General features: G+C 69.6%; 52 protein-coding genes and 1 pseudogene (2 of these 53 only partly in view). 24 read left to right on the forward strand and 29 right to left on the reverse strand.

What is annotated here, in order from left to right; all coding sequences use genetic code 11:
- The 3 genes in view from fdhF to apbC are tightly spaced (each overlapping or abutting the next) and all read right to left on the reverse strand, a layout consistent with a single transcriptional unit that may run on beyond the window.
- Positions 1-2,555, reverse strand: the 5' portion of a protein-coding gene (fdhF, locus tag WG922_RS03810; protein WP_340280801.1) for a formate dehydrogenase subunit alpha. 343 nt of this gene lie to the left of the window's left edge; the window shows 2,555 of its 2,898 coding nt (coding positions 1-2,555); the start codon lies at positions 2,553-2,555; the stop codon falls past the left edge of the window.
- The gene (locus WG922_RS03815) at positions 2,542-4,221 is read right to left on the reverse strand and encodes an NADH-ubiquinone oxidoreductase-F iron-sulfur binding region domain-containing protein (RefSeq protein WP_340280803.1); all 1,680 of its coding nucleotides are present in this window, start codon (positions 4,219-4,221) and stop codon (positions 2,542-2,544) included. The genes fdhF and WG922_RS03815 overlap by 14 nt, the downstream gene beginning before the upstream one ends.
- Positions 4,222-5,310 (reverse strand): iron-sulfur cluster carrier protein ApbC, encoded by a 1,089-nt coding sequence (gene apbC / locus WG922_RS03820; RefSeq protein ID WP_340280804.1) that lies wholly within the window; start codon positions 5,308-5,310, stop codon positions 4,222-4,224.
- Between the two features lie 131 nt (positions 5,311-5,441).
- On the opposite strand from apbC, the gene metG reads away from it, so the two are divergent.
- Positions 5,442-7,490: a methionine--tRNA ligase gene (gene metG, locus WG922_RS03825; RefSeq protein ID WP_340280805.1), complete on the forward strand. Its 2,049-nt coding sequence runs from the start codon at positions 5,442-5,444 to the stop codon at positions 7,488-7,490.
- Between the two features lie 108 nt (positions 7,491-7,598).
- On the opposite strand, the gene WG922_RS03830 is transcribed toward metG, so the two are convergent.
- Both WG922_RS03830 and WG922_RS03835 read right to left on the reverse strand, forming a co-directional pair.
- Positions 7,599-8,636, reverse strand: coding sequence for a hypothetical protein (locus tag WG922_RS03830; protein WP_340280807.1), 1,038 nt, complete (start codon positions 8,634-8,636; stop codon positions 7,599-7,601).
- 175 nt (positions 8,637-8,811) lie between these two features.
- Entirely contained in the window at positions 8,812-9,714 is a 903-nt protein-coding gene (locus WG922_RS03835; RefSeq protein WP_340280809.1) for a LysR substrate-binding domain-containing protein, read from the reverse strand.
- Positions 9,715-9,852: 138 nt separating this feature from the next.
- Here WG922_RS03835 and WG922_RS03840 point away from each other — a divergent pair, with 138 nt between their 5' ends.
- From WG922_RS03840 to WG922_RS03855, 4 genes are all read left to right on the forward strand, one after another.
- A complete protein-coding gene (locus WG922_RS03840) occupies positions 9,853-10,830 on the forward strand; it encodes a Bug family tripartite tricarboxylate transporter substrate binding protein (protein ID WP_340280811.1) in 978 nt (325 codons plus the stop codon).
- 8 nt (positions 10,831-10,838) lie between these two features.
- A complete protein-coding gene (locus tag WG922_RS03845) occupies positions 10,839-11,696 on the forward strand; it encodes an N-formylglutamate amidohydrolase (RefSeq protein WP_340280813.1) in 858 nt (285 codons plus the stop codon).
- A 73-nt stretch (positions 11,697-11,769) separates the two neighbouring features.
- Positions 11,770-12,000, forward strand: coding sequence for a hypothetical protein (locus WG922_RS03850; RefSeq protein WP_340280815.1), 231 nt, complete (start codon positions 11,770-11,772; stop codon positions 11,998-12,000).
- Between the two features lie 7 nt (positions 12,001-12,007).
- The gene (locus tag WG922_RS03855) at positions 12,008-13,669 is read left to right on the forward strand and encodes a SulP family inorganic anion transporter (protein ID WP_340280816.1); all 1,662 of its coding nucleotides are present in this window, start codon (positions 12,008-12,010) and stop codon (positions 13,667-13,669) included.
- A gap of 8 nt (positions 13,670-13,677) precedes the next feature.
- Here the strand turns inward: WG922_RS03855 and WG922_RS03860 are convergent, their stop codons facing one another.
- The 4 genes from WG922_RS03860 to WG922_RS03875 form a co-directional block, all read right to left on the reverse strand.
- Positions 13,678-14,046 carry a CesT family type III secretion system chaperone gene (locus WG922_RS03860; protein WP_340280817.1) on the reverse strand — a complete coding sequence of 123 codons (369 nt, stop codon included), beginning with the start codon at positions 14,044-14,046 and terminating at the stop codon, positions 13,678-13,680.
- Positions 14,047-14,460: 414 nt separating this feature from the next.
- On the reverse strand, positions 14,461-14,913 hold the full coding sequence (locus tag WG922_RS03865) for an outer membrane protein assembly factor BamE (protein ID WP_340281165.1): 453 nt from the start codon (positions 14,911-14,913) through the stop codon (positions 14,461-14,463).
- Between the two features lie 242 nt (positions 14,914-15,155).
- Entirely contained in the window at positions 15,156-18,515 is a 3,360-nt protein-coding gene (locus tag WG922_RS03870; RefSeq protein ID WP_340280819.1) for a hypothetical protein, read from the reverse strand.
- Between the two features lie 796 nt (positions 18,516-19,311).
- Positions 19,312-19,815 carry a type III secretion system chaperone gene (locus tag WG922_RS03875; protein WP_340280821.1) on the reverse strand — a complete coding sequence of 168 codons (504 nt, stop codon included), beginning with the start codon at positions 19,813-19,815 and terminating at the stop codon, positions 19,312-19,314.
- 119 nt (positions 19,816-19,934) lie between these two features.
- Between WG922_RS03875 and WG922_RS03880 the strand changes: the two genes are divergently transcribed.
- The 4 genes from WG922_RS03880 (at position 19,935) to WG922_RS03895 (ending at position 23,077) form a co-directional block, all read left to right on the forward strand.
- Positions 19,935-20,177, forward strand: a complete 243-nt coding sequence (locus tag WG922_RS03880) for a DUF3460 family protein (protein WP_340280823.1) — start codon at positions 19,935-19,937, stop codon at positions 20,175-20,177.
- 14 nt (positions 20,178-20,191) lie between these two features.
- Positions 20,192-21,043, forward strand: a complete 852-nt coding sequence (locus WG922_RS03885; protein ID WP_340280825.1) for a segregation and condensation protein A — start codon at positions 20,192-20,194, stop codon at positions 21,041-21,043.
- Between the two features lie 14 nt (positions 21,044-21,057).
- Positions 21,058-22,638 carry an L-aspartate oxidase gene (gene nadB, locus WG922_RS03890; RefSeq protein WP_340280827.1) on the forward strand — a complete coding sequence of 527 codons (1,581 nt, stop codon included), beginning with the start codon at positions 21,058-21,060 and terminating at the stop codon, positions 22,636-22,638.
- 136 nt (positions 22,639-22,774) lie between these two features.
- Positions 22,775-23,077 (forward strand): hypothetical protein, encoded by a 303-nt coding sequence (locus WG922_RS03895; protein WP_340280829.1) that lies wholly within the window; start codon positions 22,775-22,777, stop codon positions 23,075-23,077.
- 152 nt (positions 23,078-23,229) lie between these two features.
- Here the strand turns inward: WG922_RS03895 and nadA are convergent, their stop codons facing one another.
- Complete coding sequence (gene nadA, locus WG922_RS03900; RefSeq protein WP_340280830.1) at positions 23,230-24,345, reverse strand: quinolinate synthase NadA; 1,116 nt, start codon at positions 24,343-24,345, stop codon at positions 23,230-23,232.
- A 146-nt stretch (positions 24,346-24,491) separates the two neighbouring features.
- On the opposite strand from nadA, the gene WG922_RS03905 reads away from it, so the two are divergent.
- Entirely contained in the window at positions 24,492-24,869 is a 378-nt protein-coding gene (locus tag WG922_RS03905; protein WP_340280832.1) for a thioredoxin family protein, read from the forward strand.
- Positions 24,870-24,876: 7 nt separating this feature from the next.
- On the opposite strand, the gene WG922_RS03910 is transcribed toward WG922_RS03905, so the two are convergent.
- From WG922_RS03910 to WG922_RS03925, 4 genes are all read right to left on the reverse strand, one after another.
- Positions 24,877-25,878: an NAD(P)H-dependent glycerol-3-phosphate dehydrogenase gene (locus tag WG922_RS03910; protein ID WP_340280834.1), complete on the reverse strand. Its 1,002-nt coding sequence runs from the start codon at positions 25,876-25,878 to the stop codon at positions 24,877-24,879.
- Between the two features lie 2 nt (positions 25,879-25,880).
- Positions 25,881-26,348: a protein-export chaperone SecB gene (secB, locus tag WG922_RS03915; protein ID WP_340280836.1), complete on the reverse strand. Its 468-nt coding sequence runs from the start codon at positions 26,346-26,348 to the stop codon at positions 25,881-25,883.
- 66 nt (positions 26,349-26,414) lie between these two features.
- Positions 26,415-26,675, reverse strand: coding sequence for a glutaredoxin 3 (grxC, locus tag WG922_RS03920; RefSeq protein WP_340280837.1), 261 nt, complete (start codon positions 26,673-26,675; stop codon positions 26,415-26,417).
- 29 nt (positions 26,676-26,704) lie between these two features.
- On the reverse strand, positions 26,705-27,112 hold the full coding sequence (locus tag WG922_RS03925) for a rhodanese-like domain-containing protein (RefSeq protein ID WP_340280838.1): 408 nt from the start codon (positions 27,110-27,112) through the stop codon (positions 26,705-26,707).
- Between the two features lie 82 nt (positions 27,113-27,194).
- On the opposite strand from WG922_RS03925, the gene gpmA reads away from it, so the two are divergent.
- The 3 genes from gpmA to WG922_RS03940 all read left to right on the forward strand — a co-directional run bounded on the left by gpmA (position 27,195) and on the right by WG922_RS03940 (position 30,385).
- Positions 27,195-27,938, forward strand: coding sequence for a 2,3-diphosphoglycerate-dependent phosphoglycerate mutase (gene gpmA / locus WG922_RS03930; RefSeq protein ID WP_340280839.1), 744 nt, complete (start codon positions 27,195-27,197; stop codon positions 27,936-27,938).
- Between the two features lie 162 nt (positions 27,939-28,100).
- Complete coding sequence (locus WG922_RS03935) at positions 28,101-29,543, forward strand: S41 family peptidase (protein WP_340280841.1); 1,443 nt, start codon at positions 28,101-28,103, stop codon at positions 29,541-29,543.
- 86 nt (positions 29,544-29,629) lie between these two features.
- Positions 29,630-30,385, forward strand: a complete 756-nt coding sequence (locus tag WG922_RS03940) for a HesA/MoeB/ThiF family protein (protein ID WP_340280842.1) — start codon at positions 29,630-29,632, stop codon at positions 30,383-30,385.
- Positions 30,386-30,406: 21 nt separating this feature from the next.
- Here WG922_RS03940 and WG922_RS03945 read toward each other — a convergent pair whose 3' ends face one another.
- The 3 genes from WG922_RS03945 to WG922_RS03955 form a co-directional block, all read right to left on the reverse strand.
- Positions 30,407-32,629 (reverse strand): AsmA family protein, encoded by a 2,223-nt coding sequence (locus WG922_RS03945; RefSeq protein ID WP_340280843.1) that lies wholly within the window; start codon positions 32,627-32,629, stop codon positions 30,407-30,409.
- 6 nt (positions 32,630-32,635) lie between these two features.
- Positions 32,636-32,815: a hypothetical protein gene (locus tag WG922_RS03950; RefSeq protein WP_340280844.1), complete on the reverse strand. Its 180-nt coding sequence runs from the start codon at positions 32,813-32,815 to the stop codon at positions 32,636-32,638.
- Positions 32,816-32,991: 176 nt separating this feature from the next.
- The gene (locus WG922_RS03955; RefSeq protein ID WP_013902425.1) at positions 32,992-33,624 is read right to left on the reverse strand and encodes a response regulator; all 633 of its coding nucleotides are present in this window, start codon (positions 33,622-33,624) and stop codon (positions 32,992-32,994) included.
- A gap of 116 nt (positions 33,625-33,740) precedes the next feature.
- Between WG922_RS03955 and WG922_RS03960 the strand changes: the two genes are divergently transcribed.
- The 6 genes from WG922_RS03960 to WG922_RS03985 all read left to right on the forward strand — a co-directional run bounded on the left by WG922_RS03960 (position 33,741) and on the right by WG922_RS03985 (position 38,131).
- Positions 33,741-35,108 (forward strand): CHASE3 domain-containing protein, encoded by a 1,368-nt coding sequence (locus WG922_RS03960; protein ID WP_340280846.1) that lies wholly within the window; start codon positions 33,741-33,743, stop codon positions 35,106-35,108.
- A gap of 175 nt (positions 35,109-35,283) precedes the next feature.
- Entirely contained in the window at positions 35,284-35,601 is a 318-nt protein-coding gene (locus WG922_RS03965; RefSeq protein ID WP_340280847.1) for a hypothetical protein, read from the forward strand.
- Positions 35,602-35,619: 18 nt separating this feature from the next.
- A complete protein-coding gene (locus WG922_RS03970; protein WP_340280848.1) occupies positions 35,620-35,991 on the forward strand; it encodes a phage holin family protein in 372 nt (123 codons plus the stop codon).
- Positions 35,988-36,638 carry a hypothetical protein gene (locus WG922_RS03975; RefSeq protein WP_340280849.1) on the forward strand — a complete coding sequence of 217 codons (651 nt, stop codon included), beginning with the start codon at positions 35,988-35,990 and terminating at the stop codon, positions 36,636-36,638. Before WG922_RS03970 ends, WG922_RS03975 begins: the two co-directional genes overlap by 4 nt.
- A gap of 13 nt (positions 36,639-36,651) precedes the next feature.
- Positions 36,652-36,969: a BON domain-containing protein gene (locus WG922_RS03980; protein ID WP_340280850.1), complete on the forward strand. Its 318-nt coding sequence runs from the start codon at positions 36,652-36,654 to the stop codon at positions 36,967-36,969.
- Between the two features lie 25 nt (positions 36,970-36,994).
- The gene (locus WG922_RS03985; protein ID WP_340280851.1) at positions 36,995-38,131 is read left to right on the forward strand and encodes a zinc-binding metallopeptidase family protein; all 1,137 of its coding nucleotides are present in this window, start codon (positions 36,995-36,997) and stop codon (positions 38,129-38,131) included.
- Positions 38,132-38,197: 66 nt separating this feature from the next.
- On the opposite strand, the gene WG922_RS03990 is transcribed toward WG922_RS03985, so the two are convergent.
- From WG922_RS03990 to WG922_RS04005, 4 genes are all read right to left on the reverse strand, one after another.
- The gene (locus WG922_RS03990) at positions 38,198-38,953 is read right to left on the reverse strand and encodes a hypothetical protein (protein WP_340280852.1); all 756 of its coding nucleotides are present in this window, start codon (positions 38,951-38,953) and stop codon (positions 38,198-38,200) included.
- A gap of 13 nt (positions 38,954-38,966) precedes the next feature.
- Positions 38,967-39,383: a BON domain-containing protein gene (locus WG922_RS03995; RefSeq protein ID WP_340280853.1), complete on the reverse strand. Its 417-nt coding sequence runs from the start codon at positions 39,381-39,383 to the stop codon at positions 38,967-38,969.
- Between the two features lie 181 nt (positions 39,384-39,564).
- Positions 39,565-41,835, reverse strand: a complete 2,271-nt coding sequence (locus WG922_RS04000) for a BON domain-containing protein (protein WP_340280854.1) — start codon at positions 41,833-41,835, stop codon at positions 39,565-39,567.
- 193 nt (positions 41,836-42,028) lie between these two features.
- Complete coding sequence (locus WG922_RS04005; RefSeq protein WP_340280855.1) at positions 42,029-42,562, reverse strand: MarR family winged helix-turn-helix transcriptional regulator; 534 nt, start codon at positions 42,560-42,562, stop codon at positions 42,029-42,031.
- 90 nt (positions 42,563-42,652) lie between these two features.
- Here WG922_RS04005 and WG922_RS04010 point away from each other — a divergent pair, with 90 nt between their 5' ends.
- From WG922_RS04010 to WG922_RS04030, 5 genes and pseudogenes are all read left to right on the forward strand, one after another.
- Entirely contained in the window at positions 42,653-43,612 is a 960-nt protein-coding gene (locus tag WG922_RS04010) for a Bug family tripartite tricarboxylate transporter substrate binding protein (RefSeq protein ID WP_340280856.1), read from the forward strand.
- A 46-nt stretch (positions 43,613-43,658) separates the two neighbouring features.
- Positions 43,659-43,799, forward strand: a pseudogene (locus WG922_RS04015) (ABC transporter substrate-binding protein); the annotation flags it as partial.
- A 55-nt stretch (positions 43,800-43,854) separates the two neighbouring features.
- Complete coding sequence (locus WG922_RS04020; protein ID WP_340280857.1) at positions 43,855-44,841, forward strand: Bug family tripartite tricarboxylate transporter substrate binding protein; 987 nt, start codon at positions 43,855-43,857, stop codon at positions 44,839-44,841.
- Positions 44,838-46,175 (forward strand): sulfatase family protein, encoded by a 1,338-nt coding sequence (locus WG922_RS04025; RefSeq protein ID WP_340280858.1) that lies wholly within the window; start codon positions 44,838-44,840, stop codon positions 46,173-46,175. The genes WG922_RS04020 and WG922_RS04025 overlap by 4 nt, the downstream gene beginning before the upstream one ends.
- A gap of 373 nt (positions 46,176-46,548) precedes the next feature.
- Entirely contained in the window at positions 46,549-48,261 is a 1,713-nt protein-coding gene (locus tag WG922_RS04030; protein WP_340280859.1) for a SulP family inorganic anion transporter, read from the forward strand.
- 119 nt (positions 48,262-48,380) lie between these two features.
- Here WG922_RS04030 and WG922_RS04035 read toward each other — a convergent pair whose 3' ends face one another.
- The 8 genes from WG922_RS04035 to clsB all read right to left on the reverse strand — a co-directional run.
- Positions 48,381-49,205: a DUF429 domain-containing protein gene (locus tag WG922_RS04035; RefSeq protein WP_340280860.1), complete on the reverse strand. Its 825-nt coding sequence runs from the start codon at positions 49,203-49,205 to the stop codon at positions 48,381-48,383.
- On the reverse strand, positions 49,202-50,083 hold the full coding sequence (locus WG922_RS04040) for a DMT family transporter (protein WP_340280861.1): 882 nt from the start codon (positions 50,081-50,083) through the stop codon (positions 49,202-49,204). Before WG922_RS04040 ends, WG922_RS04035 begins: the two co-directional genes overlap by 4 nt.
- Positions 50,084-50,095: 12 nt before the next feature.
- Positions 50,096-50,518: a BLUF domain-containing protein gene (locus WG922_RS04045; protein WP_340280862.1), complete on the reverse strand. Its 423-nt coding sequence runs from the start codon at positions 50,516-50,518 to the stop codon at positions 50,096-50,098.
- 12 nt (positions 50,519-50,530) lie between these two features.
- Positions 50,531-51,253 (reverse strand): GTP cyclohydrolase I, encoded by a 723-nt coding sequence (folE, locus tag WG922_RS04050; RefSeq protein ID WP_340280864.1) that lies wholly within the window; start codon positions 51,251-51,253, stop codon positions 50,531-50,533.
- Positions 51,254-51,395: 142 nt separating this feature from the next.
- Entirely contained in the window at positions 51,396-53,102 is a 1,707-nt protein-coding gene (locus WG922_RS04055) for an ATP-dependent DNA ligase (protein ID WP_340280865.1), read from the reverse strand.
- A complete protein-coding gene (locus WG922_RS04060; protein ID WP_340280866.1) occupies positions 53,099-53,581 on the reverse strand; it encodes a DUF2269 family protein in 483 nt (160 codons plus the stop codon). Before WG922_RS04060 ends, WG922_RS04055 begins: the two co-directional genes overlap by 4 nt.
- Positions 53,578-54,609, reverse strand: a complete 1,032-nt coding sequence (locus WG922_RS04065; protein ID WP_340280867.1) for a ligase-associated DNA damage response exonuclease — start codon at positions 54,607-54,609, stop codon at positions 53,578-53,580. Before WG922_RS04065 ends, WG922_RS04060 begins: the two co-directional genes overlap by 4 nt.
- A protein-coding gene (gene clsB, locus WG922_RS04070; RefSeq protein WP_340280868.1) for a cardiolipin synthase ClsB crosses the window boundary here: on the reverse strand, positions 54,606-55,733 show its 3' portion. It continues 72 nt past the right edge of the window; 1,128 of the gene's 1,200 nt are visible here — the last part of the coding sequence; its start codon lies beyond the right edge, outside the window; it ends in the stop codon at positions 54,606-54,608. The genes WG922_RS04065 and clsB overlap by 4 nt, the downstream gene beginning before the upstream one ends.

Genomic DNA, 55,733 nt, shown 5'->3' on the forward strand with positions numbered 1-55,733 from the left:
AATTCGGCGTCGGGCCGCTCGTTGGCCGGGACCAGCTGCGCCGGCACCAGCCGCAGCCGCCCGTCCGGCGTGGGAAAGCGCTCCGTGAAGACGATGGGCTGACCGGGGTCGTCCTCCGACAGGCAGGGATAGGTCACGCTGCCTTCGCGCTCCAGCCGCTCCCAGCGGATGCCGCCGATGGCGCCCTGCATGGCCTGGCGCATCTCCTCGTAGACGGCGGCGACGCCGGCGTCGGCCCCTTCGTACCGCCAGTCGAGGCCGAGGCGGGCGGCCATCTGCTGCACGAGCCACAGGTCCGGCCGCGCGTCGCCGGGCGGCTCGACGGCCTTGCGCCCGAGCTGCACGATGCGGTCGGTGTTGGTGACCGTGCCGGTCTTCTCGGGCCAGGCCGTCGCCGGCAGCACCACGTCGGCCAGCCAGGCGGTCTCGGTCATGAAGATGTCTTGCACCACCAGGTGCTCCAGCGCCGCCAGCGCGGCGCGGGCATGGTGCAGGTCGGGGTCGCTCATGGCGGGGTTCTCGCCGGCGATGTACATGCCGCGCACCTTGTGCGGATCGCCCTCGGGCGCGAGCGCCTTGTCCATGATCTCGACCACCGTGTAGCCCGGCGTCGGGTCCAGGCGCGTGCCCCAGAAGGACTCGAACCAGGCGTGTGCACGCGCATCGTCCACCCGCTGGTAGTTGGGCAGCATCATCGGAATGAGGCCGGCGTCGCTCGCCCCCTGCACGTTGTTCTGCCCGCGCAGCGGATGCAGGCCACTGCCGGGCTTGCCGATCTGGCCCGCCACGGCGCACAGCGCGATCAGGCAGCGCGCGTTGTCGGTGCCGTGCACGTGCTGGCTCACGCCCATGCCCCAGAGGATCATGGCCGAGCGCGCCGTGGCGAAGGCGCGCGCCACCTCGCGGATGGTGGCCGCCGGCACACCGCACACCGCCTCCATCGCTTCGGGGCTGAAGCCGGCGACGGCCTCCTTCAGCGCCTCGAAGTTGCTCGCGCGCGCTGCGATGAACGCCTCGTCGGCCAGGCCTTCGGCGATGACGGTGTGGATCATCGCGTTGAGCAGGGCGACGTCGGTGTCGGCGCGGAACTGCAGCGTGCGCCAGGCGTGGCGGCCGATGTCGGTCACGCGCGGGTCGGCCAGCACGATCTTCGTACCGCGCCGCGCCGCGTTCTTCATCCAGGTGGCGGCCACCGGGTGGTTGGAGGTGGGGTTGGAGCCGATGACGAGGACGAGTTCGGCGTCGGCGACGTCGGCCACCGGGTTGCTCACCGCGCCCGAACCCACGCCCTCGAGCAGCGCCGCGACGCTGGAGGCGTGGCACAGCCGGGTGCAGTGATCGACGTTGTTGCTGCCGAAGCCGGTGCGCACCAGCTTCTGGAACAGGTAGGCCTCTTCGTTGGTGCCCTTGGCCGAGCCGAAGCCGGCCAGCGACTTGGGGCCGTGCGTCTCGCGCAGCTGCTTCAGGCGGCCCGCGGCAAAGTCGAGCGCCTCGTCCCAGCTCGCTTCGCGGAAGACCTCGCTCCAGCGCGCCGGATCGCGCAGCACCTCAGCGTCCTTCGGCACGCCGGGCTTGCGGATCAGGGGCGTCGTGAGCCGGTGCGGGTGGTGGGCGTAGTCGAATCCGAAGCGCCCCTTGACGCACAGGCGCCCGTGGTTGGCCGGGCCGTCGCGGCCTTCGACGGCAACGATCGTTTCGCCGCGCACCTTGTACGTGAGCTGGCAGCCGACCCCGCAGAACGGGCACACCGAAGCCACCTCGCGATCGACCTGCTGCGAGCCGACCAGGGTCTTGGGCGCCAGCGCCCCGGTGGGGCAGGCCTGCACGCACTCGCCGCAGGCCACGCAGGTGCTCTCGCCCATCACGTCTTCCAGGTCGAACACGATGCGGCTGTCGGCGCCGCGACCGGCGAAGCCGATGACGTCGTTGACCTGCTCTTCACGGCAGGCGCGCACGCAGCGGGTGCACTGGATGCAGGCGTCGAGCTGCACCGCCATCGCCGGATGCGAGAAGTCGGGCGCCGGTTGCGGGCGCTCCAGCGCGCGCAGCGCCGGCCGTGGCTGCACGGAAAGCCGTGCCGCCCAGGCGCTCAGCTCGCCGTGCTGGCCCGTGGCGGCGTCTGCGGCGGGCACGGCAGTCGCAGCGTCCGCAGGGGCGGCGGGGGACCCGCCAGCAATCGTGTCGGTATCGACAAGCGCACTCCCCGAGCCGCCCTGCCCCGCTGCGTCGTTCCACTTGTAGCCGCGCTCCGGCATGTCGGCCAGCAGCAGTTCCAGCACCATGCGCTGGCTGCGCAGGGCCCGCTCGCTGCGCGCCCGCACGTCCATGCCGGCCGTGACAGCACGGCAGCAGCTCGGCGCCAGCACCCGCTCGCCGGCGACCTCGACCACGCAGGCGCGGCAGTTGCCGTCGGGGCGCAAGCCCTCGCTCCAGCACAGGTGCGGAATGTCCACTCCGGCGCGGCGCGCCGCCTGCAGGATGGTCTCTCCCTGCACGGCCTGCATGTCCTGGCCGTCGAGGCGGAAGGCGACGAGGGGCAGGTCAGGAGATTTCATCGGGGAAATACTGCTGCACGCAGCGGATCGGGTTGGGCGCGGCCTGGCCGAGGCCGCAGATCGATGCGTCGGCCATAACCGCCGCCAGGTCGTCGAGCGTGGCGCCGTCCCAGGTGGGCGCCTCCATGAGCACGGCCGCCTTGGCGGTGCCGACGCGGCAGGGCGTGCACTGGCCGCAGCTCTCGTGCGCGAAAAATCGCATGACGTTCAGCGCCGCATCGCGGGCGCGGTCGTGCTGGCTCAGCACGATGACCGCGGCCGAGCCGATGAAGCAGCCGTGCGGCTGGAGGGTGTCGAAGTCGAGCGGCACGTCGGCCAGCCGCGCCGGCAGGATGCCGCCGGAGGCGCCGCCCGGCAGGTAGCCGTAGAGCGTGTGCCCATCGGCCATGCCGCCGCAGTATTCGTCGATCAGCTCGCGCAGGGTGATGCCGGCCGGCGCCAGCTTGACGCCCGGCTCGCGCACGCGGCCGCTGACGCTGAAGCTGCGCAGGCCGCTGCGCCCGTGGCGGCCCTGGTCCGCGAACCACCCGGGTCCGCGCTCGAGCAGCTCGCGCACCCAGTAGAGCGTCTCGAAATTGTGTTCGAGCGTCGGACGGCCGAACAGGCCGACCTGCGCGATGTAGGGCGGCCGCAGGCGCGGCTCGCCGCGCTTGCCCTCGATGCTTTCGATCATGGCCGACTCCTCGCCGCAGATGTAGGCGCCCGCGCCTCGGCGCAGGTAGATCGCCGGCAGCGGAAAGGGCGCGTCGGCCTGCAGCGCGGCGATCTCGGCCTGCAGCAGCGCGCGGGCGTCGTGGTATTCGTCCCGCAGGTAGATGTAGACGGCCTCGCAGCCGGCGACGCTCGCGGCCACCAGCATGCCCTCCAGGAAACGGTGCGGGTCGCGCTCGAGGTAGTGGCGGTCCTTGAAGGTACCGGGCTCGCCCTCGTCGATGTTCACGGCCAGCAGGCGCGGGGCCGGCTGCTCGCGCACGATGCGCCACTTGCGGCCCGACGGAAAGCCCGCGCCGCCCAGGCCGCGCAGACCGGCGTGGTCGAGGGCCGCCAGCACGTCGTCGTGATGGCGCTCTCCGCGCGCCACCGCGGTCGCCAGACGGTATCCGCCCTGCGCGCGGTAGGCGGCGTAGCGCAGGGCCGGCGGCGGCTCGGCCACCGTGCCGTGCAAGGCGGCGGCGATCGTGTCGGTTGTGGCCCTTGGCACCGCACGCTGGCCGACCAGCGCCGCGGGCGCCTGCTCGCAGCGCCCGATGCACGGCGCGGGCAGCACCCGCACGCCGGGCCCGAGCAGGGCGGGCAAGCGCTCCAGCAGGTCGCGCGCGCCCGCCATCTCGCAGGGCAGGCCATCGCAGACGCGCACCGTGCACGCCGCGCCCTGCGCGTCGCCACGCAGGATGTCGAAGTGGTGATAGAAGCTCGCGACCTCGAAGACTTCCGCCATCGGCAGGTTCATCTCGCGCGCGAGCGCCGCCAGGTGGCGCTCGTGCAGCCCGTTCCAGCGGTCGTTCAGCAGGTGCAGGTGTTCGATCAGCAGGTCGCGCCGGTGCGGCCCGGGCCCGACCAGGGCGCGCACCTCGGCCAGCGCGAGATCATCGACCGCACGGCCCTTGAGACGGCCGGTGCGGTCGCCCCGGTCGCCGCGGTGCAGGCGAACGGTCGCGTGCTGCATTCAGGTGTCCTTGGAGACCGTGATGGTGGGGAACTTGGCGGAGAAGTCCTTGGCCTTGGCAGCCACTTTCACCGCCACCTTGCGCGCCACGTCCTTGTAGACGCCGGCCACGGCGCCGTCCGGATCGGCCACCACGGTGGGCTTGCCGCCATCGGCCTGCAGGCGGATCTGCATGTCCAGCGGCAGCGCCCCGAGGTATTCGATGCCGCGCTCGGCGGCGTAGCGCCGCCCGCCCCCCTCGCCGAAGATGTGCTCGATGTGGCCGCAGTTGCTGCACACGTGCTGCGCCATGTTCTCGACCAGCCCGAGGATGGGAACGCCCACCTTCTCGAACATGGCGACGCCCTTGCGCGCGTCGAGCAGGGCGATGTCCTGCGGCGTCGTGACGATCACCGCGCCGGTCATGGGCACGCGCTGCGACAGCGTGAGCTGGATGTCCCCGGTACCGGGCGGCAGATCGACCAGCAGGTAGTCGAGTTCGCGCCAATTGGTCTGGCGCAGCAGCTGCTCGAGCGCCTGGGTTGCCATGGGGCCGCGCCAGATCATGGCTTCGTCGGGGTTGATCAGGAAGCCGATCGACATGACCTGCACGCCGTAGTTCTCGAGCGGGTCCATGGTCTTGCCGTCCGAGCTCTCCGGGCGGCCCTCGATGCCCATCATCATGGGCTGGCTGGGGCCGTAGATGTCGGCGTCGAGCAGGCCGACCGAAGCCCCCTCGGCCGCCAGCGCCAGCGCGAGGTTGGCCGCCGTGGTGCTCTTGCCGACCCCTCCCTTGCCCGAGGCGACGGCGATGATGTTCTTGACGCCCGGCAGCAGCTGCACGCCGCGCTGCACCGCGTGCGCCGTGACACGCGTGCTGATCTGGATCGCCACCTTGGCGACACCGGGCACGCTGCGCGCCGCGGCCGTGAGCGCGTTGCGCAGGGCCGGCAGCTGGCTGCGGGCGGGATAGCCGAGTTCGACGTCGAAGGAGACATCGCCGCCTTCGACCTTGAGGTTCTTCAGCGACTTGGTGGAGACGAAGTCCTTGCCGGTGTTGGGGTCGGTGACGGTCGAGAGGGCGGCGAGCAGCTGGTCGGGAGTGGCCATGGTGTGGTGCAAAGAGAGATCGGGGCAGTTTACCGATGCGCGGATGACCCTTCGCCGGCCGGCTGCAGCGCCACCCTAAAATCGCTGGTTTCCTGCCGGCCCGGCCCCCTCTTTCGCCCATCTTCCGCCCCATGCCCCAGCGCAAGCTCTTCGTCACCACCGCCCTGCCGTACGCCAACGGAAAGTTCCACATCGGCCACATCATGGAATACATCCAGGCCGACATCTGGGTGCGGGTGCAGCGCATGCAGGGGCACATGGTGCATTTCGTCGGCGCCGACGACGCGCACGGCGCGCCCATCATGATCGCCGCCGAAAAGGCCGGCAAGACGCCGCAGCAGTTCGTGGCCGACATCGCTGCGGGTCGCAGGGAATATCTGGAAGGCTTTCACATCCGCTTCGACAACTGGCACTCGACGGACAGCGGCGAGAACACCGAGCTGGCCCAGGGCATCTACCGGCAGCTCAAGGCCAACGGGATGATCGCCACGCGGGTGATCGAGCAGTTCTACGACCCGGTCAAGGGCATGTTCCTGCCCGACCGCTACATCAAGGGCGAGTGCCCGACCTGCCACGCCAAGGACCAGTACGGCGACAGCTGCGAGGTGTGCAGCAGCGTGTATGCGCCCACCGACCTGATCCAGCCCTACTCCACGCTTACCGGCGCCGCGCCCGAGCTGCGCAGCTCGGAACACTTCTTCTTCCGGCTGTCCGATCCGCAGGTGCTTGCCTTTCTCAAGGACTGGACGCAGACCCCGGGCAGGCTGCAGCCCGAGATGGCGAAGAAGGCCAGCGAGTGGTTCGACGCCGGCATGGCCGACTGGGACATCAGCCGCGAGGCGCCCTACTTCGGCATCGAGATTCCCGACGCACCGGGCAAGTATTTCTATGTCTGGCTGGACGCCCCCATCGGCTACCTGGCCAGCCTGAAGAACCACTTCGACAAGGGCCAGGCGCGCGCGCACTGGCATGCACCTTCGCGCACCGATGCGAGCTTCGAGCAGTTCGTGGCCGACCCGCAGGTCGAGCAGGTGCACTTCATCGGCAAGGACATCGTGTACTTCCACACGCTGTTCTGGCCGGCGCTGCTGCAGTTCTCGGGCCGCAAGACGCCCAGCCAGGTGAACGTGCACGGCTTCATCACGGTGAGCGGCGAGAAGATGAGCAAGAGCCGCGGCACCGGCATCGATCCGCTCAAGTACCTGTCGCTGGGCATGAACCCCGAGTGGCTGCGCTACTACATCGCGGCCAAGCTCAACGGGCGGGTCGAGGATGTGGACTTCAACCCCGACGATTTCGTGGCCCGCGTGAACGCCGACCTGGTGGGCAAGTACGTCAACATCGCCAGCCGTGCCGCCAAGTTCATCCCCGAGGGCCGGCTGGTGGCGGGCGACACCACCGGGGCGCAGCCGCAGCGGCTGGTGGACAGCGTCGCGCAGCTCTACGAGGCGCGCGAGTACGGCAAGGCGCTGCGCGAGATCATGGCCTACGCCGACGAGGTGAACCTGCGCTTCGATGCGGCTGCGCCCTGGAAGCTCGCCAAGGAAGGCCGGGGCGACGACGCGGCGGCCGTGTGCTCTGCCTGCATCGAGGATTTCAAGGTGCTCACCGCCTGCCTCAAGCCGGTGCTGCCGACGCTGGCCGCGCAGGCCGAAGCCTTCCTGCGCTGCGAGCCGCTCGACTTCTCGAACGCCGCCACGCCGCTCGGGGCGGACCATGCCATCGGCCAATACAAGCACCTGATGCAGCGGGTCGATCCCAAGCTGCTCGACGCGTTGTTCGAGCCGCCGGCCGAAGCGGCGCCGGTCGCGCAGGTGCCTGGGGGCGAGCCGCTCGCGCCCACGATCGGCATCGATGACTTTTCAAAGATCGACCTGCGCATCGCGAAGATCGTCGCCTGCGAACCCGTCGAAGGCTCGACCAAGCTGCTGCGCCTGACGCTGGACGTGGGCGAGGGCCGCACGCGCAACGTGTTCTCGGGCATCGCCTCCGCCTACAAACCGGAAGACCTGCAGGGCAAGCTCACGGTGGTGGTGGCCAACCTCGCGCCGCGCAAGATGAAGTTCGGGGTGAGCGAGGGCATGGTGCTGGCCGCCAGCCATGCCGACGAGAAAGCCCAACCCGGCATCTTCGTCCTCGAGCCGACAGTCGGTGCCCAGCCGGGCATGCGGGTGCGCTGAGGCCGCTCGACGCTGGCCCGCCCGGGTCGATGGATGACGCGAACGACGCCGACGCCGGGGTTCGCGCCTGAGAGCCGAGGTCACAAGGGCACTCGCTGATCCGAAGCCTCAGAGCCTGTTGGCTTCACGCAGGCGCTCGGTCGTGAACTTCGTGATTTCCAGATTCAGGAAATGCAGCACCTTCGGGTAGTGGTCGTCCGAACTTCGCATATCACTTCGAACAGCGGGTCCCTTCGCGCGCTCCTCTTCGGTTCTCTCCGCATGCCACATCTTCAGGGCCGCGGCCATGAGTCGATCCTGGTCAGCTGGCGACTTGACCGATGCAGCGCCGAACGCCAGATGCGCCGAACCTTCCTCGCTTGCAGAGGAAGGTACGAATCGGCCTTGCTGCCTCGCCATGTTCCGGTTGGCCGCTTCCTGCTCCGCCGCACGGGCAAAGTCCTGACGCATTCTGGTCTGAAGCGATCGCACCAGATTGGCATGAACCGTCATCCGCGCCTTCTGCGCATGAATGACGGCGAGCTGACTTGCGAAGACCTTCGGAGGAAGTTCAACGAGCGGCACATCAGTGCGCTTGTCCGAGTTTGTCGTGCTCCCGAGTAGTTTCGACTCCAACCGCCCGAGAATTTCTGGCGGTGTGTCGATGGCCGTCATCTTCGCGAGGAAGGCCTGCGCCGCGGCCGAGTTCTGCTGGCGATTCCTGGCGCGTTCGCTCGGAGACATGGCCTCCTGCGCTGCAAGGCTTAGTCCCAGCGTTGTAATGTCCCCGGGCGCTCTCTTGATGATGTACCGCAGCCCACTACTCTGCTCTCTTCGGTTCAGGCTGTGCGTCTCCGCAAGGTTGCGACCCCCGTCGTGTCCCGAAGCCGCAAGCTTCAGGTTCAGCACGAGCCATGCCTTTATGCGGTGCCTCAGACTTGCCCTGGGCAGGGGGACCGTTTCGTTCTTTGCGCGATCGACGTCGAAGTGACGAGGCAGTCGGGCGACGAACGTCCCCCCTCGGCTGACAGCCAGCCAGGCGCCCGGGTTGGACAGCACTTTCGTGAGAGCTTCTTCGAGACGCTGCTGGTCGAGGCTGCCCGGCTGTTGGTACTGGGCGAGGGGAGGTGGTGCAGTTTTCGAGCCCTGTGCGATGTTGCTGGTCATGGTGGTCCGGTGCTCCAGGTCGTTGATGCCGCGAGCACCCGTTGTGCTCATCAGTAAGAAACGCCAGCGTGCGAATCGTTCACCTGATGGAGCGCTCAGCGCCTCTCTGAGAGACCGCAAGACCGGCCCGGCGTCGCCGCGCCTGCCGCAGCACGATGCGCTGCCACACGCCCCTTCAGGCGCCGCGATCTCCGGCGCACTGCAGGCGCAGCCAATCCACGAAGCGCTCCACCGCCGGGTGCGCCCCGAGCGAGCGGCGGCGGCACAGGTAGTAGCCGCGCCCCGTGGACGCGCAGGCGGCGACCGGCATCGCCAGGCGACCGGCAGCCACGTCGTCCTCCACCATGCAGCGCTGCACCACCGCGAAGCCCATGCCAGCCCTCGCCGCCTCGACCAGGTTCAGCACCAGGTCGAAGCCGGTGCCGCGCCACTGGGCAGGCAGCGCCGAACCGGCGGCTTCGGCCCAGAGCGCCCAGTTGTCGGGATAGTTCGAGTGATAGAGCAAAGGCTGCGCGAGCAGTTGGTCTGCCGATGCGACGCCCCGCGCCCGCTGCGGCGCGCAGACGGCGACGATCTCGCGCCCGACCAGGTATTCGGCAGCGACTTGTCGGGGCCAGCGCTGGTGGGCCTGCGCCTTCAGCGCGATCCACAGATCGACGTCTTCGCGCTGGAAGTTTTCCTCGTGGTGGTATTGGCGGAACTCCAGCGCCACCTCGGGATGGTGCGCGTGGAAATCCGGCAGGCGCGGCAGCAGCCAGAGTGTTCCGAAGCTGGGGGCCACCGAGATGCGCAGGCGCAGGCGCTCGGTGGGGCGGCGCAGGGCCAGGGCCGCCGCTTCGAGTGCGGCCACATGCTTTTCGGTGCGCCGGCGCAGCGCGGTGCCTTGCGGCGTGAGCCGCACGCCCGCGCCCGAACGCTCGAACACGTCCACCCCGAGCTGCTCCTCGAGCCGCTGCACCGCCCGGCTGACGGCCGCCTGCGTGACGTGCAGCGCTTCGGCAGCGCCACGGAAACTTCCCACGCGCGCGACCGCCAGAAAAGCATGCAGTTCGACCAGCGAGGGGCTGTGGATGGCCATCCACGAATTACATCATGTCATCACCGGACGCTGAAAAGTCGTTTGTCGGGGCACTCTGCGGCGCCTACGCTCTCCGAGCTCCTGCAGGGCTTCGCCCCCCTCTCTCCGTCACCTGCTCTCACCCGCAAAACCATGTCCATGAACACCCGTCACTTCCTCAAGGCCCTGGCCGCCGCGGCCGCGCTGTGCGTGCTCGGCGCCGGTCAGGCCCAGACCTTTCCTGAGCGCCCGATCAAGCTGATCGTGCCGTTCGCCCCCGGGGGCTCGACCGACCTGGCCGCCCGTCTCGTGGCCGAATACGGCAGCCGCGAGCTCGGCCAGCCGATCGTCGTGGAGAACAAGGCGGGCGCCGGGGGCTCCGTGGGCATGGAGATGGTCGCCAAGGCCAAGGCCGACGGCTACACCCTGGGCATGGCGACCGTCAGCACGCACGGCAGCAACCCGGCGGTGTACGGCGCCAAGCTCAAGTACCACCCGGTCAAGGACTTCGCGCCGGTGACCAACGTCGCCACCACGCCCAGCGTGTTCGCGGTGCACCCGAAGGTGCCGGCCGCGACGATGAAGGAGTTCATCGCCAAGGCCAAGGCCGAGCCGGGCAAGTTCAGCTTCGCCTCGCCGGGCGCCGGCTCGCTCGGACACGCCAACATCGAGCACTTCATGCACCTGGCGGGCATCGAGATGCTGCACGTCCCCTACAAGGGCGCGGGCGTCGCGATGAACGACGCGCTGGCCGGCCAGGTCGATGCGATCACGGACAACCTGCCCTCCGCCCTGTCCAACATCAAGGCCGGCCGGCTGCGCGCACTGGCGGTGCTCTCGGACAAGCGCTCGCCCGCGCTGCCCGACGTGCCGACCTATGGCGAGCTGGGCTACCCGCAGATGGGCACCGGCGGCTGGTTCGGCGTGGTGGCACCCGCCGGCACGCCGCCCGAGGTGGTCGCACGGCTGAACGCGGCAATCCACAAGGCCATGCAGCATCCCGAGTTCATCCGCAAGATGGACGAGTCGGGCGCGTCGCTGATCCCCGGAACGCCCGCCGAGTTCGGCAAGCAGATCGAGCAGGCGATGGCGCGCTACGCCCGCGTCGCCGAGGTCGCCAAGATCAGCCTGGACTGAGCGCCCTCATGCACGAATCCGTGCACGCCTATGACCTGATCGCACCCCGCGAGCCCGCCACGGCGCTGGTGTGCGACTCCCCGCACAGCGGCACCGACTACCCGGCGGACTTCGGCCATGCCGTGCCCCTGGCGCTGCTGCGCCGGGGGGAGGACACCCACGTGGAGGCGCTCTGGGACGCTGCTCCCTCGGTGGGTGCGACGCTGCTGTCCGCGCGCTTTCCGCGCACCTATATCGATGCCAACCGCACGCTCGACGACCTCGACCCGGAGCTGCTCTCCGGGCCGTGGCCCGAGCCGCTGGCGCCCAGCGAGAAGACGCGCCTGGGCTATGGCCTCGTGTGGAGCAACATCGCGGCGGGGCGGCCGATCTACGACGGCCCGCTCAGCCCCGAGCGGGTGCGCCGGCGCATCGAGCATTACTACAAGCCCTACCACGCGGCGCTGTCGCAGGCCATCGAGTCCACGGCGCAGCGCTTCGGCGGCGTCTGGCACCTGAACCTGCACTCCATGCCCAACGACGCCTACGAGCGGCTGCAGATCGCGAGCGCGCACCCGCTGGCCGACTTCGTGCTCGGCGACCGCGACGGCAGCACCTGCGAGCCCGGCTTCGTGGACGTGGTCGAGAGTGCGCTGCGGGCGCGCGGCTACCGGGTCGCGCGCAACGATCCCTACAAGGGCGTGCAGCTGATCGCCCGCATCGGCCAGCCCGCGCGCAACCGGCACAGCCTTCAGGTCGAGATCCGGCGCCCGCTCTACATGGACGAGGCGACGCGCGAGCGCAACGCCGGCTTCACGCGTGTCCAACGCCACCTCGGCGAGGTGCTGCAGGAGTTGGCCGGCTACGTGCAGGCACGCTGCGCCTGACGCCGGACGGGCTGGTGGGCGGCCGCTTGCGGGCACCATAATGGCCGAGCCATCCGCTGCCTTCGGCTCCTCCATGCAACTGCCCCGCCTCCCTGCCGGCCCGCGCCTCGCGCGCGTCGGCGCCTGCGTCGTCCTTGCGTCCTGGCTGCTGCCGGGATGCGCGGTGATCACCGTTTCCAGCGCAGCCACCTCGGTCGCGGTCACCGGCGCCTCGCTGGCTGCCGGGGCCGCGGTCGGCACCGTGCGTTTCACCGGCCGCGCCGTCGGATCCGCCATCGACCTCGCCACTCCCTCCTCGGAGTAGCACGGGCATGCGGCGCAGCCTGCCCGTCGCCCGCTTCCGCCCGCGCCTGCTCGACGCCCTGCGCGGCTACGACGCCTCGCGCTTCCAGAAAGACCTGGGCGCGGGTGCCACCGTGGCCATCGTGGCGCTGCCGCTGGCCATGGCGTTCGCGATCGCCTCGGGGCTCAAGCCCGAGGCGGGCCTGTGGACCGCCATCATTGCCGGGCTGCTGGTGTCGCTGCTGGGCGGCTCGCACGTGCAGATCGCCGGTCCGGCCGGTGCCTTCATCGTCATCGTCTACGGCATCGTCGAACGCTACGGCCTGGCCAACCTGCTGATCGCCACCGCCTCGGCCGGCGTGCTGCTGTTCATCCTCGGCCTGCTGCGCCTGGGCACGCTGGTGCGTTATGTGCCGGTGAGCATCGTGGTGGGCTTCACCAACGGGATCGCCGTGCTCATTGCGCTGTCGCAGCTGCGCGACTGGCTCGGCCTGGAGGTCGCGCGCATGCCGGCCGATTTCTTCGGGCAGCTGCGGGTGCTCTGGCTGCACCTGGACAGCTTCAATCCGAACGCGTTCGCCCTGGGCCTGGCGTGTGTCGCCGGGCTGGTTCTGTGGCCGAAGCTGTGGGGCCGGCAGTCGCCGCTGGAACCCATCCTGCGGCTGCCGCTCATGCGCGGCGCGGCGCAGGTGAACGCACGGCTGCCGGGCCCCGTCGTGGCGCTGGTCAGCCTCACCCTGCTCGCATGGGCGCTGCAGCTGCCGGTGCAGACGATCGGCTCGCGTTTCGGCGGCATTCCCCAGGGACTGCCGGCGTTTGCGCTGCCCCTGTTCACCTGGGAGACGGTCAAGCAGCTGGTCACCCCGACGCTCACCATCGCCTTGCTGGGCGCCATCGAGTCGCTGCTGTGCGCGCGGGTGGCCGACCAGGTGAGCGGCCTGCCGCGCCACGACCCAAACCAGGAATTGATGGCGCAGGGCATCGCCAACGCAGTGGTGCCGCTGTTCGGCGGCATGCCGGCCACCGGCACCATCGCGCGCACGGTGACCAACGTGCGCTCGGGCGCCACCTCGCCGGTGGCAGGGCTGGTGCACGCGGCGGTGCTCGCGCTGATCGTGCTGCTGGCGGCGCCGCTGGCGTTGCATGTCCCGCTGGCGGTGCTCGCGGGCATCCTGCTGTTCGTGGCCTGGAACATGGGCGAGTGGCGCGCGTTCGCGCAGCTGCGCCACCACAGCGGCCATTACCGCGTGCTCATGCTCGGCACCTTCGTTCTCACGGTGGTGTTCGACCTGACGGTGGCCCTGGAGGTGGGCCTGGTGGCCGCGGCGGTGCTGTTCATCCGCCGCATGAACACGCTGTTCTCGGTCGAGGTGCGGGCGCAGCCCGAGGGCGTGCTGCACCTTAGCCTGTACGGCTCGCTGTTCTTCGGCGCGGCTGCCAAGCTCGATGCGGCCGTGCAGGCGGTGGAGCACGGCCCGCCCTCGCCGCGGGTCGTGCTCGATGCACTGCACCTGGTGCATCTCGACACCACCGGCCTGGACGCTTTGCGCGAGCTGCACAAGGCGGTGCTGTTGCGCGGCGGCAGCCTGGAGCTGCTGCACCTGCAGGCGCAACCGCGCGAGACGATGGAGCGCGCTGGCTTCATCGACGAGCTGGCGCGCAAGCACATGTCGGGAGAGGTCGCGCCGTAACGGCTTGCTCAGCCGAGGGTCGGCTCCGACGGGCGAGACCAGGGATCGATGTGGACCTCGGCCCCCCGCTCCAGGCCCGCGGACGGGCCGCCGACGTCGATGCCCAGGCTCCGATGCAGCGCGAGCGTCGCGCCGCCGGTGCCGACCCACAAGGTGTTCGCCTCGAGCAGACCGGCGTATACCTCGGTCTCGCGGTGCGCATCGGGCCTGCCGAGGGTGCAGAAGTAGACGATGTCGCCGATCTCGTCATCGCCTTCGTACAGCAAGCCGACGGCGAGTTCGCCCAGGAGCAGCCCCTGCGTGGCGACCAGGGTGTCGGGATCGAGTTCCAGGCGGACGGCCGTGGTGCGGATCAGCTCGTTGTAGGCATTGATCATCTAACGCGTTCCCCGGAATCGGTCGTGCGGGATTGGGAACGCCACCCGACTCGCGGTTCCCGCCGCGCAAGTCATGCGCTGGAAGTCATGCGCTGGAAGTCATGCGCTGGAAGTCATGCGCTGGAAGTCATGCGCTGGAAGTCATGCGCTGGAGGTCATGCCTTAGAGATCACGCTTTAGAGATCACGCGTTGGAGGTCTCACCTTGGAGGTCACGCGTTGGGGGTCAGGCCTTGGAGGTCACGCGCTGGAAGTCAGGCGTTCGAGGTCACGCGTTTTAGGTCGAGGTCACGCTTTCCTCGAGCGGACCGCTGAAGACCGCGCGCGAGGGCCGTGCGGTCGAGGACACCGCGCGCTGGCAGGTCACGCGCGAGGGGCCGCCCTGCAACGCCCGCACTGCGCGGCCCACGAGTGCCTAGCGATGCTCGGGCGCTTCGTTGTCCGGGCGGCTCTGGCTGCGCACGACCCGCAGGTCGCGATCGAACCAGACCGTGAAGAGCATGGAGGCGTTGGGCGGATCCATCCACCGCCAATCCCAGGCCGTCTCGCCGCGCAAAGGCACGCTCTGCTGGCGCGCGGGCCGGCCCAGCATGCGGCGCACCTCCTCCATGGACATGCCGGGCTGGACGCGGGCGAAATTCCCCGGGTGCAGCACCTGGCGCAGCGCGCTCATGCGACCGTCGGGTCCGATGGTGATCATGTAGTTCTGGTGGCCCGCCGGGTTGCGGTTGTACTCGAGGGTGTAGCCACCGCCCGGTGCTTCCCAGATGGCCTCGGGTGCGCCGAAACGCGCACGCACGTCGGCTTCGGTGGACACACCTTCTTCGAGTTCGCTGATGCGCTGGGGGTCGCAGCCGGTGAGCAGCATGCCGCACAGCGCCAGGGCCGCGAGGGCACCATGGCGGCTCTGCAACAGCGGGGCGGCTCGGCGGGAGGGCAGATGAGAGAGGCGCATGGTGACGAAGAGTCTACGCGCGGCCCTGCGCCGTTGCAGGCGAGCGCTCGGCCGGCGAGCGTGGGCCTCGCCCAGCCCAGCCCAGCCCGGGCCGGCACGGCACGGCACGGCACGGCACGGCACGGCAGCACATCCTCGATCCTGCCGAGTCCGACCTACTCGGACCCGGCTGCCGCCTCGGCTGGGGACTCGGACTCCGACACGAACTGCGGCGCAGACTCTGACACCCCCAGCAGTGCACCGTACTGGGCGCCAAGGCGCGGCGCCGCTCCGGCTGCGGATGAACCGGCCGCCTGGAACATGGAAACCGGATGCGCCTGCTGCGCTCTCACGTTGGCGAAGGCGGACTGGGCGGCAATGCCCCTGGTGGCCTCCGCGCTCGACCGGGTCAGCACCTTCACGGCCGAGACCTGGTAGCTCGTGGGGTCGCGCGTGATGCGATCCACCTGCTCCAGGGCGGCACGTGCGGCCGACGCCTGCTGGGCCGGATCGCGGCGCACCGCGGCGAATGCCAGTTGCTGCCGGGCATGCCGCAACCAGGCGTTGGCGTCACGCCGCGCCTGGGGCACCAGGACGCATTCCAGCCGGATATCGATGACGGACCCCGCGGGCATGCCCTGGGTGGCCTGCGCTACCTGACCGACGTAGTGGTCGAGCTCGTCCTGTCCCGCGCGCTCGCGCAGGTGCGGCATGACCTGCCGCAGGCACGCTGCCAGGTCGTCGTTGACCAGGCGCGCCTGGACACTCATGCCGCAGCCTTCCTGCAGCAGCCCGGCCCGCCGCACGAATTCGCGTTCGACCGTGACATCGCGGCCCACCTCGAAGTCCTTGCTTGCTCGGCCCTGGAGCACCGACACGCTCCCACCCGCGAGCACGCTGACGGTGCGGATGCGCCGCTCGGTTTCCATGAACGGACGCTTGCTGGTCTCGAGCCGCTCCTGGCGCGAGGCACTCAGCTGCCCTTCGAGCGCCGCCAGCGTGAGCGGCCCGGCCGTCAGCTGCAGTTCGGCGCGCGCGAGTCCGCTGGTCTGGTGTGAGCGCATGGCCAGGCGCTCGACGCGGATGCGGGCCCACTGCGCCGGCTCGATCGGCGCTGCGTCGATCAGCGCCTTGACCAGGGCTTCCGCGGCGGCGTCGTCCGGGCAGGCAAAGCGAAAGCCCGTGCCCGCCCCCTCTTCGCGCCGCCCCTGCAGGGTGACGGAGCCGCCGAGGAAGGAGAGCGCCGCCGACATCGCGCCCGACCTGGCCGCCGTCACGTCGATCTCGTATCCCGCCGCCGTGCGGACCACGTTGAGACCGTCCGACTTGCGCGCCTCCACCTGGGTGCCGACGCCCATGCCGGGCAGCACGGGCTGGGTGAAGGACAACTCACCCTGCGTTCCGAAACCCAGACCGAATCCGTAGGACTCACCGACCTGCGGCGCATGGCGCTCTCGCAACTGGTGAAAGCGCTGGAGCACGACCATCCTGTTGGCCGCGCTGCGGCTATCCCTGGCCGGCGACGCCCCGGTGGCAAGCGCCCCCTGCGCACCGCCTGTGGCGGACTGGCTGGACTCGGGAAGCAGCCTGCGCAGTAGTCCCTTGGCTTTCGCGTTGGCGGGGTCGAACCGGTCGCACACGGTCGCAAGGCTCAGGCCTTTCGCCAGCTCTTTCAAGGCGTCCTGCACCAACGAACGGATCGTCGGATCCTGATCGGCGATCTGGAACCCGTAATCGCGCAGCTTCTTGAGCACCGAGCCGACGGCGGACTCGCCCGCGTAGGTGCTCGCCGTGGTGAACTGCGCGTCGCCGCGCTCCGACGCTTCCAGCAGCACCGCGATGCGCACCACCGCTTCGAAGTGGGACTGCAGGGCCGATGCGTTCGTGCTGCCTGCCGCATGCTGCGGTTGCAGCCGCTCGATATCCTGGCTCGCCTTGAGCAGGCCCCGGAATTCCTCCGCCTGCCCCAGCAGCTTGCGCAGCGCCGCGCGGCTCGGCTCTTCGCCGGTTTGTGTCTGCAGGGTCAGGCTCTCCGGATCGAAACCGTTCAGCTCAGCTAGCGCGACGGCCTCGTCCAGGGCAAGCTGCTTGAGGATCGTGCCGTCCCGTGCAGCCTGCCTGTTGTGGCTGTCCAGTTGGCCGGCGACATTGAGGTACTTCACGAGCGCTTCGAGAGTTGCCCGCTGCGTCCGCGCAGTAGGATCCTTGCTGCCCAGCAGCGCGCCAAGATCGTCGAGCCTGAGGTTCCAGCCCTTGGCCCGGAGACCGGAGATGCAGGCCGCCCGATCGCCGAGCGCGCGGACGTAGCGCCCGTACGTGGGTCCGGCTGCCACCATCCAATCGGAGCGAACCGCCTCGGTGCGCTCTCGCAGCAAGCGCTTGAAGTCTGGCGACGCGGGATCGACATCGGCTTGCTTCGTGATCTGCTCATGCAGCGTTGCAGCCATGCCGCGCGCGGACACCAGCACGTTCTCCGCCCTACCCGCAGCCGACAGCGTCTGCGCCTTCTGCAGCGCCTGCGCGAACTTCGCGATGCTCTGCTGACACCGCGCGACGCTGTCCAGGCTGCTGAAGCCCTGTTGCAGCTGTGCCTGCGCCTGCGCGAGGTCCGGCAGAAAGGCGCGCGTGCCTTTCAGGTGCGTGAACAGACGCTGCACCTTCTCCCGGTCGATCGCCCGCGTGGCGGGGTTCAGAGCGGACAGGTAGATCCAGTTGATCAGCAGAAGGTCGGCCTCCTTGTCCATGCCTTGGGCGAGCGCGCGGATCTGGTCGATCGCCCACTCCGAGGCGCCGGGGGCGGCGCCTGCGTCGCCTACCAGAGGAGCCTGGCTCGTGCCGCCGAGTGCGATCAGCCGATTGATTTCGGCATTGACGACGCGCAGCTTGTGGTGGACGGTGGTGGCGTAGCGGCGTTTCGCGAACTCGTCGGACACCGCCTCGGGTGCCTTCGCCTTGTCCGCTGCGAGCGCGGCCTGCTCTTCACCATCGAGGGCCTCCAGTTTCAGCGACAGGGCAAGGTCGTCCCACTCGGGCGAAGCGAAGATCTTGTCTACCGCTTCGGCCTTGCCCGCCCGGATATCCGACAGCAGCCGAAGCGCCGGCTTGCCCTTTGGATCGAGGATGCCGAGCGCGATGGTTTTCACCACTTCGTCGTGCTCGTCGGGAAGCACCTTGGCGCAGACGCCGTCGATCTGCCGCTGGACGACGCGATACTCCGCAACCGTGCCCCGGCGCAGGCTCGCGGCCAGCGCCGCCGGCGCCGCAAAGCCGGCCTTGTCGGGAGATGCCGTTAGCGCCGCGTAGTGCGCGAGCGCGGCTTCGCCCTCCACCAGCGTATCCACGACCTCCTGGAGCCGGACGATGCTGGCGTGGCAGAGGACCGCATCGGCCTCGCTCCAGCTTTCGCTGGCCGTGAACGCGTCCTGAAACAGCGCGAGCCGGTCCTGCAGGCTCGAAAGCGCCCCCACTGCAACATCCACCCGCTCCTCGAGCAGCTTCGCGTGCTGTTCGTCGGTGGTGGTGCGCAGCTCCTGCACCAGCCGGCGACCCTCGGACGCGCACCGCTCTCGCAGGCTTCCAAGCGCCGCTCCCGGGCTCGCCGGCATGTGCGCAAGGTCCGTGCGGATGCGATCGAGCCGCTGCATCCTTTCCAGCAGCGTGCCGACCTCGCGCGAGGCGCGCTCCGCCGACTGCAGCTGGACCTCGGCGCGCTCGATGGGATCGTCCGGAAGCACCCCCGGGCGCGGGGCGGCATCGACCTGCGCCACCAGGGCCGCGTAGACGGCCCCCGCTCGCGCTTGCGCCTGGATGCTAGTGCTGCCCTTGTTCGCGAAATAGGACCGCAGCGATGCGAGGCCCGCATCGTCCGCCGAGATGTGCATCAGGAAGGCGCGGGCATCCGCGACGGACAAGGCTGCGCCTGCGGCTGCGTTCACGCGGCCGCACACCAGGTCGTAGACGGCTTTGGGGCTCTTGTCCGAGCAGCCGTCGAGCGCCGCTCGCAATGAGACGGGTAGCTCGGACGAGGTGCTTCGGGGCGCCACGCCGTGGCGAAGGGCCTCGTGAGCAGCGCGCGCGGCGGTGAGCTGCTCCGCGCGTGGACCCGAAAGCCGGCCGAAGAAGAATCCGATGCGCCCGGTGGAGGGGGGCCGCAGGGTTTCGACCAGCCCCGTCCGCGTCGGTCGTGCGATGCCGAGCCATGCCTTGATGCGGGCGACGAAGCCGCGCGTCGGTGCGGCGAGACGCGTCGCAGCCACCGGCCGCGACCCGGGGCCTGCGGTGATGGGAGCAGGCTGCGGCGTGGCGCCGTGAACATGGGCAGGGTGGTTCATGTCAGGCCAGCCTCAGTTTCGAATCGGCACCCTCGAACGCGTCCTCGCCTGCGCTCCTGATGTCGCTGGAGGGATCGGGTGCGAAATCGATCCTCTGGAGTTCGTCGCGCCAATGGACAGCCATCTGGATGAACTCCATGAGCAGCTGCTGGAACGAGGTTTCGTCGAGCAGCGCGACGGGGGCGCACTTCCAGAGCACCAGCTCGCGGTCGCGGGGGTCGATCGCGAACGTGGCTCCGTCGGTGCCGAGACCGAGGAACTGCTCGGTGAGCAGGTGCTCGGCGATGCGGGCGAGGTGGACGGGCGGCCAGGGCAGCATGGGTGCACGCAGATAGACGGCGCCGCCGTCCTCCGGCACCTCGATCGCGCAGTCCATTCCGCTCTCATGGCCGACGCCGCAGACGCCCTCGCTGGAGAGCTGGAGGGACAGCCCGGCGACATCGCCCAGTCGGCGTAACCAAAGGCTGACCAGAGCACGCGTGTCCTGGCGGTCGGGCGATTGCATGGCGGGGTGCGTCGGCGCAAGCCAACACGGCTGTGGAATGCCCCGTCTGTAACTCCGACCGGTTCGAAGGTTCCCCTTCGGCGCGCCCTCGTAGAATGGCCCGCCTAGAGGTCCCGTCCATGTCCCTGCTGCGCCGCATATTTCGCCGTCCCGACTACACGTCGGAGGTCACCCAGTTCATCTCCGAGCTGAAGGCCGAAAACCCCGACCTGGAGGCGCAGCAGCGCTCCGGTCGCGCGATCTGGTGGGACAAGCGCCTCGACCGCGACCAGCAGCAGGAGTGGAGCCAGGCGCGGGTGCGCCAGAACCCGTACGTGTACGGCTCCAGCAGCACCGGCGAAGGCGCCGAGCGCGCGCGATAGCAGCCGGCCGCGCGATGGGCGACAGCATCGACACCCTGCCCGAGCGCCCGGCAGCGCCGGCCGCCGACATGCCCGAAGTGATCGATCAGGTGGCGCTGGCGCGCCTGTACGGCGAGCCGCTGTTCGCGATGCCGACCGACCTGTACATCCCGCCGGACGCCCTGGAGGTCTTCCTCGAAGCCTTCGAGGGACCGCTGGACCTGCTGCTCTATCTGATTCGCAAGCAGAACTTCAACATCCTGGACATCCCCATGGCGGGCGTGACGCGCCAGTACCTGCAGTACGTGGACGAGATCCGCAGCCGCAACCTGGAACTGGCGGCCGAGTACCTGCTGATGGCGGCCATGCTGATCGAGATCAAGTCGCGCATGCTGCTGCCGCCCAAGAAGACGGCCGAAGGCCAGGAGCCCGAAGACCCGCGGGCCGAGCTGGTGCGGCGCCTGCTGGAATACGAGCAGATGAAGCTGGCGGCCGCGCGCCTGAACGCGGTGCCGCAGCTCGGGCGCGACGTGCTGCGCGCGCAGGTGACCATCGAGCAGGCCATTCAGCCGCGCTTTCCCGACGTGAGCGTGGCCGAGCTGCAGGAGGCCTGGCGCGACATCCTCAAGCGCGCCAAGCTGGTGCAGCACCACAAGATCAGCCGCGAGGAGCTCTCGGTGCGCGAGCACATGAGCATCGTACTGCGCAGGCTGCAGGGGCGCCGCTTCGTCGAGTTCGAGGAACTGTTCGACGTGCAGCGGGGCGTGCCGGTGCTGGTGGTCACCTTCATCGCCATGCTGGAGCTGGCGAAGGAGACCCTGATCGAGCTCACGCAGGCCGAGGCCTTCGCCCCCATCTACGTGCGCCTGGCCTACCAGCCGGCCTGACCGACCTGCCGACCATGACACCTTGCGCTTCGCTCGATTTCGACGTGCTGATCGTGGGCAGCGGCCTGGCCGGGCTGTCGGCGGCGCTGCACCTCGCGCCCACCCATCGGGTGGCCGTGCTGACCAAACGCACCATGACCGACGGCTCCAGCGGCTGGGCGCAGGGTGGCATCGCGGCGGTGCTGTCCGAGCGGGACAGCTTCGATGCCCATGTCGATGACACGCTGGTCGCCGGCGCCGGGCTGTCCGACCCCGCGGCCACACGCTTCGTGGTCGAGAACGCACCCCAAAGCATCGCCTGGCTGCGCTCGCTGGGCGTGCCCTTCTCGCAAGAGAACGGCGACCTGCACCTCACGCGCGAGGGCGGGCACAGCGCGCGGCGCATCGCCCACGTGACGGACGCGACCGGGGCCGCCGTGCAGCACACGCTGATCGAGCACGTGCAGCGCACACCCAACATCACCGTGTTCGAGCACCACATGCTCATCGACCTGATCACGGCGCACAAGGTCGGCCGCTCACCCCAGCGTTGCCTGGGGCTCTATGCGCTCGACGAGGCACGCGACGAGGTGGTCGCCTTTCGCGCGCCCCACACGATCGTGGCCACCGGCGGCGCAGGCAAGGTCTATCTCTACACCACCAACCCGGACACCGCCACCGGCGACGGCATTGCGGCCGCATGGCGCGCCGGCTGCCGGGTGGCGAACATGGAGTTCATCCAGTTCCACCCGACCTGCCTGTACCACCCGCACGTCAAGAACTTCCTGATCTCCGAGGCGGTGCGCGGCGAAGGAGGCCGGCTGCTGCTGCCCGATGGAACGCGCTTCATGCCCGCGCACGACGAGCGCGCCGAGCTGGCACCGCGCGACATCGTGGCGCGGGCGATCGATTTCGAGATGAAGAAGCACGGACTCGACTGCGTCCTGCTGGACATTTCGCACCAGCCTCCGGCCTTCGTCCGCGAGCACTTCCCCAACATCCACGCGCGCTGCCTGGAGCTGGGCATCGACATCACGCGCGAGCCGATCCCGGTGGTGCCGGCGGCACACTACACCTGCGGCGGCGTCCTCACCGACCTGGCGGGCCGCACCGACCTGGGCGGCCTGCACGCCATCGGAGAGACCGCCTGCACCGGGCTGCACGGCGCCAATCGCCTCGCCAGCAACTCGCTGGTCGAATGCATGGTGTTCGCCCGCTCGGCGGCGCTCGACATCCGTGCAACGCCGCTGCCGGCCGTGCCGGAGGTGCCGCCCTGGGATACGAGCCGGGTGACCGATGCCGACGAGGCGGTGGTGATCTCGCACAACTGGGACGAACTGCGGCGCTTCATGTGGGACTACGTGGGCATCGTCCGCACCAACAAGCGCCTCGAGCGGGCGGCGCATCGCATTGCGCTGCTGCAAGGCGAGATCCAGGAGTTCTACGGCTCCTTTCACGTGAGCCGCGACCTGCTGGAGCTGCGCAACCTCGTCACGGTGGCCGAGCTCATCGTGCAGTCGGCCACCAGGCGGCACGAGAGCCGCGGCCTGCACTTCAGTCGCGACTACCCCGCCACGCTGCCGGTCGCCACGCCGACGGTGCTCTCGCCCCGCTGAACGGGCGCAAGCCCAGCGGCGGGCGTCCTACAGGATGGCCGGCGCTGTGCGCACACAGGGCGCCCGGCCCCGGACCTAGAGTGGGTCGCACACGGCGCGTCGAAGCGCCGCCAGCACCCAGCAGCAAGGACACCGCATGCAATCCAATCCTCTCCAGCGCATCCGCGAATGGAACAGTGAACGCCAGGAGCTTCCCGGCGAACGGCAGACGCGCCAGCAGCTGCAGCAGCTCAGGGAATGGGACGCCCAGCGGCCCAACATTCCGGGCGAGCACTGGCTGATGCTCGCGGCCGGCATCGGCACCTGGATCGCCACGCGGCAGAGCGCGTCGTTTGCGGTGCGCCTGGGCGGATCCATCCTCGGCTCGATGATGGTGGTGCGGGCAGCGACCGGCCGCAAAGGCCTGGGCGAATACCGCTGGCTGCCGCTGAGCAAGTAGGCACCAGCGAAGGCCGGCCCTGCTCCGACAAACGCTGTGCGTGGAGCACTCACCCGGCGCGCGGCGTCCGGAACCGGGAACCACGCTCGCGTTGCAGCCCCGGACGGCGCACCGGGAGGCTGGCCCCCCGAGGACCTGCGACGGTTGTTACCTCAGGCCGCGCCGATGTTCGGCACCAGGGCGCCCGCAGCCTGACCGTTCTTCAAAGCGGCGGTGAACGCCAGCATCCGGTCGATCGGCAGTCGCGCCCTTTCGATCAGCGTGGCATCGACGTGGACTTCGTTGGCGCCGGTCTCCAGCACCCGCGCCAGGTCGGCCAGTCCGTTCATCGCCATCCAGGGGCAATGCGCGCAGCTCTTGCAGGTGGCGCTGTTGCCGGCCGTAGGCGCCTCGATGAAGACCTTGCCCGGATTGAGCGTGCGCAGCTTGTGCATCATGCCGTTGTCCGTGGCGACGATGAACTCGCGTGCGTCCATCTCGCGCGCGGCCTTGAGAATGGCGGAGGTCGATCCCACCGCGTCGGCCAGCGCCACGACGTCGGCAGGCGATTCGGGATGCACCAGCACCTTGGCGCCGGGATGAGCCTTCTTGAGCTGCTCGAGCTCGAACCCCTTGAACTCGTCGTGCACGATGCACGAGCCGTTCCAGAACACCATGTCGGCACCGGTCTCGCGCTGGATGTAGCCGCCCAGGTGGCGGTCGGGCGCCCACAGGATCTTGTGCCCCTGCTCCTTGAGCGCACCGACGATCTGCAGTGCGCAGCTGGAGGTGACGAGCCAATCCGCGCGTGCCTTCACCGCGGCGCTGGTGTTGGCATAGACCACCACCGTCCGGTCGGGGTGCTGGTCGCAGAAGGCGCTGAATTCGTCGATCGGGCAGCCGAGGTCGAGCGAGCAGGTCGCGTCCAGGTCGGGCATCAGCACGCGCTTCTCGGGCGACAGGATCTTGGCCGTCTCCCCCATGAAGCGCACGCCCGACACCACCAGCGTGCGCGCCGGATGGTCGCGGCCGAAGCGGGCCATCTCGAGCGAGTCGCTCACGATCCCGCCGGTCTCCTCGGCGAGGTCCTGCAGGTCCGGGTGCACGTAGTAGTGCGACACCATCACGGCATCGCGCTCCTTCAGCAGGCGGCGAATGCGCGACTTGAGCTCTTCGCGCTCGGCCGGCTGCGGCTCGGGCGGCACGCGGGCCCAGGCGTGGCGCGTGTCGCAGCTGCTGCCGCTCGGCTGTTCGTAGGCAACGTCGATGATGGGGATGACTGCGCTCATTTATTTCGGCTCTCGGATCGGCACCGCCCGCACATGCGGCCGGTCGGGCTTTGCGCAAGCCCCACACGACACCACACAGGAACGTCGGACGCCCCGAGCATAGCCCGCGGGCGCCCGGCGGCTGCGTCGCGCGCCACAATGTCCGCATGACTACTCCGTACAGCACGAGCCAGCCCACGCGCGCAGAGATCGACGCCCTGCCCGGCCCCACGCTGCTCGAATTCGGCACCGACTGGTGCGGCTGGTGCCGCGGCGCCCAGGCGCACATCGCCGAGGCCCTTCGCGCCCACCCCGGGCTGCGCCACCTCAAGGTCGAGGATGGCCCCGGGCGCCCCCTGGGCCGCTCGTTCAAGGTCAAGCTGTGGCCGACGCTGATCCTGCTGCGCGATGGTCAGGAGATCGAGCGGCTGGTGCGGCCCGGGGCGTCTGCGCCGATCGCCGAAGCCCTTGCCCGTCTGGACGCATCCGGCGGCGCACAGACCGCGCGGTCGGCGGACGCGCCTGACGGCCGGCGGCAGGGCTGAGCCCGCTTCAGCTTTCGGGTCGCGCGCTGCGCCCCATCAGGGCCGCGACCGCCTCTTCGGGGCCGCTGCGGCCATCCAGCAGGCCCAGCACGGCCTGCGCGATCGGCATCTCGACACCGAGCCGGTCGGCGCGCTGCACGACGGCCCGCGCGCAGTAGACGCCCTCGGCCACATGCCCCAGGGAATGCACCGCCTGCTGCAGGCTCTGCCCCTGCGCCAGCAGCAGGCCGACACGCCGGTTGCGGCTCAGGTCTCCGGTGGCGGTGAGGACCAGGTCACCCAGCCCCGACAGGCCCATGAAGGTCTCCGCACGCGCGCCGAGCGCCGTCCCGAGGCGCGTCATCTCGGCAAGCCCGCGCGTGATGAGGGCGGCACGCGCATTGAGCCCGAGTTGCAGGCCATCGCACAGGCCGGTGGCGATCGCCAGGACGTTCTTCACCGCGCCGCCCACCTCGACGCCGGCGAGATCGTCGTTGGCGTAGACACGCAGGCTGGCGCCGTGGAACGCCTCTACCAGGGCGCCGCGCACGTCGGCGTGCGGGCTGGCCGCAACCAGGGCGGTGGGCTGGCCCCGCGCCACCTCGAGCGCGAAGCTCGGGCCGCTGAGCGCACCCGCGCGCAGGTTAGGAGCGACTTCGAGCTGTATCTCATGCCCCAGCAGTCCCTGGGGATGCGCCGGATCGGCCTCGAATCCCTTGCACAGCCAGGCGATCGGGACCCTGGATTCGCGCAGCCGCTCCAGCAGGGGCCGCAGCCCCGCCATGGGCGTCGCAACGATGGCGAGTGCGTGCTCGGACACCAGCCGTGGCAGGTCCTGCGCCGCATCGTCACGAACGGTGATCGAGGGCGCGAGGGCGACTCCGGGAAGATAGCGGCGGTTTTCGCGGTCGCTGCGCAGCGACCGCGCCTGCGCCGCATCGCGCAACCACAGGCTGACTTCATGGCCGGCCGACGCGTTGACGGCCAAGGCCGTGCCCCACGCGCCTGCGCCGAGCACGGCCAGCCTCATGCTCAGGCGCTGGTGATGATGCCCGAGCCCTGCTGCTGCTGCGCCAGCTGGGCTTGCTGCTGCTCGTACATCGCCTGGAAGTTGATCTCGGCAAGGTGTACGGGCGGAAAGCCGGCGCGGGTGATGAGGTCGGCGACGTTGCCGCGCAGGTAGGGATAGATGATCTGCGGGCAGGCAATGCCCATCACCGCGTTCATCTGCTCGGGATCGATATTGCGGATCTCGAAGATGCCGGCCTGCTTGACCTCCGCCAGGAACACGGTGCGGTCCTTGATCTTGGTGGTCACCGTGGCGGTGACGCAGACCTCGAACACCCCGTCGGCGGCCTGCGAGGCTTCCACGCCCAGCTGGATGTCCACGCCCGGCTGCTCCTGCTCGAGCAGGATCGCGGGCGAATTCGGCTGCTCGAGCGAAGCCTCCTTCAAATAGACGCGCTGGATCTGGAAGACGGGGTCTTGGGTGTCGGCCATTGGGGAATCTTTCTGTCGTGAAGAGGCCCGCTCCCCGAGGGGGCGGGCCGGAAGCGGGGGATTATCTCAGGCGCCCTGCAGCAGGGGAACGAGGCCGCCGCGCTGGTCCAGCGCGATCAGGTCGTCGCAGCCGCCGACGTGGGTGTCGCCGATGAAGATCTGCGGCACGGTGCGGCGCCCGGTGGTCTGCATCATGGTCGCGCGCTGCTCGGCATCGGTGTCGATGCGGATCTCGTCGATCTGCTCGACGCCCTTGGACTTGAGTATCTGCTTGGCTCGAATGCAATAGGGGCAGACGGCCGTGGTGTACATCTTGACGGGTTGCATGGGTGACGTGGTCTTCGAAAATTCGGGGGTCAGGCTTTCTCGACCGGCAGGTTAGCCTCTTTCCACGCACGCAGGCCGCCCGCCAGCACTTGGGCCTTTTCGTAGCCGAGTCTTTTGGCAGTAGGCAAGGCGCGCTGCGCGCGCGCGCCGGTGGGGCACACCAGGATCAGCGGCACGGTCTTGTTCTTCACCACCTCAGGCAGCCGCTTCTCGAACTGCCCCAGTGGTACGTTGCGGGCCCCCGCCACGTGGCCGGCGGCATACTCGTCGGGCTCGGCCACATCGACCACCACGCCGCGCTCGCGGTTGATGAGTTGGACGGCCGCGGCGGGATTCAATCCTCCGCCCGAGCCGCCGCGCAGCATGGGCCACAGCAGCATGCCGCCCGAAAGCAGGGCCACGGAGATCAGCGCCCAGTTGTCGATCAAGAAATTCACGTCGTTCCTTTGAAGCCCTGCAGGGCAACCCGCGATTCTAGAATCCCGGGTTTCCCCACTCACCGACGACAGGCGCCTGCCCATGTACAAACTCGTCCTCATTCGCCACGGCGAATCGACCTGGAACCTCGAAAACCGGTTCACCGGCTGGACCGACGTGGACCTCACCCCGACCGGCATCGAGCAGGCCAAGAACGCAGGTCGTCTGCTGCGCAGCGAGGGCTTCGACTTCGACCTCGCCTATACGAGCGTGCTCAAGCGGGCCACCCGCACCCTCTGGCACTGCCTCGACGAGCTCGACCGCACCTGGCTGCCGGTGGTGCATTCGTGGCGGCTCAACGAACGGCACTACGGCGCACTCCAGGGACTGAACAAGGCCGAGACGGCGCGCGAATACGGCGACGCGCAGGTCCTGGTGTGGCGCCGCTCCTATGACGTGCCCCCTCCTGCGCTGGAGCCCGACGACCCGCGCTGCGAGCGCGGCGACATCCGCTACGCCAAGCTCGCTGCGGGCCAGGTGCCGCTGACCGAATGCCTGAAGGACACCGTCGCGCGGGTGCTGCCGTTCTGGAACGAATCCATGGCGCCCGCGATCCGTGCCGGCAAGCGGATCGTGGTGGCGGCGCACGGCAACTCGATCCGCGCGCTGGTGAAGTACCTCGACAACATCTCGGACACCGACATCGTCGGCCTCAACATTCCCAACGGCATTCCCCTGGTGTACGAGCTCGACGCCGAGCTGCGCCCGCTGCGCAGCGCCTACCTGGGCGACGAAGCGGCGGCCAAGGCGGCCGCCGCTGCCGTGGCCACCCAGGGGCGCGGCTGAACTCCGCAGGCGCCGGATCACGGCGGCCGGCCGGGCCCGCCGCAGTGGCCGGCCCGGTTTTTTTACACATCCGCAGCCAGGTGCATGGAACCTGGGGGTAAGCATTGCGTCAGAGCCGTTTCCCAGGTGTATAAATTGAGTCGAGAGGACTTAAGACTTTCCATGAGCCACAAACTGAAGATCGCCGGCTGGATTTCCGTAGGCGCCCTCGCCGGAGCGCTCACAACGGTGTCGCTGCAGACGGCCGCGCGTGGCTCCCTGGCCCCGCTCCCACTCGAAGAATTGCAGCAGCTCGCGGCCGTGTTCGGCATGGTCAAGAGCGACTACGTCGAGCCCGTCGATGAGAAGAAGCTCATCAGCGACGCCATCTCCGGCATGGTCGCCAGCCTCGATCCCCACTCGCAGTATTTCGACAAAAAGTCCTTCAAGGAATTCCGCGAAGGAACTTCAGGGCGCTTCGTCGGCGTGGGCATCGAGATTTCTCAGGAAGAGGGCCTCGTGAAGGTGGTCTCGCCCATCGAAGGCTCGCCCGCCGCACGCGCCGGCCTCCTGCCCGGCGACCTGATCACCAAGATCGACGAAGCCGCCGTGAAGGGGTTGACGCTGTCCGAAGCGGTCAAGCGCATGCGTGGCGAGCCGAACACCAAGGTGATGCTCACGATCTTCCGCAAGGACGAGAGCCGTTCCTTCCCGGTCACCATCACGCGCGAGGAAATCAAGACCGTGTCGGTCAAGGGCAAGGTGGTCGAGCCCGGCTACGCCTGGATCCGGCTGTCGCAGTTCCAGGAGCGCACGGTGGAAGATTTCGTGCGCAAGGTCGAAGAGGTCTACAAGGCCGACCCGAACCTCAAGGGCATGGTGCTCGACCTGCGCAATGATCCGGGCGGCCTGCTCGACGCGGCAGTCGCCATCTCGGCGGCCTTCCTGCCAGAAGGCGTGACGGTGGTGTCGACCAACGGGCAGCTGCCCGAGAGCAAGTTCACCTACAAGGCCTCGCCCGAGTTCTACCAGCGCCGTCCGGGCGCCGATCCGCTGCGCCGGCTGCCCGCCGCGCTGAAGAACGTGCCGCTCGTGGTGCTGGTCAACGAAGGCTCCGCTTCCGCCAGCGAGATCGTCGCCGGCGCCCTGCAGGACCACAAGCGTGCGGTGGTCCTCGGCAGCCAGACCTTCGGCAAGGGCTCGGTGCAGACGGTGCGGCCGCTCGGTCCCGACACCGGGCTGAAGCTCACGACGGCGCGCTACTACACGCCCAGCGGCAAGTCCATCCAGGCCACGGGCATCGTGCCGGACGTGCTGGTGGACGAGAGCGAGGAAGGCAATGTATTCGCCATGCTGCGCACCCGAGAAGCCGACCTGGTGAAGCACCTGAACAACGGACAAGGCCCCGAAAGCAAGGACCCGGCCCGCGAACGCGCCCGCGAGGAAGCGATGAAGCGTGCCGAGGAAGAAGCGAAGAAGCCGCCGGCCGAGCGCGCCAAGATGCCGGAGTTCGGCAGCGAAACCGACTTCCAGCTGAAGCAGGCGCTGAATCAGCTCAAGGGCAGCCCGGTGCTGGTCAGCAAGACGCAGGTCATCGAGGACAAGAGCGCCAAGAAAGAGAACTGACCGCACAGCGCGCTCCGGCGCGCGAAGCAGGTCTCCCAAGCCGGCCGGCGCCGTAGCCTGCCGGCTTTTTCGTTTGTAATCACCGCATGACGGACGACGAACTGCTGCGCTATTCGCGCCACATCCTGCTCGAGGAAATCGGCGTGGAAGGCCAGGAGCGGCTGGCGCGTTCCCGCGCCCTGGTGATCGGGGCGGGCGGGTTGGGGTCGCCGGTGGCGCTGTACCTGGGCAGCGCAGGTCTGGGCGAGCTCGTGCTGGTGGACGACGACACCGTCGATCTCACCAACCTGCAGCGCCAGATCGCGCATTCGATAGGGCGGATAGGCCGCGCCAAGGTCGAGTCGGCACGCGACGCGATCGCCGCCATCAACCCGGCCGTGCGGGTGCGCTGCGTGCGTCAGCGCGCTGACCCTGCGCTGCTGGACGAGCTGGTTCCGGGTGCCGGGCTCGTGCTCGACTGCAGCGACAACTTCGCGACACGTCAGGCCATCAACGCCGCATGCGTGCGCCACGGCGTGCCGCTGGTGTCGGGATCGGCCATCCGCTTCGACGGACAGATTGCAGCCTATGACCCGCGCGATCCGGCCTCGCCCTGCTACGCCTGCGTGTTCCCGCCGGACCAGCAACCCGAGGAGACGCGCTGCGCCACGCTCGGCGTCTTCGCACCGTTGGTGGGGATCATCGGCAGCATGCAGGCAGCCGAGGCGCTGAAGCTGCTGACCGGGGCCGGCCGGTCGCTGGCCGGACGGCTGCTGATGCTGGAGGCGCTGCGGATGGAATGGAGCGAGATCCGGGTGCCCCGCTCGCCCCACTGCCCGGTGTGCGCCCGCGCGGCCGGCTGACGAAACCGCGCCCTCGGCTCCTCATCCGCGCCGTGGCGCTTGTGCCGGCGGCGCGGGCGCCGGGGGTGCCGCCGTCGGCCCCGGCGAGGCAGGTGCAGTCCCTGCGCCGGATCGTGCCGGCTGCCCTTGCTGCCCTTGCTGCCCTTGCTGCCCTTGCTGCCCTTGCTGCCCTTGCTGCCCTTGCTGCCCTTGCTGCCCTTGCTGTCCTTGCGGCTCCTGCTGTCCCTGCTGTCCCTGCGGCTCCTGCTGGACCTGCTGGCCCTCGTGCCCGGACTGCTTCTCCGGTGGTGCAGGGGCGTGCGCCTTCTGCTGCATGGCCGCGCAGTCCACGTCTTCTCCTGGTCCGGTCTCCACCGTGGCGGCGAGTCCGAGCAGCGGGTTGATGAGGCCCAGCGCCACGGCGATGCCGGCGCGCGCGGCGACCGCTCCTTTGTCGACACCGGCCTCGGGAGCTGCGAACGTGCCGCCGATCTTCAGCGGCGAGCGCAGCGACAGGATGCTCACGTCCTTGGGCCGCGGCCAGAGCGTGAACTCGATGCGCTCCTGCGCCAGGTCGATCCCGCCCTGCCCCCAGATCACCGTATCGACGGTGTCGAGCACCACCACGCGCGAACGCATCACGCCCTTCTGCACGTCGAAGCCGGCGAACGCGCAGCGCAGCCGCACCTGCTGGTCGCGCCCCATCAGGAATTTCGCCACCTCGCCGCCATCGAGCCCCAGCGCCTCCAGCAGCAGGTTGCTCATGCGGCCTTCTCCCATGCCCAGGACCAGCTCGCCGGACGCCCCGGCCAGCAGGCGGCGGACGCTGGTGCCCTGCCCCGTCAACGCCAGGCGGGCCTGCACCTCCCCGAGGCTGGCGGCTTCACGGCCCTCCGGTGGCAGCAGCCGTTCCAGTTGCATGCCGTTCGCCTGAAGTTGCAGCTGCAGTTGCGCAGGCATGCGCCTCCCATCGAGCTGCGCCGACGCGGCCACCCGCCCTCCTGCCAGCGCGAATTCCAGCGGCTCGATGCGCAGCAGCCCCCGCTCCATGAGCACGCGCGTGCTCAGATGCTCGACGGGTAGCGGCCGGGCGTGCAGCACGCGTTCCGCTGTGATGCGCAGGTCGGCGTCCATGCGGGTGAGTCGGGCTGGATTCAGCGGCGTATCGGGCAGCACGCGCCCATTGCCTTTGCGCGGGACCGCCGCGCGCTTCGGGGCTGCGGGGCGCTGCGTGCCCGCCATGTTCACGAAGTCGCCGATGTCCAGCCGGCGCGCATGCAGCCTTCCCTGCAGCGCGCTGCGCTCACGGCCGCCGTCGTAGTGCAGTTCGCCGGCGAAATCCGTACGGCCCACGATGCCGCGCAGGTCGGTGCCACTCCAGCGCTCGCCCTCCCGCTGCAGCCGCCCCTCGAGCGCATAGGGCGCCGTGGCCGGCAAGGCGAGCCCGGTCACTGCTTGCAGCTCCGCGAGGTTGCGACCGCGCAGCGCGAGGTTGATGTCCGCACCGTCGAAGCTTCCCAGGCTGCGCATGCGCCCACCGGCGCGCAGGGTGGAGCGCCCCGACGAGGCGAACACCTCCACGGGAAAGGGCTGGCTGGCAGCCTGCCGCAGTGCCAGCACGTTGCCCGTGCGTCCCTCGCCCACGAAGGGCTCGCCACGCCAGCGCCCCCCGCCGCGAAAGCTCAGTGGCAGCAGCTGGGCTTCGGGCGACGTTGCATTCGCATCCAGCACGAAGTCCGCGCGGATGTCCGCCCCCAGATGCGGTGCGATGAAGCGCAGGGTTCCCTGATCGACCTGCATGGTGCCGACCTCCAGCCGGCTCTCGCGCTGCTCATCGTCACGGTCGAGCTGCCAGGTGCGACGGCCATCCGGAAGCAGTTCCAGCCCCAGACGCGGATTGCGCAGGGACACCCATGGCACTTCGAGCCGGCGCTGGAACAGGAGCGGCCACAGGCGGATGCGCAATTCCGCTCCCTCGGCCTCGACCAGGTACGGCTCCGTGGCCCACCGTGGATTGCCGAAAACCAGCCCGTCTGCGACGAGGTGCAACTCGCGCCCGAGCCGCACGTCCAGCCGTCGGGTGATCTCGAAATGGCGGCCGGTCTGTTCGGTGAGATAGCGATTGAGCGGTCCACGCAGTCGGTCCCAGGGAAACAGAGCGAGCACCAGCAGGGCGGCGAGCAGCGCAAGCAGCAGCACGCCGCCCAGTACCCGCCACCACCGCGCAGATCGCGCGCGCGCGGCGGGAGGATGCTCGATGTCCATGGCGCCTCAGCGCAAGCCCAGCTTCGCGACCAGGCGGTGCCACTCGGGTGGTGGGAGGGGCGCGCTGTCGTCGGTCTCGGCAAAGGACATGCCGGCACCGGCGCCGCGCAGATGCGGCATGCCGCCGGCGTCGGGACGTCCCAAGGCCAGCAGGCCCGCCATCAGCAGGGTCCCAAAGAAAATCATCAAAGAACCGAGAAGGATCCTCACTGCGCAGTCCTCGAACCGGCGGAGCCGGTGCTGTTTCGTGCAGTGTGCGGGGTGAGGATATGTAGCGGGGTCGGCTCCTCACGCCTTGACCTGTGAGCCTGAGCCTACATGCCGGGACGAGCAACGCGGCGCCGCGAACTCGCCCGGCCAGATCAATCGATCAGCTTGTTCTTGAGCGCGTAATAGGTGAGGTCGCTGTTCGAGGCGAGCGACATCTTCTCCATGAGGCGCGTGCGGTACGTGCTCACGGTCTTGACCGACAGCGACAGCGCCTTCGCGATGTCGCCGGCCGTCTCGCCCTTGGCCAGCTTGAGGAACACCTGGAACTCGCGTTCGGAGAGCTGCTCATGCGGTGCGCCGCCCTCTTTGCGATTGAGCTGCTGCGCGAGCAGCTCGGCCACGGCCGGCGAGATGTAGCGACGCCCGAGGGCGATGGTGCGGATCGCGTTCACGATCTCCATCGGCTCGCATTCCTTGTTCAAGTACCCGCTCGCGCCCTGCCGAATGAGGTTCATCGCGTAGTGCTCTTCGGGATACCCCGAGAGGATCAGGATGCCCACGTCGGGCGCCTTCGCGCGGATCATGCCCAAGGCATCGATACCGCTTTGGCCTGGCATGGACAGGTCCATCACCAGCACGTCCAGTTCCGTGGTGCGAACGAGGTCGATCGCCTCGCGGCCACTTGCGGCCTCACCCACTACGCGCAGATCCACCTGCTCGGAAAAGAACTGCTTCAGTCCCGACCGCACGATGGCATGGTCATCCACAATGCCGACTTTGATCATGTCCGTTCTCTTTCCTCGCCTGTTGCTGGCAACCCGAGGTCAACCGAAATGGCCTAACCTGTAAACATGACGAGTTTGGATTCTATGCACAACGGCACTCGCGTGGAGGCGTTCTAATGCCGATGCGCTCGCTGCCGAAGGCGGCGATCAGCCTGGTGCTGGCGGTTCTTGCGGTCGGCGTGCTCATCGGCATCAACGAAATCGGCTTTCGCCGCTCGAGTGCAGCGCTGTCGGAAATCAGGGAGGCGGCGGCCACGCGCGGTGCCCTGAACCGCACGCTGCAGCTGGTGCTCGACGCCGAGACCGGCTCACGAGGCTTCCTGCTCACGGGCGACCCGCGCTACCTCGAGCCGTACAACCGCGCGGTCGCCCAAGTCGGCCAGACGCTCGACGCCCTGAGCGGCATGTACACGGGCGAGCCCGATGCGCAGGTTGCGTTGTCTCAGGTGGCGCGCGAGTTGCAGCGCAAACTCTCCGAGATGGAATTGCTGGTGCGCATGCGCCAGCAGGGCAACGACGACGCCTGGAAGTTCGTGCTCATGACGGACGTGGGCAAGCAGCACATGGACGCCATCCGTGGTCAGGTGGAGGGTCTGGTGAACGCCGCCACGCAGCGCATCGAGCGCAGCCAGGAGCAGGTGCGGCACTCGCTGCTGCTCGCGCGTGCAGGCATCGCCGCGGTGGCGCTGGTCGCGCTGATCGCCTTCTGGTTGTACTTGCGCCAGACCTCGGCTCTGAACGCTGCCGGTGAGCGCCAGCAGCAGGCTCTTCAGGCCGAGCGGGACCTCCTCGAGCGCCAGGTGCGCGAGCGCACGGCCTCGCTCACCGAACTGGCGACCCATCTGCAGCAGGTGCGCGAGCAGGAGCGGGGCCATCTGGCGCGCGAGTTGCACGATGAGCTGGGTGCGCTGCTCACCGCCGCCAAGCTCGACGTGGCGCGGCTCAAGTCGCGCCTGGGCACGCCCGCCCCCGAGGTGTCCCAGCGGCTGCAGCACCTGACCGAGACACTCAACAGCGGCATCGCCCTCAAGCGCCGCATCATCGAAGACCTGCGCCCCTCATCGCTGGCGAACCTGGGACTGTCGGCGTCGCTGGAGATCCTGGCGCGCGAGTTCTCCGAGCAGACCGGCGTCGAAGTGCTCACCAATCTGGAGCAGGTCGAACTTGCCGAAGCAGACCAGCTCACCGTCTATCGCCTGGTGCAGGAGTCGCTCACCAACGTGGCCAAGTACGCCGAGGCGCACCAGGTGCACATCACGGTGCATGCCTATGCAACGGTCGTCGAAGTCAGCGTGCGCGACGACGGCCGGGGCTTCGACGTCGCGGGCATGCGCCCCTCAACCCACGGCCTTGCCGGCATGCGCCACCGTGTCGAGGCCTCGGGAGGGCGCCTCACCGTCACCTCCAAGCCGGGCGAAGGCACTCGCGTAATGGCGGTTTTGCCGAAGGGCCACGCCCCCCAGGCGCCGCGCGCAATCTCCTGAACTGCTCGTCCGCGCGTCGGCCTGTTCCTACGGAGCCACCCCGCGCAAGACGACATGCAGTCACGCCCGGCGCTTATCAGCGACGGCTGACCTTGAGCCGTACCCTCGTTGTGTGCCCTGCCCCCGCCGCGCCCGGGGCGTGTCTACCCACAACCACGACGAGAGGACCCTCACCATGTTCACACGCAGCAGCAGCAGCAAATCCGCTGGTCAGTACGTTGACGACGCGACCCGCAGCGGCAGCCAGGCGATCGACAACACGCGCGAGTACGCCGCCCAGGCGCTGGAGCGCACCGCGGAACGGCTGCGCGATCTGCGCTACGGCATGGCCGACACCGCCACTGCGGCGCAGCGGCACGTCCACCACTATGCGGACGCCACCTCCCGGTATGTCGCGGAGCAGCCCATGAAGGCGGCGCTCGCCGCAGCGGCGGTCGGGGCCCTGCTGACCGCGGCCGTTCTCATGTCGCGCCGCCGGCACGAGCGGTACTGAGCCCAGGAGCGGCCAACCATGTTGCATCCCATCTTTTCAGTCCTGTTCAGCAAGCCGGAGCTGCTGAGCGATCATCTGGCAAGCTATGCCGGGCTGATCCGCGACGAAGCCAAGGACGTCGGCGCCGAGGTGGCCAAACGCGCGGTTGCGGGCATCGTGGCGGCCGTCTGCCTGCTGGTGTTCCTGATCCTGATCGGCGTCGCGGTCATGCTGTGGGCCGTCGCCGGCTTCCACTGGATGCTGCTGATCGTGCCGGCCGTGTTCCTGGTGGTGGCCATCGTCGGCGGCCTGCAAGCCAAGAAGAAGCTGCCGAACGGCGCGTTCAAGGAGACCCGCTCCCAGCTCAATGCGGACGCGCAGACCCTGCATTCCCTGGGAGCCCAGCCATGAACGAGAGCAGCCATCGGCTGGAACAGTCGCGCCTGGCCATCCTGGAGCACATCCAGCGCAAGCAGCAAAGCCCCGGCATGCTGCGATCGGCCTTCAACAAGGTGGCGCATGCGGCGGGCTTCGGCTCGCAGACGCATCGCAACGGCGCCGCGGAGATGCAGCCCGTTGCCACCCAGGAGACGCCGTCCAGGGACCCGATCTTCGAGGAGAGCGCTGCGCAGCTGCGCATCGAGGAAGCCGATCGCAAAGAGCACGAGGAAGCGATCCGCGGCACCGATCCGGCCACACGCCACGCGCGCCGTGCCGACCGCCTGTTCGGCGGCCGTTTCGCCGCCCTTGGCGACGCCGGCCGCACCTACTGGAGCAACCACCCGGCCAATCTCGTGGTGGAACTGGCGCGTCCGGTGATGTCTTCGTATGCGCAGCGCCGGCCCGTGAGCTTCCTGGCCATCGCGATGGCCGCGGGCGCCGTGTTCTACCTTGCCAAGCCGTGGCGAATGATTTCGCTCACCGGCCTTGCCCTGGCGGCGCTGCGCTCGCCGCAGGTCTCCTCTGCACTCATTTCGGCGATGTACGGGCCCGCGCGCGCCGACGAAGGCATGTCCCGCGTCGATGAACCCGACATCTACACCCATCAACAACCCTGAAGGAGCTTCTTACATGAAATACGCACGCACGATCCTGTTGGCCGCCATGGCCGGCCTGACGGTCGCCACCACCGCCGGTTGCGCCGTCATGCGCGACCAGACCACGGTGGGCGGCTACGTCGATGACAAGGTGACGACGGCCCGCGTCAAGGCCAAGCTGCTGGAGGACCGCACCACCGGCGGCATGTCCATCAACGTCGATACCCTCGAAGGCGTGGTGGCGCTGTCCGGCTTCGCCAAGTCGCCCGCGGAGAAATCCCAGGCCGAGGCGCTGGCCCGCGCCACTCCCGGCGTGCGCCAGGTCGTCAACAACCTGATCGTGCGTCCCTGATCGCAGCCGCTGCGAGGTCCTTCCCGTGAGGACCTTCGACTGCGAGCAGTGTGGCCAGGCGCTGTACTACGAGAACAGCACCTGCCTGCGCTGCGGGAGCGCACTGGCGTTCCTGCCGGACCGCATGGACCTGTGCGCCATCGAACCGGTGGGCGACGATGCGCCCGGCCTGTGGCAACGCAGGATGCCGAAATTTCAGCGCGCCGCTGGCGCCGCTGGCGCCTCGGCCGCTCCTGGCCGCTGGCGACTGTGCATGCACCACGAGCAGACGCAGGCCTGCAACTTCGCGGTACCCGAGGACGACCTCAATCCTCTGTGCGTCTCTTGCCGGCAGACCCGCGTGCTGCCCGATCTTTCCGTGCCGCAGAACCAGCGGCGCTTCTATCGCATCGAAGGTGCCAAGCGCCGGCTGTTCTTCACGCTCGCACGGCTGGGGCTGGTCAACCCGCATCCGGCGCCGGGCGTAGAGCAGGGACCGCGCTACGAGTTCCTCGCCGATCAGCCCGGACAACCGGTTCTCACCGGGCACAGCAACGGCGTGATCACCCTCAACATCGCGGAAGCGGATGACGACGAGCGCGAGCGCCGCCGGCTCGCGCTGGGTGAGCCCTACCGCACGCTGCTCGGCCACCTGCGGCACGAGTCCGGCCACTACTACTGGGACGTGCTGATCGAACGGGCCGGGCGCCACGAGCGCTTTCGCAGTGCCTTCGGAGACGAGCGGGCCGACTACGCCGAGGCGCTGCGCCAGCACTACGAGCGCGCCGCCCACGACATCGACTGGCAGGAGCGGCACGTGAGCGCCTACGCGACCGCGCACCCCTGGGAGGACTGGGCCGAAACCTGGGCCCATTACCTGCACATGGTGGACCTGCTGGAGACCGCCGCCTCGTTCGAGACGCGGCTCGTGCTGCACGCGCCCGGCGCCGATGTGCACGAGCACGTATCGGATCCCTTCGCACGCGCCGACGACTTCGATGCGCTCGTCGCCCAATGGGTGCCGCTCACCGTGCTGGTGAACAGCCTCACCCGCAGCCTGGGGCAGGAGGACGCCTATCCGTTCGCGCTCAGTGTGAGTGCGCTCGACAAGCTGCGCGTGGTGCACGAGATCGTGCACGAGCACGTGCGCCAGGGCGGGGAGCAATCGCCGGCGCCGGGCTGAGGCGGCTCGCCCGCGCGCAGGTTGAGCCCGCGCAAATCCGCCCTCGCACGCGATAGGGCGGTCCGCTCAGCGCGCCAGCCAGAGCAGCAGCCCATACCCGGCCACTCCAGCCGCGAAGGCGCCGAAGCGGCTTTCGCGCTCGGTCGGCAACTCCTCCTTCATCACGTTCATGATGATCCCGCCCGCCAGCAGCGCCACACCGCTTTGCAGTGCGAGTTCGGGTACTTCCATGGTGGCGCCGGCGAGCCAGCCCGCCACCGCCGACCCGGCCAGCAGCCAGCGGCCCCGTCCGTGATAGAGCTGCCGGTAGTGGGCGCGCAGCCCGTAGTCGTTCACCAGGAAGTGCATGGCCAGCGCCAGCGTGAAAAGCGAGGTCTTCACCAGGCCCACCTCGTCGCGCTGCACCAGCACGACACCGATGATCCAGTTGTAGAGCGCGAAAGCGCCCACATGCAGCGCGAACACGACCCGAGTCGAGGGCTCCGGGTGCTCCAGCTGCGGATCGCCGGCCGCGGCGTGCCTTCGCTGGTGGCCGCAGGCCAGCCGCTCCACCCCGTAGAACACCGTGAGTCCCGCCATCGCCAGCAGGTAGGCCGAAAGGTCCAGCCCCATGGGCTGCGCACGCTGCAACATGTGGTGGCCGCGATCCAGCTCCGGCAGCAGGTGCAGGAAGACGTAGGCGACCGACACCCCGCCCGAGGCCGACAGCCAGATGCTGCGCGGCGCACGGTCGAGGAAGCGCAGCCGGTTCCCCCACAGATGCACCAGGGCGAGCACGATGACGCCCACCCCCGACACCAGGTGGTGGCTCAGCCCTGCCATGCCCGGTCGCCCCTCAACGTGCGGCTCCCCCGGGGACCGAAAGACGGTTGTCGACCGCGCGCACCCCGGCGATCCCGCGCGCGAGTTCGCCTGCGCGCTCCCGGGCGACCGGATCGGGCGCCGGTCCACGCAGCAGCACCTCCCCGTCGTGCGTCTCCACGTCGATCTTCATTGCACTCAGCTCCTCGTCGGCGGCCAGTCGCTTGTTCATGAGGATGGTGATCTGCATGTCCCGCGCCGCGGCCCGATCGATGTCGGACGAGCGCTGATCCGCAGCCGCGCCCGCGGCAGCCTCCGGGTTCGCCGGTACGTCGGCGCGCTGGCACGCCGCCAGGCCCGTGCACAGCGCCAGCGCGGCGAGCAGGAACGCAAGCCGTGCGCAGCGCGATGTGCGTGCCCGCCGGCACGGGAGGGACGCGGAGCAGCTCATGTCGTCGCGATGTCCTTGAGTTGCCGGCGCTGCACCCGGCGCGAGCGGGGCCAGCGCAGCGGGAACACGCCTTGACACACGGGCGTCGGCGCTGGGTGACGGCGCAGGGACAGCCCGGGGCAGGCGGAAAAAAGGAGGTGGTACGCAACCACCTCCCTGTTCACCTGTCGAGGCCGTCCGCTCAGCTCGTCGAGCCGCCGGCCACCTTCAACTCGTTCTTCACTTCCTTGACGTTGTCCACGTGCCGTGCAATTTCCGCCGCACGCTTCTTGGCCTCTTCGGAGGGGGCGCTGCCCTTGAGCGTGACGACGCCGTCCTTCGTGTCCACGTCGATCTTGGTCGCGCTCAGGTGCTTGTCCACCGACAGGCCGGTGTTGACCTTGGTCGTGATGGCCATGTCGGTTACGGCCGAGCCGATGCTGCTCGACTTCTCCTCCTGCTGCTTGGGCTGCGAGGAAGACGGCTGCGAACCCGCTCCCATGGTCGCTGCCCCGGCAGCGCTGCTGCCACCCGAACTCGCCTGCGCTTCCTGCACCTTCAGCTCGTTCTTGACGCTCTTGACGTCCGCGACCTTGCGCGCCGCTTCCTCAGCCTGGTTCTTGGCCTGCTCGCTCGGCGCCTGGCCGGTGAGCGTCACCTCGCCGTCCTGCGTCTGCACCTGGATGGCGTCGGCCTTCAGCTCGCTCTGGCTGCTCAGGCGCTCCTTCACCTTCTCGGTGATCTGCTGGTCCGGCGTGCCGGAAGACGACGAGCCGGCGGCACCCATGGTGCTCGCGCCACCCGAACTCGCCTGCGCTTCCTGCACCTTCAGCTCGTTCTTGACGCTCTTGACGTCCTCGACCTTGCGCGCCGCTTCCTCAGCCTGGTTCTTGGCCTGCTCGCTCGGCGCCTGGCCGGTGAGCGTCACCTCGCCGTCCTGCGTCTGCACCTGGATGGCGTCGGCCTTCAGCTCGCTCTGGCTGCTCAGGCGCTCCTTCACCTTCTCGGTGATCTGCTGGTCCGGCGTGCCGGACGACGACGAGCCGGCGGCACCCATGGTGCTCGCGCCACCCGAACTCGCCTGGGCTTCCTGCACCTTCAGCTCGTTCTTGACGCTCTTGACGTCCTCGACCTTGCGCGCCGCTTCCTCAGCCTGGTTTTTGGCCTGCTCGCTCGGCGCCTGGCCGGTGAGCGTCACCTCGCCGTCCTGCGTCTGCACCTGGATGGCGTCGGCCTTCAACTCGCTCTGGCTGCCCAGGCGCTCCTTCACCTTCTCGGTGATCTGCTGGTCCGGCGTGCCGGACGACGACGAGCCCATCGCGGACGAGGACGAGGAGGTCGCGGGCGAAGACGATCCCGCAGCGCCCATGCTGCTCTGGGTCGCGTTGCCGGCGGTGTCGCCGCTGCCCACCGTGCTGCTGCTGCCGGGCGCGTTCGGGTCGCGAGGCACCAGCGCGGTCAGCGAGTTGCTCGCGCTGGCGCTGTCCGACGCCTGTTGTCCGCTGCTACCCGCCGCAGCGCCGGAAGAAGCCTGCTGCTGCTGCTGCGCAGCCGAGCCGCCGGATGCTGCGTCCTGGCTGACCTGCAGTTCGTTGCGTACTTCGTTGACGCCTTCCACGTAGCGGGCGATCTCCTCTGCGCGGTCCTTGGCTTCCTGGCTCGGGGCCTTGCCCTTGAGCGTCACCACCGCGCCCTTGGTGTCCACCTCGATGCCGGAGGCGCTCAGGCGCTTATCGACCGACAGGCCGGTGTTCACCTTGGCGGAGATCTGCGCGTCCTTGACAGCGTCGCTCACGCCAGCCGAAGGATCGCGCTGCTCGCCGGATGCGCCGGACGCTCCCATGGTGGACGACCCCGACGACGATGCCGACGCGCTCTCTTGCGGCTGCATGGCGGCGCCGCTGCCGCTGGTGCTGCTCGCCTGGCGCTCCGCGCCCTGGGGCTCCGGCAGGGGCTCAACGATGGCGATGGTCTGACCGCCGCCGGAAGACTGCGCCGCCTCCTGAGCCTTCTGCGCTTCCATCTGGGCTTGCTGTGCTTCGCGCTGGGCCTTCTCGGCCTCGCTCTGCGTCTGGGCGATGGCTTCCCGCGTCTCTTCACGCGCTTCTTTGGCCGTCTCGCGGGCTTCCTGCACCGTCTGCTGGGTTTCCTGGCGTGCCTCGGCCAACTTCTCCTGGGCCTGCTGGTTGGCCTGATCGTAGGCTTCGCTCGACTTCTGCTGGGCCTCGTTGACCGCCTGCTGCGCCTCGGTGCGGGCCTCCTGGATAGCCTGCTGGGATTCCTGGCGCGCCTCGGCCAAGGCCTCCTGCGCCTGCTGGCCTGCCTGGTTGGCGGTGCTGGCTGCTTCCTGTGCCGCGTTGTTCACCGGCGCCGCGCCGGTCTGGACGGTTTCCCGCTCGCCGCAGCCGGCCAAGGCCAGCAGCACCGCTACCGACGAGGCAGTGGCGAGGGTCTTGTAGTGCATCGATCGCATGGACGTTCCCTTCCTTCAAAGATAGGAAGACCAGCGCCTGGCGCAGCGACTGCCGCTGCGACCCGCTGGTTTCCGATGCGGGACATGTTGGCGCGCCGCGATCGACGGCAGGCAGTGGTGGCCGACCCGCCGGTTCGTAGGACACCACCCAGAACAGCCCGCGCCGCACCGCAGGCATGGCGTCGGCGAAGCGCTAATCGAGCAGCGGCCGGGCCCGCCCGCCCCGCCGCCGGTCGGCCTTGGGCAGCAGGGCCTGCGCCGCGAGCTGCGCCGAGCGCTCCTGCAGCCGCGACAGCATGGCGTCCAGCCGCGCCACGTCCGCTTGCGGCAGCACCGCAAGGATCTCGCGGTTGATGTCGCGCACGGCGGGCATGAGCTCCGCGACCAGTGCGCGCCCGGCCGGCGTCAGCGACAGCCGGGCCTGGCGCCGGTCGGCTTCGCCCGGCATGCGGCTGACCAACTGCTTGGCCACCAGCGACGTGATGGCGCGCGAGGTGCGGGCACGGTCGAGCCGGATGCGGTCGGCGAGCTCGGACGACAGCAGCCCGTCGATCTGCCCCAGCAGGGCCAGCACCCGCCATTCGCGACGGGTGATCCCGTAGCGCCCCTCGCACAGCCTGATCACCATGCTGCCGGCCGTGGCCGTGAGCCGCCCCAGCCGATAGAGCAGCAGGTCGTCGAGCGTTTCGGGATTGCTCAGGCGCGAAGCCCCGGCAGGTGCGGGCATAGGGTTTGTCCTGCGGATGGTTGATTTGATCAATCGATTGTCGTGCGGCTAGAGTGGGTCGCACACCTCGAACAAGCAGGAGACAAACCCATGCGCGCACGCATTCGATTCATCGCCGCCCTCGCACTCGCCGCCGTGTTGACCCCGCCGGCACTGGCGCAGGACAAGTCGCCGCTCAAGATCCTGGTGGGCTTCCCGCCCGGCGGCTCGGCCGACCAGATCGCCCGCCTCATGGGCGAAGCCCTGCGCGACGACTTCAACCCCATCGTGGTGGAGAACAAGCCGGGTGCGGGCGGTCGCATCGCGCTGGCAGCGACCAAGGCCGCCAAGCCCGACGGCCAGACCGTGATCATCCTGCCGAGCGGCCCGATGGTGCTGTTCCCGCACGTCTACAAGAAGCTCGACTACGACCCGGTGAAGGATTTCACCCCGGTGTCGCTGCTCGCGCGCTTCCAGTTCGGCGTGGTCTCCGGACCGGCAAGCAACGTGAAGACCGTCGGCGAGATGCTCGCGCAGGCCAAGGCCGACCCCAAGGGCGTCACCTACGGCTCGCCGGGCCAGGGCACCCTGCCCCACTTCATGGGCGTGCTGATGGAACAGAGCACCGGCGCGCCCTTCCTGCACGTGCCGTTCCAGGGCGGTGGCCCAGCCAACAACGCGCTGGTCGCCGGCCACGTCGGCTACAAGTTCGACGTGGTTTCCGAGACCGCGGAGCTGCACCGCAGCGGCAAGGTGCGCATCATCGCCGTGACCGGATCGCAGCGCGACCCGCAGGTGCCCGAGGTGCCCACGCTCAAGGAGGCGGGCGTGGACATGGAGGCGAGCGCCTGGTTCGCCATGTATGCGCCCGCCGGCCTGCCGCCTGCGACCCTCGCGCGCCTGGAGCGTGCGGTGTCGGCGGCGATGAAGACGCCGGCCATGCGCGAGCGCATGCAGAAGCTGGGCTACGAAACCGTGGGCTCCACCTCCGCCGAACTCGCCGCGGAACAGCGCAAGGACCTGGCCCGCTGGGAAAAGCCGATCAAGGCCACCGGCATCCAGCTCGATTAGTTTTCCTCCCTGCCTGCGCACGCTCACCATGCAACGACGCAATGCGCGCGATCCGGACACGGTGCGGCGCTTCAACGACGCCAAGATGACGCCCGTCGCCGCCACCCAGGCGCAGACCCGCGCCATGCTCGATGCGTATCGCGCGCAGTGGGCGCCGGTAGTGCAGAAGTCCGGCTATCAGCCCTGAGGCAGCTCGCGCCCGGGGCGCCCCTTTTTCACCTGCAAACCCTTCGAGGCACCCGATGAACACTTCGCTTTCGCTTTCCCGGCGCGCCGTGCTGACTGCCGCCGGCCTCGCCCTCGCCGCGGGCGGCGCCTTCGCCCAGGCGCCCTCCCCTGCCTGGCCCACCAAGCCGGTGCGCCTGGTCGTCAACTTCCCGCCCGGCGGCCCGCTCGACATCCTCGCGCGGGCGATGGGCGAGTCGCTGCAAAAGCAGCTGGGCCAGCCCTTCGTGGTGGAGAACAAGCCGGGCGCCGGCGGCAACATCGGCGCCGATGCCGGCGCCAAGGCCGCCGCCGATGGGCACACCGTGCTCTTCACCATCGACTCCACGGTGACGGTGAACCCGCACATCTACAAGTCGATGGCATTCAGCCCGTCCGACCTCAAGCCCGTGATGATCATGTCCTCGTCCGGACTGCTGGTTGGCGTGCACCCGCAGACCGGCTTCAAGACCATGAACGACCTGGTGCAGGGCGCCAAGGCCAAGACCGTGAACTTCAGCTCCGCCGGTCCGGGCAGCCCGGGCCACCTCGCGGCCGCGATGGCCACCGACGCGACCGGCATGAAGATCAACCACATCCCCTACAAAGGCAACGCGCCGGCGGTGACCGCGGTGCTGTCCGGCGAGGTCGATGGCGGCGTGCTCGCGACGCCCGGCATGCTGCCGCACGTGAAGGCCGGCAAGGTCACGCCGCTGGCGGTGACCAGCCGCCAGCGCTCCGCGCTCGCGCCGGACATCCCCACCGTGGGACAGGCCGGCCTGCCGCAGCTCGAGCAGGAGGTGCTCTACATGGCCATGGTGCCGGCCGCGACGCCCGCGCCGGTGGTGCAGGCCCTGGAGAAGGCCATGGTGGAGACGCTGAACATGCCGGCCATGCGCGAGCGCCTGAAGGCCCTGGACATGCACGCCGAAGGCCAGACCGGCGCCGAGGCCGCGAAGCGCCTGTCGGATCTGCGTGAGCGCTATGGCAAGGTCATCACCGCGACGGGAATGAAAGTCGAATGAGCGCCGCCACTGCTTCGGGGCAACGCCCCAACCTGATCTACATCGTCGCCGACGACCTGGGCTTCGCCGACCTGGGCTGCTACGGCGGCCGCGAGGCCGAGTTCGGGCCCGTATCTCCGGTGCTCGACCGCCTTGCCGCCGACGGCCTGCGCTTCACGCAGGGCTACTCGAACTCTCCGGTGTGCTCGCCCACGCGCTTCGCCATCATGACGGCACGCTACCAGTACCGACTGCGCGGCGCGGCCGAAGAGCCGATCAACAGCCGTGCGCGCCTGAGCACCACGCTCGGCCTTCCCACCGACCAGCCCACCATGCCCTCGCTGCTGAAGGCGGCGGGTTACCGCACGGCCCTCATCGGCAAGTGGCACCTGGGCTACCCGCCCACCTTCGGTCCGCTGCGCTCGGGCTACGAGGAGTTCTTCGGCCCCATGGCCGGCGGGGTGGACTACTTCACCCACTGCTCCAGCACCGGCGAGCACGACCTGTGGTTCGGCGAGGAAGAGAAGAAGGAAGAGGGCTACCTCACCGACCTGCTCTCGCGCCGCGCGGTCGATTACGTCGATCGCATGGCGCAGCAAGAGGCGCCTTTCCTGCTGAGCCTGCACTACACCGCGCCGCACTGGCCATGGGAAACGCGCGACGACGCCGCGGTGGCACCCGGGGTGCGCGACAACCTGTTCCACCTGCACGGCGGCAACATCCACACCTACCGCCGCATGATCCACCACATGGACGAAGGCATCGGCTGGATCGTCGAGGCCCTGCGGCGCAACGGCCAGCTGGACAACACGCTGATCGTCTTCACCAGCGACAACGGCGGCGAGCGCTTCTCGGACAACTGGCCGCTGGTGGGCGGCAAGATGGACCTCACCGAAGGCGGCATCCGCGTGCCCTGGATCGCGCACTGGCCGGCCGTCATCCGCCCGGGCCGCATCTCCGCGCAGCACTGCATGAGCATGGACTGGTCGGCCACCATGGTCGAGGCCGGCGGCGCACAGGCCGATGCGGCGTACCCGCTCGACGGCGTGTCGCTGCTGCCGGTGCTGCAGCAGGACGGCGCCGAGTTCGCGCGGCCCATGCACTGGCGCATGAACCACCGGGGCCAGCGCGCCACCCGCGACGGCGACTGGAAGTACCTGCGCGTGGACGGCCACGACTACCTGTTCAACATCCCGGCCGACGAGCGCGAGCGTGCGAACCAGGCCGGCCGCGACCCGCAGCGCCTGGTGCGCATGCGCGAAGCCTGGGAGAGCTGGAACGCCAGCATGCCGGCCATCCCTACCGACGCGACGATCAGCCTCGGTTACGGCGCCAAGGACATGCCGCAGCGCTGAGCGCCCGGCGGGGCTGGCCGCCGACGGCGGCGGCTCGACACGCTCCCGCGCTTGCCGTGGCACGGAACGGATCCGGCACGGCATCGAACTGACCCCACCGGCGGGAACGATCGAACGCCGGTCACCGAGGCGCTGTTCGTACTCTGTGCATCGGCGCAGCGCTTCGGTGGACGACGCGGTGCGCATCGAAGCTGCGTCGAGGCGATGCACCGACCTTGCGGCTCGTGCGCATGCCGCGCTTTCCCGCGCTCGTCCCAGCGCTGCCTGGGCGCGTCGCGTGGCATACGCAGCGCTCCCTCCCGGCGCCGAGACGAGCCGGTGCCCGCACTCCGCGGCCGGGCCTCCTGGCATGCTCGGATAAGCTCCTTGCGATATGTCTCTGCTGCCGCGCCGCTGGTTTCCTTTCCTCGACTGGCCGCGCCCCGATGCGGCCCTCTTGCGCGGCGAGCTTGCCGCGGCGCTCACGGTGGCGGTGGTGATGATTCCGCAGTCGGTGGCCTACGCCGGCCTGGCCGGCATGCCGCTGGTCACCGGGCTGTACGCCACCTTCCTTCCCGCGCTGGCCGCGGTGCTGTTCAGCCGTTCGACGCGCCTGTCCGTCGGCCCCTCCGCGCTCAGCGCCGTGCTGGTGGGGGCGTCGCTGGTGGGCCTGGCCGAGCCGGGCAGCGCGCAATGGGTGGCGCTGGCGGTCTGGCTTGCGCTGTTGTCGGGCGTGCTGCAGCTGGCCGTGGGCGCGAGTGGCGCCTCGTGGATGCTGAACCTGGTGAGCGCCCCGGTGCTGGCGGGCTTCAGTCAGGCCGCCGCGGTGCTGATCATCATGTCGCAGCTGCCGGCTCTGCTCGGGCTGCAGGAGGGCTCGCTGGCGGCGCTGCTGCGGGTGCCACCGCCGCGCCTGCCGTGGGAGAGCCTGGCGTACGGCGTCGGCAGCCTCGCGGCCTTCGAGCTCGGCAAGCGCTGGCTGCCCCGACTGCCGATGGTGCTGGTCGTGCTTGCGTTCACCGCGATCGTGAGCGCCGCCACCGGGTTCGACCGGCGTGGCGCCGTGCTGGGCGCGCTGCCGGCGGGCTTTCCGTCTCTCTACGTGCCGGGACTGCTGGCCTGGGAGCAGTTCCTGGCCCTGCTGGCACCCGCGCTGGTGATCACCCTGGTCAGCTCGCTGGAGATGGCGGCCAGCGCCAAGATCGAGAGCCAGCGCGAAGGCCGCCGGTGGGACGCGAGCCAGGACCTGATCGGACAGGGCATGGGCAAGCTCACCGCCGCCTTCTCGGGCGCGTTCCCCGTCAGCACCTCGTTCTCGCGATCGGCCATCACGCTCTACGCCGGAGCCCGCACGGGCTGGGCGACGGTGTTCGCCACCGGCCTGGTGCTGCTGGTGCTGATGTTCCTCACGCCGGCGCTGTATTACGTGCCGGCCCCCGTCCTGGCGGCCGTGGTGATGGCCGCCGTGGTCGGCCTGCTCAAGCCGCGCATGTTCGTCGCGCTGTGGCGGTTGCAGCGCATCGAGGCGGGCATCGCCGCGGCGACCTTCGTGGTCACGCTGCTGTCCGCGCCGCGCATCTACTGGGGCGTGCTCACCGGCGTGGTGCTGGGGCTGGTGCATTTCCTGCACCACCGGCTGCACCCGCGCATCGTCGAGGTGGGACTGCACCCCGACGGCAGCCTGCGCGACCGTCACCGCTGGAAGCTCGCCCCGCTCGCTGCGGACACCTACGGGCTGCGCATGGACGACGAGCTCGATTTCGCCTCGGCCAGCGCCCTGGAGCGGCAGGTGATGGAGCATGTGGCGACCCATCCCGAGGTGCGCCACCTGTGCCTCTTCGCGCAGCCGATCAACCGCATCGACGCGACCGGCGTCGAGGTGTTCGGCCAGCTGCGCCGCTTCCTCGCCAGCCGGGGCATCACGCTGCACGTCAGCGGGCTGAAGCTGCCAGTGGAACGGATGCTCCGGCGGGCGGGTGAGCTGGACGACGGGCCCCTGCTGCGCCTGCATCGCACCGACCCCGAAGCCATCGCCGCCCTCGCCGCGCCGCAGCAGCGGGACTCCAGCGCCAACTCCAACTTCAACTCCGAGGGGCGAGGCAGCTGAGCTCCATCGACCTTGTCGCGCGCGACGGACAGCTCGCATCCGGCCGTACTTGCCCGGCTGCGCGCGGCCGGATGCGACCGGCGGAGCCGGCGCCACGCGCCCAACCCGCTCCATGCGGCTCAGGCCGTGACGATCCAGCCCTCCAGCGGATCGAGCCCGGGCGGCAGGCCCCAGGCAGGCGGCCCCTGCAGCGCGGCCCAGCCCGCCTGCACCATGCACAGCACGGCATCCAGCCGATCTCCCGAGGCGTCGTCGATCAGCGCGTCGCGCTGTGCGTGCGTAAGCTTCAGGCGCAGGCCCAGCCGGGTGCGCCCGGTCTCCAGCGCCCCCAGCAGGTCCTTGCGGGCGATCAGGCGCTCGGGCGTCTGGCGGGCGGTGTCGTCGCTCTTGTAGCTGCGCCGCCCGATCAGCTCGCGCGCGAGCAGCCCGGGGTAGGCCTCCAGCGCGACGCGCTGCGGGTCGCCGGCGTGCAGGCCGGGAATGTCCACCCCGGCCTCCAGCACCAGGGGCACGGCCGCGTGCAGCATCCACGCCACCGGCGGGTTCACCCACTTCATCGACGGGCTGGAGCCGGCGAGCCTGTCGAAGGCGCGGTGCGCGAACTTGCCCCCGGGCGGGCGGGCCGCGCAGAAGGCCGCGAAGGTCTCGCGGATCTGCGGCCGCGTGAGGCTGGTGTAGTGCGCCATGCAGGCGCGCCAGGTGCGCGGCCAGCCCAGGTGCTCGACCAGCTCGCGCGGCAACCCGAACGGAAAATCGAAGCCGCCGACCCAGGGCCCCGGCTCCCGCAGCCAGGCGCCGAACTCCTGCAGCGTGGGCAGACTCGCGAGCCGCTGCAGCACCACCGTGCCTGCCACCACGCGCCCGAACGCGAGCACCACCGGCTTTCGACGGCTCGGGCTGCTCGAGAAGTCGCAGCCCACCAGGGTCGGTGCGTCCTGCGTCACGCCATTGCCAATGCCATCACGCCGGCCGCGATGCACCCCGCGCCGAGCAGCCGCAGGCCGCGGTCGCCCTCGTTGAGCAGGTGCCCCCCGAGCAGCGCGGCGAACAGCATCGACACCTCGCGCGCGGGCGCGACGTGCGACAGCGGCGCGACCTGCATCGCATAGAGCACCAGGACGTAGGAGATGGGACTCACCAGCCCGACGAAGACGATGTACTTGCGCTGCGTGCGCCAGGCCTCGGCGAGCCCCGCGCCATTGCCGATCGCCGTCGGCGCCATGAGCACCAGGCGCGTCACGTTCACTGCGTACTCGAGCAGCAGTGGCGAGATCAGCACCACCTTGACGGCGTAGGCGTCCACCACGGTGTAGCCGGCGATGAACGCACCCGTGGCCAGGCCGTAGGCCACGCCCTTTCGGATGCGGTCGCCGGCGGCAGGGTCCTGCGCGCGCCGCAGCAGGCGCGGGCCGCCCGCGATCAGGAACACACCGGCCACGACCCCCGCGATGCCGAGTGCCCCGGCGGGCGACAGGTGTTCACCGAACAGCACGATCGCGCAGGCCGACGACAGCAGCGGGCCGCTGCCGCGCGCGAGCGGGTAGACCACGGTGAGGTCGGCCTTGCGGTAGCCGCGCAGCAGGGTGAGGTAGTACACCGCGTGCAGCACCGCGCTGGCCAGCACCACCAGCACCTCGGTGCGGCCCCAGTGCGGCACGTGCTGCACCGCCAGCCACAGCCCCACGGGCGCCCAGCCCACCGCCAGGACGATTCCGGTGAGCAGCGCGAAGCGCGCGTCGCCACCCGCTTTCTTGGCGGCGATGTTCCAGCTGGCGTGGATGAGACCCGCGAGGACGACCAGCGCGAGCGAGCTGGCGGGCACCGCCCGAGTGCCTCAGGCGCGGCCGCAGATGGCGGCCGCGGCCATCAGGTCTTCGAGCAGGGCGAGCGAGACACGCCCGGAGACGGCGTAGGGATCGAGCTCGGGCTTTTCCGAGTACTTCAGCAGCACCGAGTGGTTGATGCGGGTGGTGTTCACCTGGCCCATGGCCCAGCCGCTGAAGCGGCGTTCGGTGATTTCCTCGAAGTGCAGCAAGGCCACGTCCTTGTGGCGCGGATCGCTCTGGATGTGGCCGAACAGGTCGGACACCGGCTGGCGCCCGCCTTCGATGGCCTGCAGGAAGATACCGCCGCCGTAGCAGAGGATGCCGGTGATGCCGCTGACCGGGTTGTGCGAGCGCGCCTGGGCGAGGATGGACTCGATCACCTCGGGGCTGGGATCGACCGCGCGGCTGCAATAGAGAAGGCGCACCAGCATGGCGACGGTTTCCTAGTCCTTGGGGATGAGCGCAAGGAATTCGCGGCGCAGCGCCGGATCCTTGAGGAACGAGCCGCGCATGACCGAATTGATCATGCGGCTGTTCATGTCCTTCACCCCGCGCCAGGCCATGCAGTAGTGCGTGGCCTCCATCACGATGGCCAGGCCATCGGGTTGCGTCTTTTCCATGATCAGGTCGGCCAGCTGCACCACGGCCTCTTCCTGGATCTGCGGACGGCCCATCACCCACTCGGCCAGGCGCGCGTACTTGGACAGCCCGATCACGTTGGTGTGCTCGTTGGGCATGACGCCGATCCAGACCTTGCCGATCACCGGGCAGAAGTGGTGGCTGCAGGCCGAGCGCACGGTGAGCGGCCCCACGATCATCAGCTCGTTGAGGTGCTCGGCATTGGGGAATTCGGTGATGCCCGGCGCCTTCACGTAGCGGCCCCGGAACACCTCGTTGAGGTACAGCTTGGCGACGCGCCGCGCGGTGTCGCTGGTGTTGTGGTCACTGGCCGTGTCGATCACCAGGCTGTCGAGCACGCCCTGCATCTTCACCTCGACCTCATCAAGCAGCGCCTCGAGCTCGCCCGGCTGCACGAAATCGGCGATGTTGTCGTTGGCATGGAAACGCTTGCGCGCCGCCCGGATGCGCTCACGGATCTTGACCGACACGGGCGTGCCTTCGTCCGCCGGATGCGCGAGGGTGGAGGGGGTCGGTTCAGCTTTCATGGGCAGAAGGATGCTAACACCGGGCCCTTTAGGCGGGCGCTGCGCGGGGTCAGCAGCACCGGGGCCGCTCGCCCACCTGAGGGGATCGTGCGGGCACCCGAACACCATGGTTCTACATCCGCAGAAACAGCCGGCGTCCAGCTCACGCCCCCCCCAGCAGCGCCTCCAGATCCTGCAGCGTGTTCGCCTCGTGCAGCGGCTTGTCGTCGCGGATGCGCAGCATGCGGGGGAAGCGCACGGCGATGCCGCTCTTGTGGCGGGGGCTGCGGTTGATGCCTTCGAAGCCCAGCTCGAACACCAGCGACGGCCGCACGCTGCGCACGGGGCCGAATTTCTCCACGGTGCTGCGGCGGATCAGCGCATCGACGCGCCGGAACTCCTCGTCGGTGAGGCCGGAGAAGGCCTTGGCGAACGCCACCAGTTGCAGGCCGCCTTCGATGGGCGGTTCGCGCCGGGCGATCGCCTCGACGACGGCCTCGGCCTCTTCGCGGCTGGCCGGCGCCCGGTTCCAGACGGCGAAGGTGTAGTCGGTGTAGACCGAGGCGCGGCGGCCGTGTCCCGCCTGCGCGTAGACCAGTACGCAGTCGATGGTCATCGGCTCGATCTTCCATTTCCACCACAAACCCTCGGCCTTGGTGCGCCCGGTGCCGTAGGCCGCGTCGCGCCGCTTGAGCATGAAGCCCTCGACATTGCGCGCGCGCGACTGCAGCCGCCGCTCGGCCAGCTCGTGCCAGGAGCCGGCGTGCTCCACCGGCGAGAGCTTGATCGGCCGGCCCTCCAGCAGCGCCTCCAGCCGCGCGCGGCGCTGCTGCTGCGGCAGCGAGCGCAGATCGGCGCCGCCTTCTTCCAGCAGGTCGTAGGCCATGAAGGTGACCGGCGCGTCGGCGAGCACCTTGCGGCCCACGGTCTTGCGGCCGATACGCTGCTGCAGCAGGGCGAAGGGCGCGGGCTGCGGCTCGCCGGGGCGCCAGGCCATGATCTCGCCGTCGAGCACGGTGCCGTCGGGCAGCGGCTGCGCCAGGGCCACGATTTCCGGGAAGCGGTCGGTCACCAGCTCCTCGCCGCGCGACCAGATCCACACGGCGCCGGCGCGCTTGACCACCTGCCCACGGATGCCGTCGTACTTCCACTCGACTTGCCAGTCGTGCGGCGGCCCGAGCCGGTCGTGAAAGACCTCCACCGGCGCGTCCAGCGGGTGCGCGAGGAAAAAGGGGTAGGGCTGTCCGAGGTCCGCCTCGGAGCCCTCGCCCACGCTGCCCTCCGGCGCCAGCAGGGCGAGCAGCCGATCGGCCGAGGGCATGCGCTTGGCGTCGGTGTAGCCCATCATGCGCTGGGCCACCAGCTTGGCGTCCAGCCCGCCGTGCGCGGCCAGCGCGCGCTGCACCAGCAGCCGGCTCACGCCGACGCGGAACCCTCCGCCAACCAGCTTGGTGAACAGGAAGCGGCCCTGCCAGTCCAGCTCGGCCCAGTAGCCGCGCACCCGCGTGGCGATCTCCGCAGGTGGCAGGCCGCGCAGCGGCAGCAGGCGCTCCTCCACCCAGTCGGCCAGGCCGAGCGTGGACACCAGCTGCCCGGGCGGCAGCACATGGGCGATGGTCTCTGCCAGGTCGCCCACCGCCTGGTAGCTCTCGTCGAAGAGCCAGGGCGCGATGCCGGCCTCCTCGCAGGCCAGGGCGGCCAGCGTCGCCATGGGCGCCACCTGCCGCGGCTTGCCACCCGCGAGGAAGTACACGGCCCACGCAGCGTCGCGCGGCGCCGCCTCGCCGAAGTAGCGCTGCAGCGCCGCCACCTTGGCGCTGGTGGAGGTGGTGGCGTCGAGTTCGGCGTAGAGCCGGGCGAACAGCCTCATAGAAACCAGCCGCGCCCCAGCATCAGTGCGAACAGCACCAGCACCCCGGCGAAGGCCGGCCAGCCGAGCGCGAACCAGATGCGAAACCAGCGGTGGAAGCGCGCATCGAGCGCGGCGATGGACGGCGCCGCGCGCGCCGCGTTGCGCAGGCGGATCTGCAGCGCCACCACCGGCAGCCAGCACACCCCCACGAAGACGTAGACGCCGAAGACCCAGGCCAGCCACGGGCTGGTCCAGCTGCCGCCGGACATCTGCCACAGCAGCAGCCCGGTGACCGGCTGCAGCGCCGCCGCGGTGGCGGTAAACACCGTGTCGGCGGTGACGGTCAGGGACAGCACGCCGCGCAGCAGCCCCAGGTTGTCCTCGCGCATGGCGCTGCGATAGCCGAACCAGGCGAAGAACGCGATGCCCATGCCGGTGCCGAACAGCACGGCCGCGCCCACGAGGTGGAGGTATTTGAGCGCGAGGTAGGTGGTCACGAAGTCTCCGGGGGTGGCAGGTCGGCTTCGATGCGGTCGTCGCCGTATTCGGTCTCGAAGGCCTGGGCCTGCAGGCCCTGCTCGCCGAGGTGGCGCACCATCGGCGCGACGCTGCCGTGGGTGACGATGACCCGCTGCGCGCCGGTGGCCGCGATGGCGGCCATGAGGCCGGGCCAGTCGGCGTGGTCGGAGAGCACGAAGCCGCGGTCGTATCCGCCGCGCCGGCGCGCGCCGCGCAGCTGCATCCAGCCGCTTGCAAAGGCCGTGCTGCTGTCGCCGAAGCGGCGCAGCCAGGTACTCGCAACTGCGCTGGGCGGGCACAGCACCAGCGCCCGCCGCAGCTCGGCGCGGTCCGCTATCTCGCTGACCAGGCGGGTGGGCGGCAGCGGCACGCCGGCCTCGCGGTAGGCGCGGTTCAGCGGCTCCACCGCGCCGTGCACGACGATGGCGCCGATGGCCGGATCGACGCCGGCCAGGATGCGCTGGGCCTTGCCGAAGCTGTAGCACGCCAGCACGCTGGCGCGGCCCGCATCGGCATTGGCGGCCCACCAGGCGTTGATGTCGGCGAACAGCTCGGCGTCGCTGGGCCAGCGGTAGATCGGCAGGCCGAAGGTGGATTCGGTGATGAAGACGTCGCAGCGCACCGGCTCGAACGGCGCGCAGGTGGGGTCGGGCGCGACCTTGTAGTCGCCGCTCGCCACCCACACCTGGCCACCGTGCTCCAGCCGCACCTGCGCCGAGCCCAGCACGTGCCCGGCGGGATGCAGCGACAGCGTGACACCGTGGTGCACGATGCGCTCGCCGTACATCAGCGGCGTCAGCGCCAGCGACGCACCGAGCCGCGCGCGCAGCACGCCTTCTGCCGGCGCGGCGGCGAGGTAGTGGCCGTGCCCCACGCGGGCGTGGTCGGCGTGGGCGTGGGTGATGACGGCGCGGTCCACCGGGCGCCAGGGGTCGATGAAGAAATCGCCCGCCGGGCAGTAGAGGCCCTCGGGCCGCTGCACGACCAGGTCGTCGGCCGCGCTCACAGGTATTTCTTTCCCTGCACGGCCAGTGCAACCCGCATGACTGCCAGCGCGAGCCATTCGAGCGCGCGCTCGCGCCAGGGGCGGCTCGCATACTGCGCCGCATCCATCACACGTCCGTGATGCTCGATGGCGTGCAGCAGGCGGCGGCGCAGCAGCTCCCCGAACTCGGGGTCATCGACGATCACGTTGGCCTCGCGCGCGAGCAGCAGGCTGAGCGGGTCGAGGTTGGACGAGCCCACGGTGGCCACCCGGCCGTCGAAGACGGCCACCTTGGCGTGCAGGAAGCTCGCTTCGTATTCGTGGATCTCGACACCGGCCTTGAGCAGGGCGTCGTAGACCGGCCGCGAGGCGTAGTACTGCATGAAGTACTCGTAGCGCCCCTGCAGCAGCAGCATCACCCGCACCCCGCGCCGCGCCGCGCGCATCAGCGCCCGGCGCAGCCGCCCGCCGGGAACGAAGTAGGCGTTGGCGATGATGATTTCCTGCTGCGCGCGGCCGATGGCGCGCAGGTACGACTTCTCGATCTGGCGCCGATGGCGCAGGTTGTCGCGCAGCAGCAGCGCGGCGCGCGCCGCTGACGCGCCGGGCGCCGCGGCCGTCGAGGCGCCGCGCGGCAGCGGCCTCAGCGCTTCGGCGAGCGCGTGCGGGTCGAGCCGGTGCACGGCGCGCATGCGCTGCCACAACACCGCCATCGCCTCGCGCACGTCCGCCACGATCGGGCCGCTCACGCGCACCGCGAAGTCCAGCCGCGGGTAGTCGAGCCGGCCGTGGTTGGGGTCGAGCAGGTCGTCCAGCAGGTTGATGCCCCCGCAGTAGGCAGCATGCCCATCGACGACGCACAGCTTGCGGTGCAGCCTGCGCCAGCTGCCCGGCCAGACCACCCCCAGGCTGCCCACCGGCGCGTACACCTCCCACTGCACGCCGGCCTGGTCGAAGCGCTCGCGCCAGGATGCAGGAAGCATCGGCGTGCCGAAGCCATCGACCGCGATCCGCACGGAGACGCCGCGGCGGGCGGCACGCTCGAGCGCCCACGCCACCTCGGCGCTCGCGCCGCCGAAGTCGAGGATGTAGGTCTCCAGCCAGACCTCGTGCGCGGCCGCGTCGATGTCCGCGACCAGTGCCGG

Source organism: Ramlibacter sp. AN1015 (genome assembly GCF_037726105.1).
Lineage (GTDB): Bacteria > Pseudomonadota > Gammaproteobacteria > Burkholderiales > Burkholderiaceae_C > Ramlibacter.

Excerpts from the sequence above, each read along its gene's own strand:
- WG922_RS03995 (WP_340280853.1), bottom strand. The coding sequence starts at position 39,383 with ATGAGCTGCTCCGCGTCCCTCCCGTGCCGGCGGGCACGCACATCGCGC.
- WG922_RS03955 (WP_013902425.1), bottom strand. The coding sequence starts at position 33,624 with ATGATCAAAGTCGGCATTGTGGATGACCATGCCATCGTGCGGTCGGGA.
- WG922_RS03860 (WP_340280817.1), bottom strand. The coding sequence starts at position 14,046 with ATGATCAATGCCTACAACGAGCTGATCCGCACCACGGCCGTCCGCCTG.
- nadB (WP_340280827.1), top strand. The coding sequence starts at position 21,058 with ATGACACCTTGCGCTTCGCTCGATTTCGACGTGCTGATCGTGGGCAGC.
- nadA (WP_340280830.1), bottom strand. The coding sequence starts at position 24,345 with ATGAGCGCAGTCATCCCCATCATCGACGTTGCCTACGAACAGCCGAGC.
- WG922_RS03850 (WP_340280815.1), top strand. The coding sequence starts at position 11,770 with ATGCAACTGCCCCGCCTCCCTGCCGGCCCGCGCCTCGCGCGCGTCGGC.
- WG922_RS03905 (WP_340280832.1), top strand. The coding sequence starts at position 24,492 with ATGACTACTCCGTACAGCACGAGCCAGCCCACGCGCGCAGAGATCGAC.
- WG922_RS03975 (WP_340280849.1), top strand. The coding sequence starts at position 35,988 with ATGAACGAGAGCAGCCATCGGCTGGAACAGTCGCGCCTGGCCATCCTG.
- WG922_RS03865 (WP_340281165.1), bottom strand. The coding sequence starts at position 14,913 with ATGCTGCTCACCGGCTGCGACCCCCAGCGCATCAGCGAACTCGAAGAA.
- WG922_RS03830 (WP_340280807.1), bottom strand. The coding sequence starts at position 8,636 with ATGACCAGCAACATCGCACAGGGCTCGAAAACTGCACCACCTCCCCTC.
- secB (WP_340280836.1), bottom strand. The coding sequence starts at position 26,348 with ATGGCCGACACCCAAGACCCCGTCTTCCAGATCCAGCGCGTCTATTTG.
- grxC (WP_340280837.1), bottom strand. The coding sequence starts at position 26,675 with ATGCAACCCGTCAAGATGTACACCACGGCCGTCTGCCCCTATTGCATT.
- WG922_RS03935 (WP_340280841.1), top strand. The coding sequence starts at position 28,101 with ATGAGCCACAAACTGAAGATCGCCGGCTGGATTTCCGTAGGCGCCCTC.
- WG922_RS03970 (WP_340280848.1), top strand. The coding sequence starts at position 35,620 with ATGTTGCATCCCATCTTTTCAGTCCTGTTCAGCAAGCCGGAGCTGCTG.
- WG922_RS04020 (WP_340280857.1), top strand. The coding sequence starts at position 43,855 with ATGAACACTTCGCTTTCGCTTTCCCGGCGCGCCGTGCTGACTGCCGCC.
- WG922_RS03960 (WP_340280846.1), top strand. The coding sequence starts at position 33,741 with ATGCCGATGCGCTCGCTGCCGAAGGCGGCGATCAGCCTGGTGCTGGCG.
- WG922_RS04025 (WP_340280858.1), top strand. The coding sequence starts at position 44,838 with ATGAGCGCCGCCACTGCTTCGGGGCAACGCCCCAACCTGATCTACATC.
- folE (WP_340280864.1), bottom strand. The coding sequence starts at position 51,253 with ATGAAAGCTGAACCGACCCCCTCCACCCTCGCGCATCCGGCGGACGAA.
- WG922_RS03945 (WP_340280843.1), bottom strand. The coding sequence starts at position 32,629 with ATGGACATCGAGCATCCTCCCGCCGCGCGCGCGCGATCTGCGCGGTGG.
- WG922_RS04000 (WP_340280854.1), bottom strand. The coding sequence starts at position 41,835 with ATGCGATCGATGCACTACAAGACCCTCGCCACTGCCTCGTCGGTAGCG.
- WG922_RS04055 (WP_340280865.1), bottom strand. The coding sequence starts at position 53,102 with ATGAGGCTGTTCGCCCGGCTCTACGCCGAACTCGACGCCACCACCTCC.
- WG922_RS04010 (WP_340280856.1), top strand. The coding sequence starts at position 42,653 with ATGCGCGCACGCATTCGATTCATCGCCGCCCTCGCACTCGCCGCCGTG.
- WG922_RS03895 (WP_340280829.1), top strand. The coding sequence starts at position 22,775 with ATGCAATCCAATCCTCTCCAGCGCATCCGCGAATGGAACAGTGAACGC.
- WG922_RS03965 (WP_340280847.1), top strand. The coding sequence starts at position 35,284 with ATGTTCACACGCAGCAGCAGCAGCAAATCCGCTGGTCAGTACGTTGAC.
- WG922_RS03885 (WP_340280825.1), top strand. The coding sequence starts at position 20,192 with ATGGGCGACAGCATCGACACCCTGCCCGAGCGCCCGGCAGCGCCGGCC.
- WG922_RS03910 (WP_340280834.1), bottom strand. The coding sequence starts at position 25,878 with ATGAGGCTGGCCGTGCTCGGCGCAGGCGCGTGGGGCACGGCCTTGGCC.
- metG (WP_340280805.1), top strand. The coding sequence starts at position 5,442 with ATGCCCCAGCGCAAGCTCTTCGTCACCACCGCCCTGCCGTACGCCAAC.
- WG922_RS03845 (WP_340280813.1), top strand. The coding sequence starts at position 10,839 with ATGCACGAATCCGTGCACGCCTATGACCTGATCGCACCCCGCGAGCCC.
- WG922_RS03980 (WP_340280850.1), top strand. The coding sequence starts at position 36,652 with ATGAAATACGCACGCACGATCCTGTTGGCCGCCATGGCCGGCCTGACG.
- apbC (WP_340280804.1), bottom strand. The coding sequence starts at position 5,310 with ATGGCCACTCCCGACCAGCTGCTCGCCGCCCTCTCGACCGTCACCGAC.
- WG922_RS03940 (WP_340280842.1), top strand. The coding sequence starts at position 29,630 with ATGACGGACGACGAACTGCTGCGCTATTCGCGCCACATCCTGCTCGAG.
- WG922_RS04005 (WP_340280855.1), bottom strand. The coding sequence starts at position 42,562 with ATGCCCGCACCTGCCGGGGCTTCGCGCCTGAGCAATCCCGAAACGCTC.
- WG922_RS03840 (WP_340280811.1), top strand. The coding sequence starts at position 9,853 with ATGAACACCCGTCACTTCCTCAAGGCCCTGGCCGCCGCGGCCGCGCTG.
- WG922_RS03950 (WP_340280844.1), bottom strand. The coding sequence starts at position 32,815 with ATGATTTTCTTTGGGACCCTGCTGATGGCGGGCCTGCTGGCCTTGGGA.
- WG922_RS04030 (WP_340280859.1), top strand. The coding sequence starts at position 46,549 with ATGTCTCTGCTGCCGCGCCGCTGGTTTCCTTTCCTCGACTGGCCGCGC.
- WG922_RS03990 (WP_340280852.1), bottom strand. The coding sequence starts at position 38,953 with ATGGCAGGGCTGAGCCACCACCTGGTGTCGGGGGTGGGCGTCATCGTG.
- WG922_RS03875 (WP_340280821.1), bottom strand. The coding sequence starts at position 19,815 with ATGCAATCGCCCGACCGCCAGGACACGCGTGCTCTGGTCAGCCTTTGG.
- WG922_RS03835 (WP_340280809.1), bottom strand. The coding sequence starts at position 9,714 with ATGGCCATCCACAGCCCCTCGCTGGTCGAACTGCATGCTTTTCTGGCG.
- WG922_RS03855 (WP_340280816.1), top strand. The coding sequence starts at position 12,008 with ATGCGGCGCAGCCTGCCCGTCGCCCGCTTCCGCCCGCGCCTGCTCGAC.
- gpmA (WP_340280839.1), top strand. The coding sequence starts at position 27,195 with ATGTACAAACTCGTCCTCATTCGCCACGGCGAATCGACCTGGAACCTC.
- WG922_RS03815 (WP_340280803.1), bottom strand. The coding sequence starts at position 4,221 with ATGCAGCACGCGACCGTTCGCCTGCACCGCGGCGACCGGGGCGACCGC.
- WG922_RS04045 (WP_340280862.1), bottom strand. The coding sequence starts at position 50,518 with ATGCTGGTGCGCCTTCTCTATTGCAGCCGCGCGGTCGATCCCAGCCCC.
- WG922_RS03880 (WP_340280823.1), top strand. The coding sequence starts at position 19,935 with ATGTCCCTGCTGCGCCGCATATTTCGCCGTCCCGACTACACGTCGGAG.